The following is a 55849-nucleotide window of genomic DNA, read 5'->3' as shown; positions in this document are numbered from 1 at the left end:
CCGCCGCGCCGTCGGACACCCCGAGCAGTGCCGTGGTGTACGAGCCGCGCGCGACGCCCTTGCGGGCGATGTCGGCCCGCCAGACGGTGGCGCCGGTGCGCCCGTCGAGGCGCACCGGGAGGGTGCCGTTGCCGGCGCAGTACACGTCCCCGTCGCTGAGCCGGCAGTCCGGGTAGCCGGTGTCGGAGCCCGCGGAACCGCCCAGCGGCCGCTCGGCGCCCCGCCCGGCGGTCTCGAACAGGGTGGTCTGCCAGGGCCGCCAGCCCTCGGGGAGGCTCCGCCAGCGGGACGCCGCCGAGGGGCGCGGGGAGTCCGCCGCCGGCCCGGCGGCGTCGCCGCCGCGCGCCGGGCCCAGGAGGTAGGCGGTGAGCGCCACGGCCAGGACCCCGGCCGCGGCGGCCACGAGGGCCGGCAGCCGGGTGCGCCGCCGGCGCGGTTCCGGCCCGGGGGCGCCCGCGCCGGCGGCGGTGGGGGTGCGCGGCGGCTCCGGGGCCGGGGGCAGCCGCAGCGTCACCGTGGAAGGGTCGCCGGGGTCCGGCTCCGGCAGGACGGCGGCGAACTCCCCGGCGAGCTCGTCCAGCGAGGGCCGGGCGGCGGCCTCCTTGGCCAGGCAGCGGGCCAGCAGCCCGCGCAGCGGCTCCGCCACCGCGTCCAGCGCCGGTTCCTCGGTCATCACCCGGTACGCCGTCAGATAAGGGCTGTCCGCGTCGAAGGGGCCGTGCCCGGTGACGGCGTAGACCAGCAGCGCCCCGAGGGAGAAGACGTCGGAAGCGGGGCCCACCGAGCGGGCGTCGGTGAACTGCTCCGGGGACATGAAGGGTGGGGTGCCGATCATGTGGCCGGTCTCGGTCAGGGTCTGGTTCTCGGCGGCCCGGGAGATCCCGAAGTCGATGACGCGCGGCCCGTCGTCGGCCATCAGGACGTTGGCCGGCTTCAGATCCCGGTGGACGACGCCGGCGCGGTGGATGTCGCGCAGCGCCTCCACCAGCCCGAGCACCAGTCGCCGCAGCTCGGCGCCGCGCAGCGGGCCGGTGGCGCGGATGCGTTCGGCGAGCGAGGGCGCCGGCACGTACTGGGTGGCCATCCAGGGCCGTACGGCCTCCGGGTCGGCGTCCACGACGGGGGCGGTGAAGGCGCCGCTGACCTTGCGGACGGCGGCGATCTCCTGCCGGAAGCGGGCGCGGAAGACCGGGTTCTCCGCGTACTGGGCGTGGACCAGCTTCACGGCGACCTCGCGCCCGGATCTGGCTCTCGCCCGGTAGACGACCCCCATGCCGCCGGCGCCGAGCCGGTCGACGATCCGGTATCCGCCCAGTGATCTGGGGTCGTCCTTGTGCAGTGGCACCGCCCCGGTCCCCTTCCCCCGAAGAGCAGTCGCGAGCCCCAAGGATATGGGGGCGCGGGAGGGGGGAGGGGACGGGGCGGTCGGCCGGGTCAGACCCCGGCCGGTTCCGGCTCTCCGGAGGTCTCGTCCGCGTCGGCCGTGCCGTCGGCCGGCCGGTCGCCGCCGCCCTTCTTCGCGGCCCGCTTCCTGGCGCGGCGCTCCTTGCGCAGTTCCAGCACGGCGTAGAGGGTCGGGACCAGCAGGAGGGTCAGCAGGGTCGAGGTGATCAGGCCGCCGATCACCACCACGGCCAGCGGCTGGGCGATGAAGCCGCCCTCACCGGTGACGCCGAGGGCCATCGGGAGCAGGGCGAAGATCGTCGCCAGTGCCGTCATCAGGATCGGGCGCAGCCGGTGCCGGCCTCCCTCGACGACGGCCTCCACGACGCCGTACCCCTGCCGCCGGTACTGGTTGATCAGGTCGATCAGCACGATCGCGTTGGTGACCACGATGCCGATCAGCATCAGCATGCCGATCATCGCGGGAACGCCCATCGGGGTGCCGGTGGCGACCAGCAGGCCGATCGCGCCGGTCGCCGCGAACGGGATCGACACCAGCAGGATCAGCGGCTGGGCCAGCGACCGGAAGGTCGCCACCAGCAGCATGAAGACGATCGCGATCGCGGCGAGCATCGCCAGGCCGAGGTTCTTGAACGCGTCGTCCTGGTCGGAGGTGACCCCGCCGATCTCCGCCCGCGCGCCGGCCGGCAGCTTCAGGGCCTTGATCTTCGCCTGCAGCTTGGTGCTCACCGCGCCGGTGTTGTCGCCGGTCGGCTTGGCGGTGACGGTCGCCGCGCGCTGCCCGTCGATCCGGGTCATGGAGACCGGGCCGTCGACCAGCTCTACGGTGGCGATGTCGCCGAGCCGCACCGGGCCGAGCGGCAGGTTCCGCAGTTCCTGGAGGGTCGTCGCGGGCGTGGCCGACTTGATGACGATGTCGCGCTCGGTGTCGTCCAGTGTCGCCTTGGCGACCGGAGTGCCGCGCACGGCCCGGGCGACCGCCATGCCGAGGCTCTGGTCGTCGAACCCGGCCGCGGCGGCCTTGCCGTTGGCCCGGACCGACACCCGCGGCACGCTCTGCGAGAGGTCGCTGGTGACGTCGGTGACGTGGTCGAGGCCCGCCACGGCCTCGCGGACCTGCTCGGCCGCCGTGCGCAGCACCTTCTCGTCGGCCGCCTTGACGACCACGCTGAGGTCCTGGTTGCCGAAGCCGTCACCGGCGGCCACCGTGGTGGTGCCGATGCCGTCGAGCTTCTCCAGGCCGGCCTCGATGCGGTCCTGGACGTCCTCGTAGGACGCCGAGTCCTCCAGCATGACCTGGTACGACGCCTGGTTGCTGTCGGTGCCGCCGCCGAAGGCGGCCATGAAGCCGGAGGATCCGACGGTGACCTGGTAGTCCTTCACGCCCTCGGTGCCGGCCAGCAGCCGCTCGACCTTGCGGGCCTGGACGTCGGTCGCGGCCAGGCTGGTGCCCGGCGCCAGCTCCTGCTTGACGGTCAGCACCTGCTGGTCGCCCGGGTCGAAGAAGTTCGTCTTCAGCAGGGGCGCCATGCCGAACGTGCCGACCAGGACGACGACCGCGAGGGCCACGCTGGTCAGGCGGCGCCGGGTGGCGAAGCGCAGGACGGGCACGTAGACGCGCTGCAGGCGGCTGCCGGCCTCCTTCTCCTCGGCCCTGCGGCGTGCCTCGGCCGCGTCGGCCGGGGTGCCCTTCGGGGCGCGCAGGAACCAGTACGACAGCACCGGGACGACGGTCAGCGACACCAGCAGGGACGCCAGCAGCGCCGCGGTGACGGTGAGGCTGAACGCGCCGAACAGGGCGCCCACCATGCCGCCGACCAGGCCGATCGGCAGGAACACGGCGACCGTGGTCAGGGTGGAGGAGGTCACCGCACCGGAGACCTCGCGCACGGCCGTGAGGATCGCGCTGTGGCGCTCCTCGCCGTAGCCGAGGTGGCGCTTGATGTTCTCCAGGACGACGATCGAGTCGTCGACGACCCGGCCGATCGCGATGGTCAGCGCGCCCAGCGTGAGCATGTTCAGGGACAGGTCGCGGGTCCACAGGACGATCAGCGCGAGGACGACCGACAGCGGGATGGACACCGCGGTCACCAGCGTGGAGCGGATCGACGCCAGGAAGACCAGGATGACGAGGACCGCGAAGAGCAGGCCGAGCCCGCCCTCGGTGGTCAGGCCCTCGATGGCCTTGGAGACGGCGGGTCCCTGGTCGCTGACGACGGTCAGCTCGGCGCCCGAGCCGAGGTCGGCGCGCAGGCCGGGCAGCTTGTCCTCGACGGCCTCGGAGATCGCGACCGCGCTGCCGTCGTGGTCCATGGTGACCATCACGGCGAGGCTGGGCTTGCCGTCGGTGCGGGTGAGGGAGTCGGCCGGGGCCTCCTCCTGCTTGACGGCGGCCACGTCGCCGAGGCGGACCGGGCGCTTGCCGTCGGGGCCGCGGACGGCCAGGTTCTGGATCTGGGCCACGGAGGTGAAGCCGCCGCCGACCCGGACGGTGCGGTTGCTGCCGGCCTCGTCGAAGGAGCCGGCCGCGACGGTCGCGCCGCCCGCCTGGAGGGCCTGGGTGAGGCTCTGGCCGCTCAGGCCGGCCTTCGCCAGCTTGCCGTCGTCCGGGGTGACGGAGACCTGGAGGTCGCGGACGCCGGTGACGGTGACCTGGCCGACGCCGTCGATGTCCTTCAGCGCCGGTACGACGGTGGAGTCGAGCTGGTCGGCCAGCGCCTGCTGGTCCTTGTCCGACGTGACGGCGAGGACGACGGTCGGCATGTCGTCGGTGGAACCGGCGATCACCTGCGGGTCGACGCCGTCCGGGAGCCGCACCCGGGCCCGGTTGACGGCCTGTTGGACGTCGGCGACCAGCTGCTGGGTGTCGTTGCCGTAGTCGAAGGACGCGATGATCAGCGCGTTGCCCTCGCTCGCCGTGGAGGTGACGCCGGTGATGCCGTCGACGCCGTCGAGGTTGTCCTCGATCGGCTCGATGATCTGCTTCTCGACGACGTCCGGGGAGGCGCCCTGGTACGGCGCGACCACCGACACCATGGGCAGTTCGATGGTGGGCAGCAACTGCTGTTTGAGCTGGGGTATCGCGATCGCCCCGAACACGATCGCGATGAGGGACATCAGGCCTATGAGGGCCCGTTGCGCGAGGCTGAACCTCGACAGCCAGGACATGGATCAGGTCTCTCTTCTGGGAGCGGCAGAAGCGGGCGGACGTGTGGTCCTCCACCCTGTTCCATCCCACGATCATGATTCGTAGGCCCCAGGTCCATTTCTTTATGCCTCGCATACTCCGCGCGCAGTACGGGCGGCTGGATCCGGATCCCCCCGGGGACGGACGGGTATGCCACGATCGAGGGAACGGCTTCCGATCTCACGGGCAGGTGATCGTCCGATGGTCCACTCTGGCGACCGACCGAAGGAGGGGCGTGACATGACCGCTGTGGCGCACGAGCCCACCACGCCGGCCGAGGGGCTGCTGGACATCTTCCTCTCCCTCGACACCCCGGAGGGGTTCCGGGCCGAGTTGATCGAGGGGGAGATCGTTGTGACGCCGCCGCCGGACGGGGAGCACGAGCACTTCATCACCAGGCTGATGAAGCAGGTGATCCGGCGATCCCGGATCGACATGGACTTCTCCGGCAACAAAGGACTGATGCTGGAAAAGGGAGGCGACTGCCCGAAGGACCGTGTGGTCCCGGACGGGACCTTCGCTCCCGCTCATCTCAACCTCTACCGCGATGCCGACTCATGGATGCCGTACCACGGCGTGACCATGGTCCTGGAAGTCACCTCGACCAAGCCCAGGACGGACCGCGAGGCCAAACGCCGCTGTTACGCCCGGGCGGGCATCCCGCTGTACCTGCTGGTGGACCGCGACGCCTCCTCGGTCACGCTGTTCAGCGATCCCAAGGATGACGCATACCGTCAGCACTGCACCGTGCCCTTCGGCAAGTCACTCACCCTGCCGGAGCCGTTCGTCTTCGAGCTGGAGACGACTGACCTGCTCTGAGAGTCAGTCCGCCCGTGGCCGTACCAGCCCCGACTCGTAGGCGATCACCACGAGCTGGGCCCGGTCGCGGGCGCCCAGCTTGGCCATCGCCCGGTTGACGTGGGTCTTGACCGTCAGCGGGCTGACCTCCAGGCGTTCGGCGATCTCGTCGTTGGAGTGGCCGCCGGCGACCTGGACGAGGACCTCCCGCTCGCGGCCGGTGAGCGCGTCCAGGCGGGCGGAGTGCAGGGAGTCGGTGCCGTCGGCGCCGTCGGACTGGGCGAGGAAGCGGGCGATGAGGCCCTTGGTGGCGGTCGGGGAGAGCAGTGCCTCGCCGCCGGCGGCGACGCGGATGGCGTTGAGGAGTTCCTCCGGCTCGGAGCCCTTGCCGAGGAATCCGGAGGCGCCCGCGCGCAGGGACTGCACCACGTAGTCGTCGACCTCGAAGGTGGTCAGGATGACCACCCTGACCTGGGCGAGGGACGGGTCGGCGCTGATCAGCCGGGTGGCGGCGAGGCCGTCGGTGCCGGGCATCCGGATGTCCATGAGGACGACGTCCGCCGCTTCCTCCTTGGCCAGCCGCACCGCCTCCGCCCCGTCGGAGGCCTCGCCGACGACCTCCATGTCGGGTTCGGAGTCGACCAGTACCCGGAAGGCGCTGCGCAGCAGGGCCTGGTCGTCGGCGAGCAGGACACGGATGGTCATACGGTCTCCCCCGGCTCCCCCGCCCTGGCGGGGCGGGCTCTCAGGGGCAGGATCGCATGGACGCGGAAGCCGCCGCCGTAGCGGGGACCGGTGGTGAGGGTGCCGTTGAGCGCGGTGACGCGTTCCCGCATGCCGAGCAGGCCGTGGCCGCCGCCGGTCGCGTGCGGCCGGTCGTCCGGCGGGGCGCCGTCGTCGAGAACGGTGATCTCCAGGCGGGGGCCGACGCGGACCACGCTGACCTCGGCCCTGGCCTTTGGGCCCGCGTGTTTCTGCACGTTGGTCAGGGCCTCCTGGACGACCCGGTAGGCGGCGAGGTCCACGGCCGCCGAGAGCACCGTGCCGTCGTCGGCGCGGGCAACCTCCACCCGGAGCCCGGCGCTGCGGAACGTTCCCGCGAGGTCGTCGAGGCGGTCCAGGCCCGGAGCGGGCTCGGTGGGGGCCTCGGGGTCGCCGGACTGGCGGAGCAGGCCGACGGTGGCGCGCAGCTCGTTGAGCGCGCTGCGGCTGGCCTCCCGGACGTGGGCGAGGGCCTCCTTGGCCTGGTCGGGGCGCTTGTCCATGACGTGCGCGGCGACGCCGGCCTGCACGTTGACCAGGGCGATGTGGTGGGCGACCACGTCGTGCAGGTCGCGGGCGATACGCAGCCGTTCCTCGGCGACCCGGCGGCGGGCCTCCTCCTCCCGCGTGCGTTCCGCCCGCTCGGCCCGGTCCCGGATCGCCTGGACGACGGCCCGGCGGCTGCGCACCGCGTCCCCGGCCGTGGCGCCGATACCGGTCCAGGCGAAGATCCCGAGGTTCTCCTGGGCGTACCAGGGCAGGGGGCCGGCGAGCATGGCGGTGCCGGTGAGGACGGTGACGGTGAGCAGGCCGACCCGCCAGGTGGTGGGGCGGTCGGTGGTGGAGGCGACGGTGTAGAGGGCGATGACGGCGGACATCGCGACCGGGGCGCGGGGGTCGCCGGTGACGGACTCGACGACGCAGACGGTGCCGGTGAGGGCGAGGACCGTTCTCGGGGCGCGGCGCCGGAAGACCAGGGCGAGCGCCCCGAGGGTCATCAGCAGCAGACCCAGCGGGTCGGGGGTGTGGATGCCCCAGGTGACGCCGTTCTCGCCGTGCGGGTCGACGAAGGAGCCGGCGACCATGCACAGGAGCACGGCGGTGGCGAGCGCCGCGTCCAGGGCGAGGGGGTGGGCCTGCAGCCGGCGCCGGGCTTCGGCAAGGGGGGGCACTGGGGAGTTACCGTCGCTTTCCGTGACCGGCCGCGGTGTGCCCCGCCGGGGGCTCCGGTCCCGGGGCCTCGGTCCGTGCCCGGCGGGCGGGGGTCAGCCCGGGATCAGGCCGTCGTCACTGAGCAACTCCCGGACGTCGTCCAGGGTGGCGTCCGGGGACGGCAGGATGAGCTCGGAGGGTTCCAGACAGTCGTCCGGCAGGGGCGTGCCGAGGCGGCGGACGGCGTCGAGGAGGGCGGTGAAGGTGCGCCGGAAACCGGCCTCGTCACCGCCCTCCATCTCGGCGAGCAGTTCGTCGTCCAGCTTGTTGAGCTCGGCGAAGTGGGAGTCGTCCAGTCGGACCTGGCCCTCGCCCATGATCCGTACGATCACATCGGCCTCCTCGGCTCCGAGCCCCGGCGCCGGGTCACTGCTTGTCGAAGCGCGGGGTGTCCTGCGGCTGCTGCTGGGGCTGCTGCTGTCCGGTGCCGCCCTCGATGGCCTGCCGGTCCGAGGTGCCCCCGGCCAGCTCCGCCTTCATGCGCTGCAGCTCCAGCTCTACATCCGTACCACCGGAGAGCCGGTCCAGCTCGGCCTGGATGTCGTCCTTGTGCATGCCGGACTGGTCGTCGAGGGCACCGGAGGCGAGGAGTTCGTCGATCGCGCCGGCCCGCGCCTGCAGCTGGGCGGTCTTGTCCTCGGCGCGCTGGATGGCCATGCCGACGTCGCCCATCTCCTCGGAGATGCCGGAGAACGCCTCGCCGATGCGGGTCTGGGCCTGGGCCGCGGTGTAGGTGGCCTTGATGGTCTCCTTCTTGGTGCGGAAGGCGTCCACCTTGGCCTGCAGGCGCTGGGCCGCCAGGGTGAGCTTCTCCTCCTCGCCCTGGAGCGTCGCGTGCTGCGTCTCCAGGTCCGTGACCTGCTGCTGGAGGGCGGCCCGGCGCGACAGCGCCTCGCGGGCCAGGTCCTCGCGGCCCAGGGCGAGCGCCTTGCGGCCCTGGTCCTCCAGCTTGGAGGACTGCGACTGGAGCTGGTTCAGCTGGAGTTCCAGGCGCTTGCGGCTGGTCGCCACGTCGGCGACGCCGCGGCGCACCTTCTGCAGCAGCTCCAGTTGCTTCTGGTACGAGTAGTCGAGGGTCTCGCGCGGGTCCTCGGCCCGGTCAAGGGCCTTGTTCGCCTTCGCGCGGAAGATCATCCCCATACGCTTCATGACACCGCTCATGGGCTTCGCGCGCCCCCTTCTGACGGACTCCAGCTCAGCTGCGACAGAACCCACAGTACGGGCCCTGCCTCCATTGACGCACTGTTCGCGGGATGATGCGCTCATCCCCGAGGACGACTGGGGACCGGCCCTCTCCGGCGTAAGGAGTAGGTGGATCCCGCATCGCCCGCTCTGTCCCTTACGACGTCCGGTGTTGCCGGATCGTTCCCCGCCGGGCGACGGTCCATGCCCGGTCAGCGCTTACCCTTGTGTTTTGTGTTCCGTAGCCGTGCCAAGGAAGAGAAGGCCCAAGCCGCCGACAAGGCGCTGGTGACCGACTCCAGTCAGCCCCGTGACCCGCAGGCCCCGAAGGGCCGGCCCACGCCCAAGCGCAGTGAGGCCCAGGCCCAGCGTCGCAGCGTGGCCAATACGCCGACGACGCGCAAGGAGGCCGCCAGGCGTCAGCGCGACGAGCGCCGCGCCCAGATGGAGAAGCAGCGCCGGGCGCTGGCCGGCGGCGACGAGCGGTACCTGCCCGCGCGGGACAAGGGTCCGGTGCGCAAGTTCGCGCGTGAGTTCGTGGACTCACGGTTCAACGTGGCGGAGTTCTTCCTGCCGATGGCCGTGGTCATCCTGGTGCTGACGCTGGTGCGGGTCCAGCGGGTGCAGGCGCTCGCGCTGCTGCTGTGGCTCGTGGTGATCGTGCTGATCGTGCTCGACTCGATCCTCAGCGGGATCCGCCTGCGCAAGCGGCTGCAGGAGCGCTTCCCCGACGAGAACCGGCGCGGCGCGGTGGCGTACGCGCTGATGCGCTCCCTCCAGATGCGCCGGCTCCGGCTGCCCAAGCCTCAGGTCAAGCGCGGAGAGCGGCCCTGAGCACGAGTTCCTTCTCCGGGGGTGCGGCCAAGGCCTGGCTGAGCAGGATCGGCGGGCTGCGCGATGTCGTACGGCAGGAGCTGGTGGCCCGGCAGCTCGACGAGCAGATCACGGCGCGGTTCCCGGTCGGGCAGCGCCTGCGGGTGCTCGACGTGGGGATGGGACAGGGCACGCAGGCGCTGCGGCTGGCGCGCCTCGGTCACTCGGTGACCGGCCTGGAGCAGGACGCGGCGATGGTCGCCGCGGCCCGCGAGGCGCTGGCCCGGGAGCCGGAGGGCATCCGGGAGCGGATGCGGATCATCGAGGGCGACGGCCGGGACACGGGGGTGCACTTCCTGCCCGGCAGCTTCGACGTGGTCCTCTGTCACGGTGTGCTGATGTACATCGAGGAGCCGGACGCCCTGCTGGCGGGGCTGGCCCGGATGCTCGCGCACGGCGGTCTGCTGTCGCTGCTGGTGCGCAACGGCGACGCGCTGGCCATGCGGCCGGGTCTGTCGGGCGACTGGGCGGGCGCCCTGGACGGTTTCGACACCGTCAGCTACCGCAACCGGCTGGGCCTGGACGTGCGCGCGGACCGGCTGGCCACGCTGACCGGCACCCTCGCGGGGATCGGGGCGCCGCTGGCCACCTGGTACGGGGTGCGGGTCTTCACCGACACGGCGGCCGACGGGGCGGACCTCCCGGCCGATGTGGAGACGCTGCTGGCCGTCGAGGAGCGGGCGGGCCGGACGGACCCGTACCGCGCGGTGGCGGCGCTGCTGCACCTGTGCGGTGTGCGGGGCTGACCCCGTCGGGTCACCGGCCGGCGACCCCCTGTCGGGGGAACAGCGGGGGCGGGATCACCGCTCCGACACGAGACTCGGGGCATGGACGCCTCCCCTGCCCGCGTCGCCCGGACGGCCGCGGCCGTCGCCGCGCTCCTGTGCTGCCTGGCCCCGCTGTCGGGCTGTTCCGGCGGCGGCTCCGGTGACCGGGACGGCGATGCCGCGGCGACCACCGCGCCGGCCGCCGCGCCCGTCGCCAGGGCGGACGGCGATCTGGAGGACGCGTACCAGAAGGTGATCGAGGACGTCCTGCCGTCGGTGGTGCAGATCCGGGCCGGCCGGGCCGTGGGCTCGGGGGTCGTGTACGACGACGAGGGGCACATCGTCACCAACGCGCACGTGGTCGGCGAGGAGAAGACCTTCCGGGTGACGACGGCGGGCAGCGAGGATCCGCTGCCCGCGACGCTCGTCTACTCGTACCCCCAGCAGGACCTGGCCGTCATCGAGCTGGACGAGGTGCCGGACCGGCTGCGGGCGGCCTCCTTCGGGGACTCCTCGAAGGTGGAGGTCGGGCAGATCGTGCTCGCCATGGGGTCGCCGCTCGGGCTGTCGTCGAGCGTGACGCAGGGCATCGTCTCGGCGACCGGGCGGACCGTCAGCGAGAGCGGCGGGGACGGTGGCACCGGCGCGACCATCGCGAACATGGTGCAGACGTCCGCCGCGATCAACCCCGGCAACAGCGGGGGTGCGCTGGTCGACCTGGCCGGGAAGGTCATCGGCATCCCGACGCTGGCCGCCGTCGACCCGGGGTTCGGCGGCAGTGCGGCGCCGGGCATCGGGTTCGCGATCCCGTCTTCGATGGTGCGGACGGTCGCCGACCAGATCATCGAGGACGGCAGGGTCACCGACTCGGGCCGGGCTGCGCTCGGCATCACGGCGCGCACGGTCGTCGACGACGAGTACCGGGCGGCCGGGGCCGCGGTGGTGGACGTGGTGGAGGGGGGCGCTGCCAACAAGGCGGGACTGAGGCCCGGGGACATCATCGTCGGGCTGGGCGACACCCGCGTCACCACGGTCACCTCCCTGGCGGAGGCGCTGGCCGCGGACCGGCCCGGACAGCGCACCACGGTGACCTTCACGCGCAACGGGGAGCGGCGCACGGTCGAGGTGACGCTGGGCGCCCAGTGACGCCCGCGCTCGACGACGTCCTGGGGGGCGACGACATCCTGGGGGCGAAGGCGCCCCGTACGCCGGACGCGGCGAGGGCCGGTGTGCGGCCCCCGCCCGCCTGACGTCAGGTCAGGAGTCCTCGGGGTGGAGGCTCATCGGGCCGTAGATCTCGGTGCCGTCCTCGAAGAGCCTCACCTGGTCCGCGCCGCCGGCCGCCAGTTCCTTCCAGTGCTCGCCGATCCATGACTCGGCGTCACCCTGGGTGGTGAACTCCTCCGGCTCCACCGCGGGCGCGACCTCCGCCCCGTCGGCCTTCTCGAACCGCCACGTCCATGCCGCCATGTACGCCTCCCTGGTGTGAACCCGTGCGGAGCAGGGGCCGGATCTTGGTCCGGCTCCTGCTGGCAGCCTAGCCGGATGCGCAAGACCTGCGGGGACACGCGAAAATCGGTGTGTGGACGTGACTCTGCTCGGTACCGGTGCTCCCGCGGGCCTGCCCCGCCCCGACTGCCCCTGCGCGGCGTGCGCCGGCTCGCTGGGCGAGGACGCCCGGGCCGCCACCGCGCTGCTCGTCGACGGCTCCCTCCTGCTGGACCTCACGCCGGGGGCGGCGTTCGCGGCCGCCCGGGCCGGGCATTCGCTGAGCGGGGTGCGGCAGGTGCTGCTGTCGCACCCGCACGACGGTCCGGCGGTGGAGGTGCCGGCCGGGCTGCCGCAGCCGGTCCGGGTGCCCGACGGGCGGGAGTTGACGCTGCTGACGGGGCACCGGGTGCGGGCCGTGGCGATGGACGCGGGCGGCACCGGGTACGCGGTGAGCGGGCCGGACGGGCAGCAGCTGCTCTATCTGCCGCCGGGGAGCGCGCCGGCCGGGCTGGAGCGGGGGCCGGGGGCCTCCGAGGGGTACGACCTGGTGCTCGTGGACGTGGTGGGGCGGCCGGACGCGCTGGCGAAGCTTCGGGCGGTGGGCGCGGTGGGCCCCACGACGGACGTGGTCGCCGTCCACCTGGACCATGACGTGCCGCCGGGGCCGGAGTTGCGGCGGCGGCTGGCCGCGGCCGGGGCGCGGGCCGTCCCGGACGGCGAGACGCTCGCCGTGGGCGGTTACGACGAGGTGCCCGACGTGCCGCGCCGGACGCTGGTGCTGGGCGGGGCGCGCTCGGGCAAGTCGGTGGAGGCCGAGCGGCGGCTGGAGTCCTTCCCCGACGTGCTCTACGTGGCGACCGGGGGCGCGCGCGGCGGGGACGCCGAGTGGGCGGACCGGGTGGCCGCGCACCGGGAGCGGCGGCCGGGGTCGTGGCGGACGGCGGAGACCTGCGATCTGGTGCCGGTGCTCGGGGGGAGCGGGGCGCCGGTGCTGATCGACTGTCTGTCGCTGTGGCTGACGGACGCGATGGACGCCGTCGGGGCGTGGGACGACGCGCTGTGGGCGGACGGGGGTGAGCGGGAGCTGCGCAAGCGGGTGGCGGAGCTCGCGGCGGCGGTGCGCGGGACCCGGCGGACGGTGGTGCTGGTCTCCAACGAGGTGGGCTCGGGCATCGTGCCGGCCACCGCGTCCGGGCGGCGGTACCGGGACGAGCTGGGGCGGCTGAACGCGGCGGTGGCGGCCGAGTGCGAGGAGGTTCTGCTGGTCGTGGCGGGGCAGGCGGTGGTGTTGCGGGGGTAGGGGCCAGGGGCGGTCGGCACCGGGGCCGGGCCTGTGGCCGGCCGGCGGGGGCACGACCGCACCGGGCCTGTGGCCGGCGGAGACACGCCCACGTCGGCCCTGTGGCCCGCGGGGGACACCACCGCGGCCGGGCCGCCGTGCACGCCGTATGCCGCCGCTGCCGCTGGCGCTGGCGCTGGCGCTGGCGCTGGACCGTCTCAGCCGCCGCCCGTCTTCCGGGCGATCAGGCGGTACGTGTTGGAGAAGGGCGTGTGCCGCAGGACCGGGGACAGGGCCAGGTCCAGGAACAGGGTCAGGGCGGATGCCGGCCGGGCGACGGCCCGCATCCGGGTGCGGGACAGGCGCACGCGTACGGCTGCCGCGAGGTCGCGCGGCAGGTGCGGGGCGCTGCTGTCCGTCGAGACGACGGCGCAGCCCTGCGCCTCCAGTTCGGCGCGGAGGTTGGCGGGCGGGATCAGGTGCAGGTGGCGCGGCTGGTCGTAGGCGGGCCACCACTTGCCCAGCAGCGACGCGGAGGCGCTGGACGGGTCCGGGAGCTCCACCAGCAGGTGGCCGCCCGGGCGCAGGGCCGTGACGGCGGCCCGGAGTTCGGCGCGGGGATCGCTGGTGTGCTGCAGGTGGTGCAGCATGCTGACGACGTCGTAGCGGGCGCGCAGCCGGGACGTCAGCTCGGGCGCCGCGAGACTGCCCACGTGGGCCTCCTCCACCCGGCCGGCCGCGCGGGCCCGCCGCACCCGCGCCGTGGGGTCGAGGCCGTCGAACGCCGTGTAGGTGAACAGCTCCCGCGCCGTCTCCGGGAAGCGCGCGTCGCCCGTCCCCACGTCCAGCCAGCTCTCCGGCTCGGGGAACGCCAGCATCGTCCGGGCGGTGGCGCGCAGCCGTCTGCGGTCGGCGGCGGTGACCGGGTCGGCCGGGTAGAGGGCCAGGCCCTCCGGGGTCAGGCGCGGGTTCTGGAAGGCGTGTGCGCAGTCCCGGCACTCGTCCAGGGTGAAGGTGCCCGGGCGGTGCCGGTGGCGCAGGTCGGGGGTGCGCAGCCGGGTGCGCAGCCGGGTGGAGCCGCACCAGGGGCAGTCGTCGCGGCGGGGTTCGTGGATGGGCCGAGGGGGGCGTGGGGTGCGGGGCGGGCGTGGGGGCATGGACGGTGGCTCCCGGTGCGATACCTGACGGGTCATGTCGTACGACATTCCATGGCAAAACGGAACGTATGGGATCGCGATCCCGGGTGCAAAGACGCGGCGGGAGTGTGGTGGCGATCGCGGCGCGGATCCGTTCGATCGGTGCCGGTACTGTTCGGCGAATGAGCTCGCTTAATCTCGACGACTTCACCGATCTCATCGAGCGCCCCGACGGCGGGGTGCGCCGCGACGCGGAGGCACGCCGGGAACGTCAGATCGTGCCGCCCGGGTCGCTGGGGCGTCTGGACGACCTGGGTGAGTGGCTGGCGGCAGCGCAGGGCCGGGTGCCGGTACGGCCCATCGAGCGCCCGCGTCTCGTCCTGTTCGCCGGCGACCACGGCGTCGCCGAGCTCGACGTCTCGGCGCGGCCCGCGGGCAGCGCCGCGGACCTGGTGCGGGAGGTCCTGGAGGGGGCTCGTCCGGCCGCGGTGCTGGCGCGCCGGCTCGGGGTGCCCGTGCGGGTGGTGGACATGGCGCTGGACTGCGAGCCGGACGCGTTCCCGCAGGACGTGGTGCGCCACCGGGTACGGCGGGGCAGCGGGCGGATCGACGTCGAGGACGCGCTGACCCCCGAGGAGGCCGAGGCGGCCTTCCGGGCGGGCATGGCGGTGGCCGACGAGGAGGCCGACTCCGGTACGGATCTGGTGGTCCTCGGCGACGTGAGCGTCGGCGGCACCACGGCGGCCGGGGTCCTGGTGGCGGCGCTGTGCGGGACCGACGCGTCCGTGGTGACCGGGCGGGGCGGGCTGGCGATCGACGACCTGGCGTGGATGCGCAAGTGTGCCGCGATCCGGGACGCGTTGCGGCGGGCCCGGCCGGTGCTCGGGGACCAGTTGCAGCTGCTGGCGACCGTGGGCGGCGCGGACCTCACCGCGATGACCGGGTTCCTGCTGCAGTGCGCGGTGCGCAAGGTGCCGGTCGTGCTGGACGGTGTGGTGGCGGCGGCCTGTGCGCTGGTCGGGCAGCGGATCGCCTTCCGGGCGCCCGACTGGTGGCTGGCCGGGCACGCCTCCGGGGAGCCGGGGCAGGCCAAGGCGCTGGACCGGATGGCGCTGGAGCCGCTGCTCGACCAGGGGGTGCGGGTCGGCGAGGGCGCGGGCGCCCTGTCGGCGCTGCCGCTGGTGCAGGCGGCCGCCGCGCTGGCCGCCGAACTCCCTGAGCGGGACGGGACACCTTCCGGCGGTCCGGCCGATGCGGAGAAGGACGGGCAGGGCGAGCGGGGCGAGCGGGACGGACAGGCCGAGCAGGGCGCGGAGACCGAAGCGACCGAACAGGCCGAGCAGCGCGAGCGGACCGCATGAGCCGAGTCGGCTGAAGCAGCCGAACAGGCCGAGACAGCCCGGCTGAGCAAGCAGACCGAAGCGGCCGAAGCGGCCGACGGAACCGAGTTCCTGGCGGGGCAGGACCCGGCGTGAGCGGCCCGGCCGCGGGCGCCGGAACGCCGGCACCGCCGCACCCGGACTCCGGCGGCCGGCTCACCGCCCCTCGCCGCCACCCCCGGGCGGCACGGGCTCCGTGCCGTGTTCGGTCTGTTCGGTCGCCTCCGGCAGGGCCGGTGGTGGGGCGTCGGGGGCACCGCCGAGCCAGTTCTCCACGGCGCGGCGAGGGCGGGACCAGCGGCGGTCGTGGCGGTAGGCGCGCAGGGTCGCCCGGGCGCGGGCGCGGGGGCGGTGGGGATAGAAGCGGCGGGCCCAGAGCGAGTTGGGGCGGGCCAGACGGACCGCGCCGACCAGCGCGACGAGCGGGACGATCACCCCGAAGACCGCGACCCGGGTCTTGCCCTTGCCGAGGGCGACGAGCGCGAAGAGGAAGTTGGTGATCACGGTGACGATGGCCGCGCCCCGGTTCTGCAGCTCGTCCTCGGAGAGTCCGTTCACGCCGAACGGGGAGAACCCCGCGAGTACCAGGCCGACCAGGGCGGCCGTCATCACGACGGCCTCGACGCTCTTGCGGCCCTCCTCGCTCCAGTAGACGTCGTCGAGGTGCAGGATCAGCGCGAACTCGTCGAGGACGAGTCCGGCGCCGATGCCGAAGACGACGGCGCTGAGCGCCGGCCCGACGCCGTCGCGGCCGCCGGTCACCGCGCCGAAGCCGCCCACGAGGGTGAGGACGACGCCGGGCACGACGTGGTGGATGTGCACACCGCCGGCCTTCACGTTGCCGAACGGGCCCTTGCCCGCGCGGATGAGCCGGGTGATGACGCGGGTGACGAGGAAGGTCAGGACGAAGGCCGTGAGGGCGAGGAGCAGCGGCAGCTTGCCCGGCTCGACGATGTTCCGGTAGAGCCAATGTCCCATATAGGCACTCTAATCTCTTTTGTCGCTGTCTCACTTCCTCCCCGCCTTCCCTGTCACCCGCCTCCCCTGTCACCCCCTCCCCTGGCCCCGCCCTCCCCTGGCCCCGCCCTCGCCTGTCGTCCCTCCCCAGCCACCGCCCCCTCAGGTGCGGCCCATGGCGGCCGGTAGCCTGCGCGGGTGACCGACACCCCGACGACCCCCTCCCCCTTGGACGGCCTGCGCTTCGCCTTCGGCACACTCACCGTGCTGCCCGTCCACGTCCACCGCTGGGACCGCCCGGCCGCGCGCGGTGGCATGCTCAGCGCCCCACTGGCCGGACTGGTCGTCGGCGGTGCCGCGGCGGGCCTCGGCCTGCTGCTGCTCGCGTCGGGCGCGGGTCCTCTCCTCGCCGCCGTGGGGTCCGTCGCCGTGCCCGCCGCGCTGACCCGCGGGCTGCACCTGGACGGCCTCGCCGACACCGCGGACGGGCTGGGCAGCGGCAAGCCCGCCGAGGACGCGCTGCGGATCATGAAGCAGTCGGACATCGGGCCGTTCGGGGTGGTCACCCTGGTGCTGGTACTGCTCGCCCAGGTGGCCGCGCTGGCCGGGCTCTACGCCGACTCCTGGGCGCAGGGCGCGCTGGGGGCCGTGGTCTCCGCGGTCGCGGCCCGGCTGGCGCTCACCCTGGCCGCGCGGGCGGGGGTGCCCGCCGCCCGGCCGGAGGGGCTGGGGGCGGCGGTCGCGGGTGTGGTGCCGACGGCGGGCGCCGCGGGGGTCGCGGCCGGCTGTGTCGCGCTGGCGGCCGCGGCGGGCGCGCCCGGTGGACCGTACGACGCGATCCGCGCGGCGCTGGCGGTCGTCACCGCGCTGGCCGCCTCCGAACTGCTGCTGCGCCGCTGCACGCGCCGCTTCGGCGGGGTCACCGGGGACGTCTTCGGCGGCCTGGCGGAGACGGCGGCGACGACCGCGCTGGTGGTCCTGTCGCTGGGCTCCTAGCCAGGGGCCCGGCGCGGCCCTAACAGGCCTCGCGCCAGGCGCCCAGCTCGTACTTCTTCAGCAGGGAGCTGAGGCGCAGCCGGCGCGACTCGGCGCAGAAGCGGCTGGTGGGCAGCTCGTACTCGACGTGGAAGACGGCCTTGCCGGCCTCGATGAACGGGGTCAGGGACGCGCACTCGCCGTACTGGGCGCACTGCTCGTTGACCGCGAAGTCGAAGTCGCCGACCAGTTCGGGGATCTGGTCCAGGTCGTTCTTCAGGCCGACGGACATGCCCCGGTCGTGGGCGAGGCGGGCGATCAGCCGGTTGTAGCGGAGCTGGTCGTCGGCGGTCAGGGGGAACCCGGTGTCGTTGAGGTGGCCGTCCATGTTGTCCGGTTCCACCGCGTCGAACCCCTTGTCGCGGCACATGTCGAGCCGCTCGGCCATCAGCGGTTCCAGGACGTCGGTGCGGCGGATGTCGAACCAGCGCTCGCCGGGCCAGCCGTTGCTGCGGCCCACGACGGCCTCGGGGAACGCGTCGGCGTCCGGCCGCCAGTCCTCCCAGGCACCGGTGGACAGGTAGCAGATGACCTTGCGGCCGTCGGCGTGCAGGGCGTCGACGGTCGCCTTCGGGTTGTCGAAGCCGTCGATGTCGTAGACCGGGACGTCGACGGAGGTGTCCAGACGGTCCCTGAGCTGCCACTGCCAGCCGATGCCGGGGTGCGGCACCCAGCGCCCGGCCGTGGGCCGCGGGTCCGCTTCGTCGTCCCGCGGGGTCGTGGTGCAGCCCGCCAGCAGCAGCGCGAGCAGAGTGGTGAGCAGTATCGGGTGTCTCAACGGACCGGCTCCAGGGTGTGCGGCAACGTACCCCAAGGATGATCTCCCGTCCCCGGCACCGCACAGTGCAGTCCGGCCCCGAGGGAACGCGCGAGGCCCGCGCAGTCGGCGCCGGCCGGGACGCCGTGGACGAGGTGGCACTGCACGGCGGCCACCGCGGGGGCCGGGGGCCGCCGTGTGCGGTACGCCGCCCAGGGGTCCTCGAAGGTGACCAGGACGTCGGCGACGCGGGCGTAGCCGGGGTGGGGCGGGGTGCCGGGGTTGAGGGTGAGGGAGCGGCAGCCGGCCGCCCGGACGGCGTGCGCGAGACCGCGGTAGTACGGCAGGTCGCCGGGCCCCGAGGCGACCTGGTCGAGGAACACCCCGTCGGTGGCGTACCAGGCCCGGTGGCGGGCGAGGTCGTCCGCGACCTCGGCGGGCGGGCGCCGCCCGTAGGCGGTGTCGGTGTAGCCCAGCACCCGGACGTCCGCCGCCCGCAGCCGGGCCGCGACCTCGGCGAACGCCGGGTCGGGGACCGTGCCGGGGCCGCTCGCCGGGTTGAGGACGACGCCGTACAACCGGGGGGCGGCGGCGAGGACCGCCGCCCACTCGGCGGGCCGGACGGCCGGGTGCTCGTAGTACGGGACCAGCAGGGTGCTCATCGGTGGGCGGTCGCCCTTCCGAGCAGGGCACCGGCCAGGACGGCCTGGGCGGTGGCCGCCGCCGCGTACACGGCCACGGCGACCGGGTGTGCGGGCAGGTGGTGCAGCAGGGCTCCCGTCTGGGCGAGGGCGGCCAGCGAGCAGACCACGGCGGCACCGAGCACCGCGCCGAAGGACTGCAGCAGCAGGCCCGTCCACAGCACCACGCCGAGCAGCAGCAGTCCGGCCAGCCGCATGCCGGTCGGCTCGGGCGCGTGCGGCCACAGCAGCGCGGCGAGCACCCCCAGGGCGAGCAGGACCAGCAGGTACCCGGCCAGGCACAGCGTCACCGTACGGGCCGTCGCACGCCGGAAGGCGCGCGCGGTGCCGGCCGCGCGCAGCCCGGCCAGGCTGCCGCTGCGGAAGCGGTGCAGCAGCCACTCGGCGGGGCCCATGCTGAGGGTGAGCGCCACGGCGGCGGGCGCGGCCGGCGCGCTGTGCGCCTGTCCCGCGAGCACGTCGCCGAGCGCCGCGTACAGCACCAGGGCCCCGCTGGCCAGCCCGAACAACGCGTAGGGCAGGGAGCCGACCGGCAGCCGGGACACGCCGCCGGCGCGGCCCGGTGCGAACAGCTCGCCCATTTCCCGCAGCGTCGGCCGGACCTCGCGCAGCGCGAGGACCGTCACGGCGCCCGGTGAGACCACCAGGAGCAGGAGCCGCAGCGACGACGGAACGGGTTCGACGAGGGACAGCAGCGCGCCGCCCGTCATCGGGGCCAGGGCGGCCAGCAGGATCCGTTCGCGGCCCAGCACCAGCAGGACGGTCGAGGCCCCGAGATAGCAGGACTGGCCGGCGGCGAAGGCCAGTGCGGCCGGGTGGGCCGGTCCGGTCACCGCGAGCGCGGCCAGCGAGCCGAGCAGGGCGCCCACCGGGGCGCCGACCAGGAGGCAGCGGCGGGCGGCGGCCCGGTCGCCGAGGCCGAGCCAGGTGTAGGCCCGGTGGGACAGTCCCTGGTTCCAGCTCCAGCCGCACAGCGCGCCCGCGAGGAGCGGGACCGTGCCGGCCGGCAGGCCGAGGTCGTCGCGGGGCCCGGCCAGCAGGGGGGCGCCGAGCACGTGGGCGAAGCCGGGGAGGGCGAAGACCAGGCCGCGCAGCAGACAGCCGAGCAGGCTCACCCGCCAGGGGTCGGCCGGCGGGCCGTCGGGGCCGGGGTGGCGGCGCGGGACGCGTGCGTAGAGCTCCTCGGCGAGCGCGAAGGAGTTCCGCACGCCGTACCGCTCGCGTATCTGGTCGTCGGACAGGCCGTCGGACTCCAGCAGGGCGGCTATCTCGTCGGGGTGGACGGCGGCGGCGACGAAGTCGTCGAGTTGCGCGGCCAGTTCGTCGATCGGGTCGGGGGCGGCCCGGCGGGGCGTGGCCCGCTGGTGCGGGATCGTGGGCAGGGCGACGGGGCGGGCGCCCCGAAGCAGCCCCGGGGAGCGGCTCACCAGTCGGTTCCGTCCGTCGCGACGGCCGCGTACCAGGGGTCGCGCAGTTCGGCGGTCCAGTCGGCGACCGTCTCGACGGCCGGCCGGTAGATCTCGGGCAGCCCGGCGAGTTCCTGGTAGACCGTGCGGAAGTTCTCCACGCAGCGGCGCAGGGTGAACCGGTCGATGACCCGCTGCCGGGACAGCTCGGCCAGGCGCAGCCGCCGTTCGTCGTCCTTGAGGAGGGCCAGCGCCGCCGCGGCCATCTTCTCCGGCTCGCGCGGCGGCACCACCAGGCCGGTGTCACCGACGGCCTCGCGTACGCCGCCGACGTCGGTGGAGACGGTCGTACGGCCGCAGGACATGGCCTCGATCAGGGAGAACGGGAAGCCCTCGGAGATCGAGGACAGCATGACGACGTGGCCGGCCGCGTAGGCACGCCACACCTCGGTGACGCGGCCCTCGAAGCTGAGGCCGTCGGTGACGCCGAGTTCGGCGGCGAGCTTCTCCAGTCTCGTCCGGTACGCCTGCCCGCCGGGCGGGACCGGCCCGAACAGGCGCAGCCGGGTCTCGGGCAGCTCGGCGCGGACCGTGGCGTAGGCGTGGATCAGCGTCTCCAGGTCCTTGATGGGGTCGACGCGCCCGCACCAGGTGAGGGTGGGCACGTCGGGTTCCGGTCCGGCGTGCGGGAAGGCGGCGGGGTCGACGCCGTTGTAGACCGTGCGGATACGGTCCGGGGCGGCGCCGCCGCGCTCCTCCCAGCGGCGGTTGTACCGGTTGCACGGGGTGATCAGGTCGGCGGTGCGGTAGCCGTGGGAGTTCAGCGCGCGGTAGAAGGCGAGCATGAACGCCTTGACCGGCCAGCGCTGGGCGTCGCGCCGGTAGCCGAGATAGCGCTCGCGCAGGTAGATGCCGTGCTCGGTGAGGAGGAAGGGCACGCCCTCGAAGTGGCGGGCGGCGAGCGCCGGGAGGGTGGCCAGGCCGCTGCTGACGGCGTGCGCGACGCAGTCCTCGGGCATCCGTGCGGCCAGCGGGCGCAGGGCGTGTTCCAGCAGGTCGGTGGCGGTGAGCGCGTCGTGCACGGTGGGCCGGGCGGCGGCGGTCGGCAGATGCGGCATCGTCCATATCCACATCAGGGAGCGCAGCGCGGTCTCGGTGCGCAGCGCCGCCGGCAGCCGGCCGTCCCGGGCGAGTTCGGCCAGCTCGTACAGGGCGGAGCCGAAGTCGCAACGGGCCTCGGGGTCGAGGAAGGAGAGCAGGAGGCGCTCGTAGGAGTCGGCGAAGCGGCGGCGGGCCCGGCCGACGGGTGCTCGCGCGCGGCCGGGGCGCGGGCCCCAGGTCGGCAGGGTGGTGTGACGGTAGACGTTGGGCGGCAGCTCCCAGGTCACGGGTTCGCGGCCGGTGCCGGTGAGCGAGAGGATGTGGAAGTCCACCTCCGGCATGCCCTTGACGAGTTGGTCGCACCAGGTGCTGACCCCGCCGTGGACGTGCGGATAGGTGCCTTCGGTGAGCATGGTGACGTGACGGCCGGTTCGCGGCATCGCTGCGCTGGCTTCCCCCCTGTATGCGGATGTTGTCCTGGGGGAACTGCGCGCCGGAGGCCGGGTGCGGTCTCGATTCGGCCGGTCGCGCAGTTCCCCGCGCCCCTGAGGGCGTCGGTGTCTACGGCAGCTTCAGGACGACGGCCGTCTGGAGCGCCGCCGGCTGGGTCCAGTCGGAGCGGGCTCCCGCGTACGGGGTGCCGAAGACGGTGGTGCCGAGCAGGAGTTGCCGGCGAGTGCCCTCCGGGGCGGTGAGCGGGATCTCGGTGCCGGACGGGGCCGTCACCGTGACGGTGTCGCCGACCCGGTACGCGGTGACCTCGCCCGCGGCGACGGCGGCCTGCCAGTCGGCGCGGTTCTTCAGCTCGGTGCCGATGGCGGACTGCCGGGCGTTCTGCAGCGGGGTGTTGTCCGCGAACAACGCCCGGTAGCCGGCGAGCACCCGTTCCAGCACCGGGTACAGGATCCGCTCCTCGGCCAGGTTCGACTGGTGGACGTAGTGCGGGCGCGGGTCACCCGACAGGGCGTGGCCGAGGGCGGTGCGGGCCTCCATGGGGACGATGTAGTCGTCGTAGCCGGTGGCGGTGTCCAGCGGGGTGATGCAGGTGGACAGGGGGCTGTCCTCGCAGATGCCGCTGCCGCCGTCGGCCCGGGTGGTGTACACCCAGTTGTACTCGTCGGCCATCTCGGCCTTGGTGCCGACGTTGTAGTAGACGTTCATGGGATGGCGCGGCACGGTCGACGCGAGGCCCACGGCGCGCTGTTCGGGCTCGCGCGAGTTGTCCGAGCCGGTCCAGCGGATGCCGTTGTCGGCGAGCGCGCCGGCCAGGTTCGGGTTGTCGACGGGCTGCTGGGGCAGGGTGCGCAGGCCGGAGTGCTCTCCGGTGACCAGTTCGGTGCGGTCGAGCGGGAGCCCCTTGTTCACGGCCCAGTAGTAGTTGTCGCGGATCTCGGCGGAGATCTCGGAGCGGCTCACCCACCGGATGCTGCCGTCGGCGTTCTTCGCGCAGGTCCACGGGACGGTGGAGGTGTCCTGGACGCAGCCGAGGAAAGGGTGGGTGTAGGTGTGGTTGATCCACCGGTAGCGGGCCCGGTCGGCGAGCAGCCGGTCGGTCAGGGCGTCGGTGCCGCCGCCGTTCTCGGTCTTCCACTCCTCGCCGGCGCCGGCGTTGTAGACCATGTCCAGGGTGAACCCGTGCTGGGTCTGCCACTGGGCGGCGTACGCCGCGTCGGCCGCGGTCATCCGGATCGGCACGGTGCCCGGGCCGTCGCCGCCGACGCAGTCGAGGTCACCCGGGGTGCAGTTGCGTTCGGTGTCCCAGCGGGCGTCGGGCGCGAAGACGTCGTCGACGTGGACGGCGAAGTAGTTGCGGAGCTGGCCGAGGTGGACGCCCTCGGTGAGCCACTCGACGATGCCGCGGGCCAGCAGCCGGAACTGCTGCTGGTACTGGTTGTAGGCGAAGGTGACCACCAGCTCGCGGCGCCCGTCATGGGCGTACTCGCCGACCAGGCTGCCGGTCGTGTCGCCGACGGACACGTCGACGTAGCTGGTGAAGCCCTCCCGGGGCGCGCCCAGGTAGCCGTAGCTCTCCGACACGTCCGGGGCGTTGTCCTCCAGGGTGAACGCTCCGTCGAGGTAGCCGAACCAGCCGCCGCGCCCGGCCGCGGTGACGGCCGCCGGGCGGCCGTCCAGCGGGCCGGTGTAGGAGGCGTAGTCCAGGCCGACCTCCGGGTGGGCCCAGGTGTAGGCGTCCACCTGCGGGATGCCGTAGGTCCGCTCGTAGTCCTCCAGCGCGGTCTGCTCGGCCGAACCGGCGCCGAACGGGGCCTCGTTCGGCAGCACCACGCCCTGGAACCTGGCCCGCGGGGTGCCGCCCGCCGTGTCGCTGAGGAAGCCTGCGTCGACGGTCGGCCGGTCCGGGTCGTTCAGGTCCACGGTGGTGTACGGAACGCCCGTGTTCCTCAGCTGTGCGGTGATCGCCTCGACGGGGCTGTCGCCGTTGTCGACGACCAGCACCTTCAGGTCGACGCGCGGGGTGGTCGCCGCGGCCGCCGTCGGCGCCCCCGCCCCCACCGCGGTCAGCATCCCGGTCGCCGCCGCCAGTGCGGCGGCACTTCGCCATCTGTTCCGGCCGAGCGTGCGCTGCGTCATGGTTCGTCCTCCCCCAGCAAGTGGATCCGCGCGGGTCCGTTTGTGCGCCTCTCGCGGCAGATCCGTGGAATTCACGCGAAACGGTGGGCGGATCGCCGCACCGGACGCGACGAGTGTGACCCAGGTCATGGATTGGAAGGGTCGAGAAATGGCCACGACACCACCCACAGGTGAACGCTCGCAGGAATGAGCGAACGCGCGCGCACGCGTAGGCTCATCCCCGGGTCCGCCCGGCCGGTTCGCCGCGCCGCCGGGACGGCCCCCGTGCGATCGCGCCCGCGACCCCGCTCTAAGGTCGGCTGTCGGGCCGGTCGACCCACTCCGCTCGACCACAGAAACTCCACATCGGAAGCGAGATTTCACCACCGTGACTGCTCTCACTCTCAGCACCGCCGCGGCGCCCGGCCTGCGGGCCGACGCGATCGTGATCGGTGTCGCCAAGGGCTCCGCGTCCGGGTCCGGCGACCTGGTCGTCGCCCCGGGCGCCGAGGCCCTGGACCAGGCCTACGACGGGCGGCTCGCCGGCCTTCTGGACACCCTCGGCGCGTCCGGCGCCGAGGGCGAGGTGACGAAGCTGCCCGCGCCCGCGGGCTTCAAGGCGCCCCTCGTGGTGGCGGTGGGGCTGGGCGGTGAGCCCGAGAAGGACGCGGGTTACGACGCCGAGGCCCTGCGCCGGGCCGCCGGTGCGGCCGCCCGCGCGCTCGCCGGGACCAAGAAGGCCGCCTTCGCCCTGCCGCTGGCCGACGCCGGCGATCTCGGGGCCGTCGCCGAGGGCATCCTGCTCGGCGCGTACTCCTTCGACACCTACAAGGAGTCGAACCGCAAGGGCGCCGGCGCCGCCAAGGCCAAGAACGGCAAGGCGCCGCTCGCCGAGGCCGCCCTGCTCGGCGGCAAGCCGCGCGACGCCGCCCACAAGGCCGCGCTCGCCCGCGCCACGGCCGTCGTCGAGGAGCTGAACCGGGCCCGCGACCTGGTCAACACCCCGCCGAACGACCTCGACCCGGCCGCGTTCGCCGCGCTGGCGCAGACGGCCGCCAAGGACCACGGCATCAAGGTGCAGGTGCTCGACGAGAAGGCGCTGACCAAGGGCGGCTACGGCGGCATCCTGGGCGTCGGCGGGGGCTCCGCCGCAGCACCGCGCCTGGTGAAGCTGTCCTACAGCCACCCGAAGGCGGACAAGCACCTCGCGTTCGTCGGCAAGGGCATCACCTACGACTCGGGCGGCATCTCGCTGAAGCCGGCCGGCCACAACGAGACGATGAAGTGCGACATGAGCGGCGCGGCCGCCGTGTTCGCCGCGGTCGTCGCCGCCGCGCGGCTCGGCCTCCAGGTCAACGTGACCGGCTGGCTGGCGCTGGCGGAGAACATGCCGTCCGGCTCCGCCGTCCGCCCGGGCGACGTGCTGCGCATGTACAGCGGCAAGACCGTGGAGGTGCTGAACACGGACGCGGAGGGCCGGCTGGTGCTGGCCGACGCGCTGTGGGCGGCGTCGCAGGAGAACCCGGACGCGATCGTGGACGTGGCCACCCTGACCGGCGCGATGATGCTGGCGCTGGGCTCGCGCACGTTCGGCGTCATGGCGAACGACGAGGCGTTCCGCTCCACCGTGGTCGAGGCCGCCGAGGAGGTCGGCGAGCCGGCGTGGCCGATGCCGCTGCCGGAGCACCTGCGCAAGGGCATGGACTCGCAGGTCGCCGACATCGCGAACATGGGTGAGCGGATGGGCGGCGGCCTGGTCGCCGGCCTCTTCCTGAAGGAGTTCGTGGGCGAGGGCATCACCTGGGCGCACCTGGACATCGCGGGGCCGGCCTTCAACGAGGGCGGTCCCTTCGGGTACACGCCGAAGGGCGGGACCGGGTCGGCGGTGCGCACGCTGGTGCGGCTGGCCGAGCTGACCGCCGCGGGCGAGCTCGGCTGACGGCCGCCCGCCGCGGCGGGCTCGTCCGCCGCACGGCGGATTCGGGGCGCGGGGGCTTGTCGCACGGCTCCCGCGCCCCCTTGCGTGGGCGGGCGTGGGGTGTCTCACACCCCGGCCCGGCGTCTCGTACCGCGGCGACTAGTGCGAAGATGGGGCTCGGCAGGACAGGGCCCCACCTAAGGGCCGAAGAACGAGCGGCCGGACACCAGCCGCCTGCCGGTCACTGCAGACCGGTGGCGCACATGCATGGAGGACGTGACGTGGCGAACGACGCCAGCACCGTTTTCGACCTAGTGATCCTCGGCGGTGGTAGCGGTGGTTACGCCGCGGCCCTGCGCGGGGCGCAGCTGGGCCTGGACGTCGCCCTGATCGAGAAGGACAAGGTCGGCGGTACCTGCCTGCACCGGGGTTGCATCCCCACCAAGGCCCTGCTGCACGCGGGCGAGATCGCCGACCAGGCCCGCGAGAGCGAGCAGTTCGGCGTCAAGGCCACCTTCGAGGGCATCGACGTCGCGGGTGTGCACAAGTACAAGGACGAGGTCGTCTCGGGCCTGTACAAGGGTCTGCAGGGTCTCGTCGCCTCCCGCAAGGTGACCTACATCGAGGGTGAGGGCCGGCTGTCCTCCCCGACCTCCGTCGATGTGAACGGGCAGCGGATCCAGGGTCGCCACATCCTCCTGGCCACCGGTTCCGTGCCGAAGTCGCTGCCGGGTCTGGAGATCGACGGCGACCGGATCATCTCCTCCGACCACGCGCTGGTCCTGGACCGGGTGCCGAAGTCGGCGATCATCCTCGGCGGCGGTGTCATCGGCGTCGAGTTCGCCTCGGCGTGGAAGTCCTTCGGCGCCGACGTCACGGTCATCGAGGGCCTGAAGCACCTCGTCCCGGTCGAGGACGAGAACTCCTCCAAGCTTCTTGAGCGCGCGTTCCGCAAGCGCGGCATCAAGTTCAACCTGGGCACCTTCTTCCAGAAGGCCGAGTACACCGCCGACGGCGTCAAGGTCACCCTCGCCGACGGCAAGGAGTTCGAGGCCGAGGTGCTGCTGGTGGCCGTCGGCCGCGGCCCGGTCTCGCAGGGCCTGGGCTACGAGGAGGCCGGGGTCGCCATGGACCGCGGCTACGTCCTGGTCGACGAGTACATGCGGACGAACGTCCCGACGATCTCCGCCGTCGGTGACCTGGTGCCCACGCTCCAGCTCGCGCACGTCGGCTTCGCCGAGGGCATCCTGGTGGCGGAGCGGCTGGCCGGTCTGAAGGTCGTCCCGATCGACTACGACGGTGTCCCGCGGGTGACGTACTGCCACCCGGAGGTCGCCTCCGTCGGCATCACCGAGGCCAAGGCCAAGGAGATCTACGGCGCGGACAAGGTCGTCGCCCTGAAGTACAACCTGGCGGGCAACGGAAAGAGCAAGATCCTCAAGACCGCGGGCGAGATCAAGCTCGTCCAGGTCAAGGACGGTGCCGTCGTCGGCGTCCACATGGTCGGCGACCGCATGGGCGAGCAGGTCGGCGAGGCCCAGCTGATCTACAACTGGGAGGCGCTGCCGGCCGAGGTCGCCCAGCTCGTCCACGCCCACCCGACGCAGAACGAGGCGCTCGGCGAGGCCCACCTGGCCCTGGCGGGCAAGCCGCTGCACTCGCACGACTGACCGACCCTCGGTCGACATCCGTCGAACGCGACGACCCAGACTTCCGTAATTCGTTAGGAGCAACCGAAACCATGGCGGTTTCCGTAACCCTTCCGGCGCTCGGTGAGAGCGTCACCGAGGGCACTGTCACCCGCTGGCTGAAGGCCGAGGGCGAGCGCGTCGAGGCCGACGAGCCGCTGCTGGAGGTGTCGACCGACAAGGTCGACACCGAGATCCCCTCCCCCGCCGCCGGCGTTCTGGCCTCCATCAAGGTCGCCGAGGACGAGACCGTCGAGGTCGGCGCCGAGCTGGCCGTGATCGACGACGGCACCGGCGCCCCGGCGGCGGCCCCGGCCCCGGCCGCCGAGGAGGTCGCCCCGCCGGCCCCCGAGCCGGCCCAGGCCGCCCAGCCGTCCGCCGAGCAGGCCGCCCCCGCCCCGGCGCCCACCGCCGAGGCCGCCGCCGGCGGCGGCTCCGCCGAGGGCACGGACGTGGTCCTGCCCGCGCTCGGCGAGTCCGTCACCGAGGGCACCGTCACCCGCTGGCTGAAGTCGGTCGGCGACAGCGTCGAGGCCGACGAGCCGCTGCTGGAGGTGTCGACCGACAAGGTCGACACCGAGATCCCCGCGCCCACCGCCGGTGTGCTGCTGGAGATCGTGGTCGGTGAGGACGAGACCGCCGAGGTCGGCGCCAAGCTCGCCGTCATCGGCGCCCCGGGTGCCGCCCCGGCCGCCGCCGCCCCCGCGGCCCCGGCCGCCGCCGCCCCCGCGGCCCCGGCCGCCCCGGCCCCGGCTCCGGCCGCGCCCGCCGCTCCGGCCCCGGCTCCGGCCGCCCCCGCCGCCCCGGCTCCCGCCGCCGCTCCGGCCCCGGCCGCCCCCGCGGCTCCGGCGCCCGCTCCGGCTCCGGTCACCCCGGCTCCGGCCGCGCCCGCCGCGCAGCCGAGCGACGAGGGCGCCTACGTCACCCCGCTGGTGCGCAAGCTCGCCTCCGAGCACGGCGTCGACCTGGGCTCCGTCAAGGGCACCGGCGTCGGCGGCCGTATCCGCAAGCAGGACGTGATGGCCGCCGCCGAGGCCGCCAAGGCGCCCGCTCCGGCTCCGGCCGCCGCGGCGGCGCCCGCCGCCAAGAAGGCCGCCCCGGCCCTGGAGGTCTCCCCGCTGCGCGGCCAGACCGTCAAGATGCCCCGCATCCGCAAGGTCATCGGCGACAACATGGTCAAGGCGCTGCAGGAGATGGCCCAGCTGTCGTCGGTCGTCGAGGTCGACGTCACCCGGCTGATGCGTCTGCGCGCCCAGGCGAAGGACTCCTTCGCCGCCCGCGAGGGCGTCAAGCTCTCCCCGATGCCGTTCTTCGTGAAGGCGGCGGCCCAGGCGCTGAAGGCCCACCCGGTCATCAACGCCCGGATCAACGAGGCCGAGGGGACCATCACCTACTTCGACACCGAGAACGTCGGTATCGCGGTGGACTCCGAGAAGGGCCTGATGACCCCGGTCATCAAGAACGCCGGTGACCTCAACATCGCCGGTATCGCCAAGGCCACGGCGGAGCTGGCGGGCAAGGTCCGCGCCAACAAGATCACTCCGGACGAGCTGTCCGGCGCGACCTTCACCATCTCCAACACCGGTTCGCGCGGCGCGCTGTTCGACACGATCATCGTGCCGCCCGGCCAGGTCGCGATTCTCGGCATCGGTGCCACGGTCAAGCGTCCGGCCGTCATCGAGACCGAGGAGGGCACGGTCATCGGCGTCCGCGACATGACGTACCTGACCCTGTCCTACGACCACCGTCTGGTGGACGGCGCCGACGCCGCGCGGTACCTGAGCGCGGTCAAGGCGATCCTGGAGGCGGGCGAGTTCGAGGTCGAGCTCGGGCTGTAACCCTCAGGCGTCCGTGCGGTGCCCCGGCCGGTTCCTCCGGCCGGGGCACCGTCGTTTGCCGTGTAAGCCTCGTCTCACCTGCGCCAAAGCGCCCCCGTGCGCCTCTCCACGGCGGCCTCGCGGCCTTATTGTCTTTACGTCGAACGCCCTAGGGGCCGCTGGGCCCTTCCCTGAGGAGCCCTCATGACCGCGCCCGTCATCCACTCGCTGCGCGAGCAGATCCGCGAGCACATCGTGGAGGGGATCGTGAGCGGGCGCTGGAAGCCGGGCGAGCGGATCGTGGAGCGCCGGATCGCCTCCGAGCTGGAGGTCAGCCAGACACCGGTCCGGGAGGCGCTGCGCGAGCTGGAGTCGCTGCGCCTGATCGAGTCGGCGCCGAACAAGGGCGTGCGGGTGCGGAACCTGACCGCGGCGGACCTGGAGGAGAGCTACCCGGTCCGGGCCGGCCTGGAGGCCATCGCGGCCGAGCTGGCGGCGGAGCGGCTGGCGGCGGACTGCTCGGCGCTGGAGTCCCATGTCGCGGCGCTGTACGAGGCGGACCGCAGGTCGGACGGTACGGCGCAGGTGCGGCACACGGTGGCCTTCCACCGCGAGATGGTCCGGGCGGCCGCGAACTCGGTGCTGCTGCACACCTGGGAGGGGCTGGGCATCGAGGTGTTCACCGCGCTGTCGATCCGCTGGCTGGGCACGGTGCAGCAGTCGTACGCCGAGGAGCACGAGGAGCTGGTCCAGGCGTTCCGCCGACGCGACCCGAGGATCGCCGACCTGGTCAAGTCCCACGTCCTGGGCTGCGCCCCGCGCCACGGGAGCGAGTGAGACCGTCCCCGCGAGGCCCCCGCGAAACCGTCCCGGCAGCATCCGAACACCAGAGCAGCCGCCCGCTCAAACGCCGCCCCACCTGCGAAAACAAGGCGGAATGACGTCACCCGGTGCCACTCCCGGAGGCACCGCGTGCCTACTTTCTCGAGATCGAGAGGTTTTCTTCGTCAACCCTTTGATCGATCATCGATCAGGGAGTTACAGTCGCCGACGGGCTTGCCACCCAAGCCCCAGCCCTGTCCTGCCAAAGACCAAGGGCACCCCGAACCCTTACCGATGAGGGAACCCCCTTCGACTGAGGAAGGCGGCGACATGACCGACCCCAACGCCATCCAGCCGAGCGAGCTCGACCAGCTCCCCGACCGGGACCCGGAGGAGACCGCCGAATGGCAGGCCTCGCTGGACGCGGTCGCCAAGGCGGCCGGCCCGCACCGTGCCGCGTACCTGATGCGCCGCACGCTGGAGCGCGCGGAGGGCACCGGCATCGCGCTGCCCAAGCTCCTGGAGACGGACTACGTCAACACCATCCCCACCGCCGCGGAACCCGCCGTTCCCGGTGACGAGGAGATGGAACGCCGGATCACCGCCTGGAACCGCTGGAACGCGGCGGCCATGGTGACCCGCGGCTCCAAGCACGGTGTCGGCGGCCACATCGCCACCTTCGCCTCGGCGGCCTGGCTGTACGAGACCGGCTTCAACCACTTCTTCCGCGGCAAGGAGTCCGGCGACGCCGCCGGCTCCGGCGACCAGCTGTACATCCAGGGCCACGCCTCCCCCGGCATCTACGCCCGCGCCTTCCTGGACGGCCGGCTCACCGAGCGGCACCTGGACAACTTCCGCCAGGAGGCCGGCGGCGAGGGCCTGCCGTCGTACCCGCACCCGCGCCGCCTGCCCTGGCTGTGGGAGTTCCCGACGGTGTCGATGGGCCTCGGCCCGCTCTCCGCCATCTACCAGGCGCGCTTCAACCGGTACCTCACCAACCGCGGCATCAAGGACGTCTCCGCCTCGCACGTGTGGGCGTTCCTCGGTGACGGCGAGATGGACGAGCCCGAGTCGACGGCGGCGCTCGCGCTCGCCGCCCGCGAGGGTCTGGACAACCTGACCTTCGTCATCAACTGCAACCTGCAGCGCCTCGACGGCCCGGTCCGCGCCAACTTCAAGATCGTGCAGGAGCTGGAGGCCCAGTTCCGCGGCGCCGGCTGGAACGTCGTCAAGACCCTGTGGGGCACGGCCTGGGACGAGCTGTTCCAGCTCGACACCACGGGCGCTCTGGTACGCCGACTGCGCGAGGTACCCGACGCGCAGGTGCAGACGTACCAGACCCGGGACGCCGCCTACATCCGCCAGGACTTCTTCGGCAAGGACCCGCAGCTCGCCGAGATGGCCAAGCTGCTGAGCGACGACAAGATCCTGGAGTGCTTCCACCTCTCCCGCGGCGGCCACGAGGCCCGCAAGGTCTACGCCGCCTACCGGGCCGCGCTGGAGTGCAAGGGCGCGCCGACCGTGATCCTCGCCCAGACCGTCAAGGGCCACACCCTCGGCGAGGGCTTCGCGTCGAAGAACGCCAACCACCAGATGAAGAAGCTGACGGTGGACGAGTTCAAGGCGATGCGCGACCTGCTGGAGCTGCCCATCGCGGACAGCGCCTTCGCCGACGGCCAGGTCCCCTACGGCCACCCGGGCGCCGACGCTCCCGAGGTCCGCTACCTCCAGGAGCGCCGCGCCGCCCTCGGCGGTCCGGCCCCGGCGCGCCGCGTCCACCCGGTCGCGCCGCTGCCGGCTCCGGCCGAGAAGGCGTTCGCCTCCTTCGACAAGGGCTCCGGCTCGCAGAACGTCGCCACCACCATGGCCTTCGTCCGCCTGGTCAAGGACCTGGTCCGCGACAAGGAGACCGGCAGGCGCTGGGTGCCGATCGTCCCCGACGAGGCGCGCACCTTCGGCATGGAGTCGCTGTTCCCCTCCCTCGGGATCTACTCGCCCAAGGGCCAGACGTACGAGCCGGTCGACCGCGACCAGCTGATGTACTACAAGGAGGCCCAGAACGGCCAGATCCTCAACGAGGGGATCACCGAGGCCGGTTCGATGGCCGACTTCATCGCCGCCGCGACGTCGTACGCGACACACGGCGAGGCGATGATCCCGTTCTACATCTTCTACTCGATGTTCGGCTGGCAGCGCACGGCCGACCAGATGTGGCAGCTCGGCGACCAGCTCGGCCGCGGCTTCCTCATCGGCGCGACGGCCGGCCGCACCACGCTGACCGGCGAGGGCCTCCAGCACGCCGACGGCCACTCCCCCGTCATCGCCGCGACCAACCCGGCGGCGCTGACGTACGACCCGGCGTTCGCGTACGAGATCGCCGTGATCGTCCGAGAGGGTCTGCGCCGGATGTACGGCGAGGCCCGGCCGGGTGAGGACCAGGACGTCTTCTACTACCTCACCGTCTACAACGAGCCGCTGCCGCAGCCCGCGAAGCCGCAGGCGGCCGGCGTCGACGAGGGCATCGTCAAGGGCCTGTACCGCTTCAACACGGCGGAGTCGGCGGGCCTGTCCCCGGCGGCCAACGCGCCGCGCATCCAGCTGCTGGGCTCGGGCACGGCGATCCACTGGGCGCTGAAGGCGCAGCGGCTGCTCGCCGAGGAGTGGGGCGTGGCCGCCGACGTGTGGTCCGCGACCTCCTGGACCGAGCTGCGGCGCGACGCGCTGGAGTCGGACGCGGCGCTGCTGCGCGGCGAGGAGCGGGTGCCGTACGTCCGGCAGGCGCTGCAGGGCGCCGAGGGCCCGGTCCTCGCGGTCTCCGACTACATGCGCCAGGTGCCGGACCAGATCGCGCAGTGGGTGGAGCAGGACTGGTCCTCGCTGGGCGCCGACGGCTTCGGCCTGTCGGACACCCGGGACGCCGCCCGCCGCCACTTCGGTGTCGACGCCGAGTCGATCGTCGTCGGGGCCCTCGCCCAGCTCGCGAGGCGCGGCGAGGTCCAGGCCGCGGCGGTGAAGGAAGCCCGCGAGAAGTACGGCCTGTAGGACGTCTCCGCACGACGGCCGGACCGGCACCGCCGGTCCGGCCGTCGTGTCGTCGGTGGCCGGTGCCGCTCAGCCCTCCGCGCGCGGGATCCCCGTCTCGTCCGGCTCGGGGCCGGGGTCCGGATGGCGGCGGAGCTGGACGATGGCCGCCAGCAGGCCGCCCCAGACGATGAGCATGGCGATGATCATCATCGCGATGGCGCCGCCGGTCATCAGCGGTCCTCCTTTCCACCCGGGTCGTCCTTGTGGTGGTGGGACTCGTACTCCTCGGCGGTCTCCATGTCGAGGTCGATCAGCCCGCCGCCGGCCGCCTTCCACGGGATCAGGGAGAGCACCACGCCGACCAGCAGCGCGCCGATCGCCACGCTCCACCCCACCGCCAGCAGGAAGTCGGTGGAGTAGCCGGCGTAGTTCTCGTCGAACTCCTTGCGCAGGCTGTCGATCATCATCCAGCCGAGGACCAGGGGGGTGATCAGCCCCAGGCAGATCCGCCACCAGTGGCCGAGCCGCACGGCGGAGGTGGCGTCGGCGTCCCGCTGCAGCTCGGGCAGCTTGCGCAGCACCCAGGCGACCACGACGACGCCGACGAGCGCGGCCAGGGCGATGCCGTACTGGTTGATGAAGTGGTCGGAGGCGTCGAGGAAGTAGACGCCCTCGTCGGTCGGGAACAGCAGGATCGACACGATCGCCACCGCGCCGCCGACGCCGAACACGGCGGGGATGCGGTGCATCCCGGTGCGGTCCTGCACGGCGGAGACGACCACCTGCACGATGGAGATCAGCGAGGACAGTCCCGCGATCACCAGCGACACGAAGAAGACGACGCCGAACAGCCCGCCCGCCCACATCTCGGAGATGATCGTCGGGAAGGCGACGAAGGCCAGTCCCAGGCCCGCGGTGGCCACCTCGTCGACCGGCACGCCCGCGCTTTGCGCCGTGAAGCCCAGCGCGGCGAACACCCCGATGCCGGCGAGGATCTCGAAGGAGCTGTTGGCGAACCCGGCGACCAGGGCGGAGCCGGTGAGGTCCGCGCGCCGGCGCAGGTAGGAGGCGTAGGTGACCATGATGCCGAAGCCGATCGACAGCGAGAAGAAGATCTGGCCGTAGGCGGCCACCCACACGCTGCCGTTGCTCAGTTCGGACCAGTCGGGGCTGAACAGGGCGTTCAGCCCCTGGGCCGCCCCGTCCAGGGTGACGGCCCGGATCACCAGGGCGCCGAAGAAGACGACCAGCAGGGGGATGAAGAGCTTGTTGGCCTTCTCGATGCCGCGCCGGATGCCGAACGCCAGGATGACCAGCACCACGATCCAGACGGCGATGAGCGGCCACATCACGCCGGAGACGTACCCGGAGACGAACCCGGGCTCGTCGGCCGCCTCCAGGAAGGTGCCGAAGAGGAAGCCCTCCGGGTCGTCGCCCCAGGCCTGGTCGGCGGCGAAACCGACGTAGCGGACCGCCCAGGCGATGATCACTGCGTAGTAGGTGGCGATGACGAAGCAGATGGCCACCTGCCACCAGCCGAGCACCTCCGCCGGGCGGGCCATCTGCCGGAGCGCGGCCGGGGGCGAGGTCCGGTATCTGCGCCCGATCGTGTACTCCATGATCAGCAGGGGGATGCCGGCCGTGAGCAGGGCGATCAGATAGGGCACCAGGAAGGCCCCGCCGCCGTTCTCGTAGGCGACGGCCGGAAAGCGCCAGATGTTGCCGAGGCCGACGGCGGAACCGATGGCCGCCAGCAGGAAGCCGGTGCGGGTGGACCACTGTTCGCGGGGTTGACCGGCCGGGTGGTCCGCCGGTTGTTGCGCCATATTCGCCATGTGCGTGTCCTCGTTCAGGGACGTCCCGATGGAACCGCTGAACCGTGAAACCTCGAATGCCGTTCGACGTTAACAGCGGTGCGCGGTGCGCCACAGGGTGCGTACCGCCAGTCGGGTGACCCACGCGGCACAATGACGGACATGCGTGCGGCCCGGCTCATCAGGATGGTGCTTCTGCTGCAGTCCCGGCCCGTCATGACGGCGGCCGAACTGGCCCGGGAGCTGGAGGTGTCCGAGCGGACCGTGACCCGGGACGCGCAGGCGCTGTCGGAGGCGGGCGTGCCGGTCTACGCCGACCGGGGGCGGGCCGGGGGCTACCGGCTGGTCGGTGGATACCGGACCCGGCTGACGGGTCTGGCGCGCGGTGAGGCGGAGGCGCTGTTCCTGTCCGGGGTGCCGGGGGCGCTGCGGGAGATGGGGCTGGCGGACACGGCCTCGGCGGCCCGGCTGAAGGTGTCGGCGGCGCTGCTGCCGTCGCTGCGGGACGCGCCGGACAGCGCCGCCCGGCGGTTCCACCTGGACGCGCCGGCCTGGTTCCGGGAGCCGGAGCCGCCGGAGCTGCTGCCGGCGGTCGCCGAGGCGGTCTGGGCGGACCGGCGGGTCGGCGCGCGCTACCGGCGCGGGGACGAGACCGTCGAGCGGGAGCTGGAGCCGTACGGGCTCGTGCTGAAGGCGGGGGTCTGGTACCTGTGCGCGCGGGTGCCCGGCGGCGACGGGGTGCCCTGGCGGACGTACCGGATCGAGCGGTTCACCGACGTGGAGCCGCGCGAGGAGCGGTTCACGCGGGACCCGGACTTCGACCTGGCCGGCTTCTGGGCGGCGCAGGCGGAACGGTTCGCGCGGTCGCTGCTGCGTACCGAGGTAGTGGTGCGGCTCTCCCCGGAGGGGGCGCGCAGGCTGCCGCACGTCGTCGATCCGCTCGCCGCCCGCGAGGCGCTGGCCGGCGCCTCGGACCCGGACGGCGAGGGGCGGCTGACGGTGACCCTGCCGGTGGAGTCGGAGGAGGTCGCCCATACACAGCTGACCGCCCTCGGCCCGGAGGCGGAGGTGCTCTCCCCCGCGTCGCTGCGCCGCCGGCTGCGCGACGACGCGGCCCGGCTGGCGCGGCTGTACGGCCTCGGGTGAGCGGCGCGGCCGTGGCGGCCGCCTTTCTCGGTCGCGGAGATCCGCGGAGTCCCGGTCGGGGTAATCCGCCGAGTCCCGGTCGGGGAAATCCGCGGAGTCCCGGTCGGGGAAATCCGCGAACTCCGGGTGCGTGGCACCGCCCGAGGCACGATGCTGGAACCCGTGATGGACGAGACCGAGTTCTGGGAGCTGGTGGACTCCTCCCGCGAGGCCGCCGAGGGCGACCCGGAGGAACAGGCCGACGTACTGGTGTCCCGGCTGCTGGAACTGGACCCGGACGCCGTGCTGGACTTCGCCCGTCACTTCGAGGCCCGCTACAACCGCGCCTACCACTGGGATGTGTGGGGTGCCGCCTGGGTGCTGCTGGACGGCGCGAGCGACGACGCCTTCGACTTCTTCCGGTGCTGGCTGATCGGGCAGGGCCGGGACGTCTTCGAGGGGGCCCTGCACGACCCGGACTCGCTCGCCGACCTGCTGGACGACTTCGACGAGGAGATCGACGGCGACGGCGAGGAACTGGGGTACGCGGCCGACGAGGCCTACGAGCAGCTCACCGGCACCGTCGCCCCCGACCTCGGGATCTCCCCGGCGGCCGCCGAACCGGAGGGTACCCCCCTCGACTTCGAGAACGAGCGGGCGCTCGCCGAGCGGTACCCGAAGCTGTGGGACCGCTTCCGCGCGTAGGACCGGTCCGGTCACCCGGCCGGGGTGCGGCGGCGGCCCGTGTCCGACGGAAGGTAAGCCGGCGGCTGCTCGGCCCGTACGAGGTGGCGCGGCGGCGCCCCGTCGGGGTGCTCCAGCGCGGACGCGGTGGCGGCGGCCGGTCCGAGGACCACGGCGGTGACCGCGGCGGCCGCGGCCAGTACCGCCCAGGGCCGCCGGGGGCTCCTGACGTGCCGGCGTCCGCGGCCCGCACGGCCCCCGGGACCGCTCCGGGCGCGTTCGGCACACCCGATGCGGCCGATGCGGCCGATGTGGCCGATGCGGCCGATGCGGCCGATGTGGTCTGTGTGCTGGGTGCGCCCGGTCTCGGTGCGCCGGGTGTCACGCGTGTCCGCCATCTCCCCGCCCTTCGTCGGCTCCTGTCGGCACGACGGTAGGGCGGGGGGCTGGGCGGGCCCTGGGCGGCGGCTGGGGCGTCACTGTGAGGGGACGGCCCTGTAGGCGGGCGGCCTCCCCGCGGATGCCGGGCAGGTGCGCGGACAGGGCGGCGCCGGGGCAGCTCGTCATGTATCCGTCGTCGTGGCCGGCCACGGCGGGCAGCCGGACGGTCGTGCCGGCGGCGTAGCGGCTGCGGCTGTTGCTGGAGGTGAGGGGAACGGTGACGCGGGGGTCGATGTCGGACAGGCCGAGCTTCCAGGCGACGACGGCGGCTATGGCGTCGGTCATCGCCCGGGGGACGGGGACGCCCGCGGTGAAGGTGCCCAGGGCCGCGATGCCCGTGGTGCGGTGGTTGAAGCCCTGGGTGTGGGCGCCGGTGACGGGTCGGTCGACGCCGCCGGCGCGGCCCTCGTAGACGGTGCCGCAGCGGTCCACGACGAAGTTGTAGCCGATGTCGTCCCAGTCGCGGGCGCCGGTCTGCCCGGCGTAGAGGGAACGGATGATGCGGGGCGCGTCGGCGCAGTCGTAGCCGTTGGGCGAGTCGGTGTGGTGGATGAAGACGGCGACCACCTCGTCGTCGTAGCGCGGGGGTGGCTGGGCGCGCCGGGTGAGGGGGTCGAGCCAGGCGGAGCGGGGCACGATGGGCGGCCGGGGCGCGGTGTGGGCGGGGCGGGAGCGGTCGGTGGGCGGCCGGGTGCCGTCGGTGGACCGGGCCGTCGGGGCGTCGCCCTGGGCGCACATCGCGAGGACGGCGACGGCGGCGAGCGCGGGCAGGCCGCCGAGCACCACCAGGGCCGGCCTTCGGGTCGGTCCGCCCGCCCGTGACCGCATCGCCCCCAGCCGTCCGCGCAGCCCTGTCCGCATGGTCCCACTCTCGGGGCGTTCCGGTCCGTCCGCGATGTGTGCTGTGCCACCCGGTGGAACCATCGTCCCGTTCCACGACGTTTTCCGGGTTGCACGCGCGCGTGCACGGCGCGCGGGCCCACGCTCGTGTGGCTGGCTGATCACAGGGCCCTCCCCCCACGTACTCAGGGGTCCGAGAGAAAGGCGGCTCCGTGAACCTCCTGGACATCCTGCTGGTGCTCGTCGTGTCGGCCTACGCCGGCTCCGGCTACCGCCGCGGGCTGACGGCCGGCTGTGTCTCGCTGGCCGGCTTCGTCGGCGGCGCGGCCTTCGGCGTGTGGGTGCTCCCCTGGGTGATGGGCCTGGTGACGCCGGGGACCACGGCGGCGACGGTGACCGCGGTGTGTACGGTGCTGCTGCCGGCGGCCGTGGGGCACGAGCTGGCGGGCCGGCTGGCGGCGCGGCTGCGGCGCGAACTGGACGCGGGTCCGCTGCGGGTGGCCGACGGGATCGGCGGGGCGGTGGCCCACGGGGCGGCGGTGCTGATCGTGGCGTGGGTGGCGGCGAGCGTGCTGGGCGCGTCGTCGTCGCCCTCGGTGACCTCGGCGATCCGGGACTCCCGGCTGCTGGGAGCCGTGCAGGAGACGATGCCGGACACCACCCCGGCCTGGTTCGCGCGGGCCACCACCGCGCTCACCGAGGCGGGGTTCCCGCAGGTCTTCAACCCGTTCGAGCACGAGTCGACGGCCGAGGTGGCCCGTCCGTCCGGGGACAGCGTCACGGCGGCCGCGACGGACGCGGCCCGGCTGAGCACGGTGAAGATCGAGGGGGTGGCGGGCGACCAGGGCCGGGAGGGCAGCGGGTTCGTGTACGCGCCCGAGCACGTGATGACGAACGCGCACGTGGTGGCTGGCATCGACGAGCCGTCGGTGCGGGTGGGGGGCGTCGGCCGGTCGTACCCGGCGCGTGTGGTGCTGTTCGACCCCGCCAAGGACGTCGCCGTGCTGTACGTGCCGCGGCTGCGCGCCCCCGTGCTCTCCTTCGAGCCGTCGGCCGCGCGCGGGGACCGGGCGGTGGTGGCCGGCTACCCGCAGGACGGCGGTCTCGATCTGCAGGCGGCGACGGTGGCGGGCCGGGTGAAGGCGACCGGGCGCAACATCTACAACGACGAGGCCGTGGCCCGGGAGATCTACTCGGTCCGTTCCACGGTCCGCCCCGGCAACTCCGGCGGCCCGCTGCTGACCACCGAGGGCCGGGTGTACGGGGTGGTGTTCGCCCGCTCCACCTCGGACGCGGAGACGGGCTACGTCCTGACGGCCGCCGAGGTCGCCGAGGACGCGCGGCGCGCGGCGGACTCGACGGCCCCGGTGGACACGGGCGAGCTGATCAGCTCCTGACGGGCCGGGCTCACAGCCGCTGCCCCATGAACACGTCGTCGACGTACTCGCCCGCCAGCAGGAACTCCTCCGGCAGGACGCCCTCCACCGCGAACCCCTCGGACTCGTAGAGCCTGCGCGCGGGGGTGTTGTGGCCGAGGACGCGCAGGGTGAGACGGCGGGCGCCGCGCCGGCGGGCCTCGGCCAGGGCCGCGCGGATCAGCGCGCGTCCCACGCCCCGGCCGCGCGCGTCGTCGTCGACGACGAGTCCCTGGATCTGCAGGACGTGGGCGTTGGCGGCGAGCGGGGTGGGGGCGCCGAGCCGGAGGTAGCCGACGGGGCGGCCGGCCACCTCGGCGACCAGGCAGTCCTCCACGGCGTGCCGTTCGCCGAAGAAGGGCGGGAGGGGCGGCTCCGGCTCGGGCATCACCGCGTGCAGGGTGGACCAGGTGCGGTGGTCGAGGGCGGCCAGCTCCGCGTCGTCCTCGGCACGGGCGGTCCGTATGCGAAGTTCCTGGGACATGTGGGTCACCCTACGGCGGCGCTCACGCGATCAGACACGTGTTTCCCGGGTGCGCACAGCAGGATGGACGCATGCGACGTATTGCGGTGGCCGGTGCCTCCGGCCTGATCGGCAGCGCCCTGGTGCGGTCCCTGACCGCCGACGGGCACGAGGTGGTGCGCCTGGTGCGCCGGGCGCCCCGGGACGCGGACGAGGTGCGGTGGGACCCGGAGCGGGAGTACGTGGACACGGCCGGGCTCGCCGGGTGCGACGCGGTGGTCAACCTCGCCGGCGCGGGTGTGGGCGACCGGCGCTGGACGGACGACCGCAAGCGGCTGATCCGCGACAGCCGGGTGCTGGGCACCCGGACCCTGGCGCGGGCCCTGGCCGGGCTGGACGACGGTCCGCGGGTGTGGGTGAACGGCAGCGCGATCGGCTTCTACGGCGAGACCGGCGACCGGGTGACCGACGAGAGCGCGCCGGCCGGGTCGGGGTTCCTGCCCGAGCTGTGCGTGGAGTGGGAGGGCGAGGCGGCGCCGGCCGAGGCGGCGGGGGTGCGGACGGTGTTCACCCGCACCGGGCTGGTCGTGTCCCGGGACGGCGGGGCCTGGGGCAGGCTGTTCCCGCTGTTCCGGGCCGGTCTGGGCGGGCGGTTGGGCGACGGGCGGCAGTACTGGTCGTACATCGCGCTGCACGACGAGGTGGCGGCTGTCCGGCACCTGCTGGACCGTGACGACCTGTCGGGGCCGTTCAACCTGACCGCGCCCGAGCCCCTGACGAACCGTGAGATCACCGAGGCGATGGGGCGCGTGCTGCGGCGGCCGACGGTGTTCGCGGTGCCCGCGCCGGTGCTGCGGACGGCGCTGGGCGAGATGGCGGGGGACGTGCTGGGCAGTGCGCGGGTGGTACCGCGGCGGCTGCTGGAGTCGGGTTTCACGTTCGCGTTCCCGGGGATCGAGGACGCGCTGCGGGCCGCGTGAGAGCGCCCCGTGCGGTCACGTGACGCCCCCTCGGTCCATATGCGACCGTCGTGCGACCGTGCTCTGCTCATGCGCGACTGTTCCTGACCGTTCGCAGCCCTACCCTCGACCCGAACTCGGGTATCCGGGAAGCCAGTTGGGGGCATGACGTCTCCACCGGCCGCGCAACCGCGAGGAGGGGCACGTGCTAGAGCCCGCGTACCAGGCAGACGTCGTCGTGGTGGGAGCCGGGGTCGCCGGACTCTCGGCCGCCCACCGGCTGACCAGCGCAGGTGTGAGGACCGTGGTCCTGGAGGCCGCCCCCTGGGTGGGCGGCCGCATGTCGACCGAGAAGATCGACGGCTTCCGGCTCGACCGGATCGGACAGCTGCTGTCCACCGCGTACCCCGAACTGGGCCGGATGCCGGGCCTCGACGCCCTGGTCCTGCGCCCGTTCGCCCCCGGCGTCCTGCTGCACAGCGGCGGCCGGCACCACCGCGCGGGCGCGCGGACCGGAGTGGGGGGCGCACGGGGCGCACTGCACGTGGTGCGTGCCCTGGCGAGTTCGCCCCGGGTGCCGGGGCGCGCCTGGGGCTCGGGGGCGGCCCGGACGGCCGGGGCGCCGGGAGCGGTGCGGGCGGTCGCGCCCGCCTGGTCTGCCGGGGCGGGCCGGCCGTCGGGACTGCCGCTGCCCTCCGCACCGGCCAGGTCCCGCCCGGCCGGTGCGAGGGTGGGACCGCCCGCCCTCCGGGGGACCGGCGCCGGGCCGGTGCCGCCGCCGCGGGTCCGGCCGGGCGCCCCGCTGGGCACGGCCGTGGACCAGGCCCGGCTGGGCGCCGCGCTGGCGCGGCTCGGCGCCATGCCCGTGGAACGGCTGCTGGCCCGTCCGGAGTCCCCGGCCGGACAGGCCCTCGCCGGCCGGGGACTGCCCGCGCGGACCGTCGACGGGTTCCTGCGCCCGCTGCTCGCCGCCCTGCTGTGCGACCCGGACCTGACCACGTCCAGCCGGTGCGCGGACCTGGCGCTGCGGGCGTTCGCCACCGGCCGGCTGTGTCTGCCGGAGGGCGGTGCCGAGGCGCTGCCGGAGCTGCTCGCGCGGGCCCTGCCGCCGGGCACCGTGCACACCGGGGTGCGGGTCACGTCGGTCGCCACCGACCGGGTCACCACCGCCGAGCACGGGCAGTTCCGCTGCGGTGCGGTGCTGGTCGCCACGGACGCGCGTACGGCGGCCGACCTGCTGCCGGGCCTGCGGGTGCCGGAGTTCCACCCGGTGACGGTCGTCCACCACACCACGGACGAGCCGCCCGCCACCGGGGCGGCGCTGCTGCTGGACGCCGACCGGGGCGGCCCGGTCGCGCACACGGCGGTGGTCAGCGGTGTCGACCCGAGCCGCGCCCCCGCGGGCCGCACGCTGGTGTCGTCCACGGTGCTCGGCACACCGCCGCCGGGCATCGACACGGCGGTCCGCCGCCACCTGGCCCGGCTGTACGGCGTGCCGACGGACCGGTGGGAGACGCTGGCCGTCCACCACACCGCCGAGGCGGTCCCCGCGATGCGCGCCCCGCACGACCTGCGGCGCCCGGTACGGCTGCTGGCGGGGCTGTACGTGTGCGGTGACCACCGGGACACCAGCACGGTCCAGGGCGCCCTGCACTCCGCGCACCGGGCGGCCCGGGCGATCCTCGCGGACCTGGGCACGGCCGGCTCGCTGCACCTCGCCGACCCGGTCCGGACGACCCCGGAAGCCGCGTGACGCTGCCGCGGGGCAGCACACGGGGGAAGGACGCCCCGGGGCACGGACGAGCCGGCCCCACCGTCCGCCCCCGCCCACGGCACGACAGGCGCCGCCGGTCTACCCGGGAGCCCCGGGCTCTCGCATGGTCCCCGGGCCCTCGCGTGGGCCCCGGGGCAGGCGGGGACGGAGGACCCGGGGTGCCCCGGACGGCCGAGGTGACCGGGGCAGCCGAGGTGACCCGGGCGCCCGAGGTGACCGGGGGCGCCCCGGTCGGCCGGCGTTCCGGTCGGCCGGCGCCCCGGACAGCCGGCGCCCCGGACAGCCGGCGCCCCGGACAGCCGGCGTTCCGATGAACCGGACGACCCCGTCAGCCGGCGTTCCGGTCAGCCGACGGGCAGGGCTCCGCAGCCGGTCCGCGGGTCGCCCGGGCGCCCGCCACGGGCGCGGGTGGGCACGGTCAGCCCAGGGCGGCCGCCACCTTGTCGCGGTAGGTGCGCACCGCCGCCGCGTCCTTGTAGGGCTCCAGCCGCCGTTCGAACTCCCTGACGTACTCCACCGCCCGGACCGAGCGCATCTCAGCCGCCTGTCCGGCCGCCTCGGCGGCGAGCTGGCAGGCCTGGTCGAGCTCGCCGAGGCCGAGGCGCGCGGAGGCGAGGACGACCCGGCAGAACAGCCGGCTGCGGGCGTGGGCCGGGGGACGCAGCTGGAGGGCGCGCTCGGCGTGCTGGGCGGCGGCGCGGAACTGCTGGAGGTCCCGGTGGCAGTGGCCGAACTCGTCGGCCAGCTGCGCCTCGTCGAAGAACCGCGCCCAGAACGGCACCTCGTCGCCGGGCTTGGCCGCTTCCAGGGCGCGCTCGGCACGCACCAGCGAGGCGGTGCAGGCCCGGACCTCGCCCAGCACCCCGTGGCCGCGCGCCTCGACGGCGTGCAGCAGCGCCTGCACGGTCGGCGAGGCACCGGCACCGATGCCCTGCTGGGCCACCCGGGCCAGCTGCACCGCCTCCCGCCCGTGGCTCAGATAGACGGCCTGACGGCTCATGGTGATCAGCACGTAGGCGCCGTACGCCCGGTCCGCGGCGGCCTGCGACAGCCGCAGCGCCTGCACGAAGTAGCGCTGGGCGAGGCCGTGCGCGGCGATGTCGTACGAGGTCCAGCCCGCGAGGCGGGTGAGGTCCGCGGCGGCGGCGAACAGCCTGCGGCCGGTCTGCTCGCCGTAGACGCCCCGCAGCATCGGCTCGCACTCGTGCTCCAGGTAGCGCACCAGTGCCTGGCGCGCGTGGCCGCCGCCGTAGCGGTCGTCGAGGGCGCGGAACAGCTCGCCGACCGAGCGCAGGGCGTTGATGTCGCCGCCGGTGACCCGCTGGCCGGGGCCGCGCTCGCCCTGGCCGCGCGGCCGGGCCGGCGCCGCCCCGGGTCCGCCCGGTTCGGCCGCCGTCGGCACCTTGGCCGGGCGGCCCTGGACCGGTACCCGGACGGCGGTCGGCTCGCCGCGGGCCACCTTGTCGTCGGAGCGCCCGATCAGCCAGTCGCGGCTGGGCACGACCAGCCCGGCCGGGGTGAAGGCGATCTTGCGGAGCTCGGCGTGGCTGCCGGAGTCCTTGCGCCACAGCCCGCTGACGATGTCGATGGCCTCCTCGGGGGTGCCGGCGAACTCCAGACCGGCGTACACCGGCGCGCAGGCGTCCAGGCCGAGGTCCTGGGCGGTGAGCCGGCGGCCGAGGCGCCGGGTGAAGACCTCGGCGATCAGCGCGGGGGTGGTGCCGCGCGGCTGCTGCCCGCGCAGCCAGCGGGTGACGGACGTCTTGTCGTATCTGAGGTCCAGCCCGTGTTCGAGGCCGAGCTGGTCCACGCGCCGGGCGAGACCCGCGTTGGAGAACCCCGCTTCTGCGATGAGCGCGGCGAGTTGTCGGTTGGGGGTGCGCTGCGCGGGTCGTTCCGTCATGGTGCGGTGCGGTCTCCTGCCTTCCGGGCCTCTGAAGTGCCCGGATTGCCTGTGAGCAGCCCTTATGGCCTCGTGGACGGCGCGAATGTAGCTGAGCGTAAGCAGGCGGTCGCAACCTTCGGCGTTCGTTCATCCGATCGTGTGAGAATTGCCCGCCGGGCTGACGCGTGGCGGACAGTCGTACAGTGGCGTGGGCGTGTTTCACGCCTGACGACTTCGAGGAGGCGCTTGCCGTGAGTGAGCTGCGGTTCGTCCGGATGGGGTTCGGCGCGGACATGGTCGACTACCAGGTGGCGTGGGACGAGCAGCGCCGGGTGCACGCCGCCCGCTTCGCGGACGAGGCACCCGACACCTGCCTGCTCCTGGAGCACCCGCCGGTCTACACCGCGGGCCGCCGCACCGCCCCGGAGGAGCGCCCGCTCGACGGCACCCCCGTGATCGACGTGGACCGCGGCGGCAAGATCACCTGGCACGGCCCGGGCCAGCTCGTCGGCTACCCGATCCAGAAGCTGCCCCGCCCGGTGGACGTGGTCGCGCACCTGCGCCGCCTGGAGGAGGCGATGATCCGGGTCTGCGCCGACTTCGGCATCACCACCTCGCGCGTCGAGGGCCGGGCCGGCGTCTGGGTGCTGGGCGACCCGGTCGAGGCACGCCCCAGGCTCGGCGGGCTCACCCTCGACTTCGACCCCCGCGCCGCCGACCCGGAGTTCGACCCCCGCCTGAACGGTCCCGAGTACGCCCCGTCCAACGCCGGCCAGCGCCGCGAGGACCGCAAGATCTGCGCCATGGGCATCCGGGTCGCCAAGGGCGTCACCATGCACGGCTTCGCCCTCAACGTGAACCCGGACACCTCGAACTTCGACAAGATCATCCCGTGCGGCATCCGCGACGCGGGCGTGACCTCGCTCTCCTACGAGCTCGGCCGCGAGGTCACCATCGAGGAGGTGCTGCCGGTCGCCGAGCGGCACCTGCGCGACGTACTGGAGAACGCGGACCCGAAGCCGCGCGAGATCGAGAAGACGTCGGCGGCCTGACGTCGGACCGGGCCTTCGGGCATTCGAATCCACGGGCGTACCCTTGGGGGCGCCGAAGAATCAATCGCTAGGGAGCCGGTCGTGTCCGCAGTCGCACCCGACGGGAAGCAAGTGCCAAGCCCTGACGGGCGGCGAATGCTGCGCCTGGAGGTCCGCAACAGCCAGACCCCCATCGAGCGCAAGCCCGAGTGGATCAAGACCCGGGCGAAGATGGGCCCCGAGTACACCAAGATGCAGAACCTCGTGAAGGGCGAGGGCCTGCACACGGTGTGCCAGGAAGCCGGCTGCCCCAACATCTACGAGTGCTGGGAGGACCGGGAGGCGACCTTCCTCATCGGCGGCGACCAGTGCACCCGGCGCTGCGACTTCTGCCAGATCGACACCGGCAAGCCCGAGGCGCTCGACCGCGACGAGCCGCGCCGCGTCGGCGAGTCCGTGGTCACCATGGACCTGAACTACGCGACCATCACCGGCGTCGCGCGCGACGACCTGGAGGACGGCGGCGCCTGGCTGTACGCGGAGACGGTCCGCCAGATCCACCAGCAGACCGCCGCCCGTGAGGCCGGCCGCACCAAGGTCGAGCTGCTGGCCCCCGACTTCAACGCCGTGCCGGAGCTGCTGCGGGAGGTGTTCGAGTCCCGCCCCGAGGTGTTCGCGCACAACGTCGAGACGGTCCCCCGGATCTTCAAGCGCATCCGCCCCGGCTTCCGCTACGAGCGCTCCCTGAAGGTCCTCACCGACGCCCGCGACTTCGGCCTGGTCACCAAGTCGAACCTGATCCTCGGCATGGGCGAGACCCGCGAGGAGGTCAGTGAGGCGCTGAAGCAGCTCCACGAGGCGGGCTGCGAGCTGATCACCATCACGCAGTACCTGCGCCCGTCCGTGCGCCACCACCCGGTGGAGCGGTGGGTGAAGCCGCAGGAGTTCGTGGAGCTGAAGGAGGAGGCCGAGCAGATCGGCTTCTCCGGAGTGATGTCCGGGCCGCTGGTGCGGTCGTCGTACCGGGCCGGGCGGCTGTACCGGATGGCCGTCGAGAAGCGCGGCGGCTTCGTGGCGGGCCAGGCCGTGTGAGGGCTGCCCCCATGGCCGGGCGGCCGACTGTGTGAATTCACGCACAAGCGGCTACCGGCCGGTTCTGACCGGTTCGACGCGGTCCCGCCCGTCCTCCCAGCTGGGGGCACGGGTCGGGGCCGCGTTCGTGTTGCCGGGGCCCGGGATCGGCCGTATCAAGGCTTCATCGGTGTTTGACCGGTCGGTCACGCCCTGGTAACACCAATGAGTGACTCTGCTATCACACCCTGTAGGGCCTTACCCACCGCCACCGAGGGGGGACCTCATCATGCAGGCCGCGCCCGTACGCGCCACCGCCATCCCGTCCTTCACCGACGCGCTGCGCGCCGTCGAGTCGCTGCTCATGAGCGGCGGCCAGCGCACCGCCCGGCGCAACGCCTGGACGTCCGTCCTGGAGGACCGCCGCCGCGCCAAGGACCGCGTCGAGACGCAGCGCGTCCTCGAAGCGGCCGTCTCCGCCCGCTCCTGACCGGCCGCGGCCCCGCCCCAGGGGGCCGTCGCACCGCCGCCCCCGCCCCACGGGGGGCACCCCAGTCCCACCGCTCCCGGCCCGCCCCGGGACACCGCCGTCGTCGGCGCTCCCGCGGCCACGTAGACTTCGTGGCATGGCGAGGAAGGACAACGCGGCCGAGGCCGCGAACCCCGGGCGACTGAAGCAGATCGCCCTGACCTACAAGATGACCCGCAAGGCCGACAAGAAGATCGGTCTTGTACTCGCGGCTGTCGGAATCGTCACCTTCGGTGTCTTCCTCGCGATCGGTTTCTTGATCGGTCACCCCATCTATCTCGGCATCCTGGGCCTTCTGCTCGCCTTCCTCGCGTCGGCGATCGTGTTCGGACGCCGGGCCGAGCGGGCCGCCTTCGGCCAGATGGAGGGCCAGCCGGGCGCCGCCGCGGCCGTACTGGACAACATCGGCCGGGGCTGGACGACCACCCCCGCGGTGGCGATGAACCGCAGCCAGGACGTGGTGCACCGGGCCGTCGGCAAGGCCGGCATCGTCCTGGTCGCCGAGGGCAACCCCAACCGGGTGAAGAGCCTGCTGGCCGCCGAGAAGAAGAAGATGAACCGCATCGTCGCGGACGTGCCCGTGCACGACCTCACCGTCGGCACCGGTGAGGGGCAGGTCGAGCTGAAGAAGCTGCGGACCACGATGATGAAGCTCCCCCGGGTGCTCACCGGACCGCAGGTGACGGCGACGAACGACCGGCTGCGCGCCCTGGGCGACCTGATGAGCAACATGCCGCTGCCGAAGGGGCCGATGCCGAAGGGCATGAAGCTCCCGAAGGGCGGGCCGAAGGGCCGCTAGCCCCCAACCCACGATGCTGTCGGCCTCACGACCAGGCCCCGGGAACCTCCTACGGGTTCAGCCGGGGCCTTCGTCGTATCCCGTCCGCCGCATCCCGTCCGTCGTGTCCCGTCCGTCGTGTCCCGTCCGTCGTGTCCCGTCCGTCGCCGGGCGACGGAATGGCGCTGCCCGGTCGCGCGGTCCTCGCGCTCCCGGACGGCCGGACAGCCGGACTCGGACCGGACAGCCGGGCTCAGATCCGTACCTCCACCGTCCGGGCCAGCCGGTCGTGAAGACCCCGGCCGTCGCGGTCCCAGATCAGGGCCGGGACGGCGAGGCAGAGCAGGAAGGTGCGCAGCAGGGCGCGCAGCGGGCTGACCGTGCCGGTCTCCAGGCTCACGACCCGGATGCCGAAGAGACGCTTGCCCGGGGTGAAACCGATCGTGCCGACGGTGAGGGCACCCAGCGCGAAGAAGACGAGCAGCGCCCAGTTGCTGGTGGCGGGGCTGTAGCCGTCCGTGATGAGGCCGTATGCGATCAAGACGCACAGCGCCCAGTCGACGCCGATGGCACCGAGACGCCGGCCGGGGCGGGCCAGGGAGTTCGGCCCCTCCTCCGGCAGACCCAGCTGCTCACCCCGGTAGCCGAACTCCGCACCGGCGTCCTCCATGGCCGCGCGGGGCCCGGAGAGCCACGATCCGATTGCTTGCCTGTTGTCCACCCGTCCACGGTACTGCGCCCGTATATGCCCCCTGCGCCGAGGGTGGACCGGAGCTAGGCTCGGACCGGGGCCGGTTAACTTCAGCGAAACAAATGGGTCACGCCCGAGAAATCACCCGTCCCTAGGGTCGAGGACAGCGTGTGCCACCGCACTGGCCGCACGAACGAACTACCACCCCGGCATGGCGGTCGGGAGTAGGAGGAGCTGGATGTTCCAGAACGCCGACGAGGCCAAGAAGTTCATCGCGGACGAGGACGTCAAGTTCATCGACGTCCGCTTCTGCGACCTGCCGGGCGTCATGCAGCACTTCTCGCTGCCCGTCGAGGCGTTCGACCCGGACGAGGAGCTCGCCTTCGACGGTTCGTCGATCCGCGGTTTCCAGGCGATCCACGAGTCCGACATGGCGCTGCGTGCCGACCTGTCGACGGCCCGGGTCGACCCGTTCCGCCGCGACAAGACGCTCAACATCAACTTCTTCATCCACGACCCGATCACGGGCGAGCAGTACTCCCGTGACCCGCGCAACGTGGCGAAGAAGGCCGAGGCCTACCTGGCGTCGACCGGTATCGCGGACACCGCGTTCTTCGGTCCCGAGGCCGAGTTCTACGTCTTCGACAGCGTCCGCTTCCGGACCTCGGAGAACGAGTCCTTCTACCACATCGACTCCGAGGCCGGCGCCTGGAACACGGGTGCACTGGAGGACAACCGCGGTTACAAGGTCCGCTACAAGGGCGGCTACTTCCCGGTCCCGCCCGTCGACCACTTCGCCGACCTGCGCGCCGAGATCTCCCTGGAGCTGGCCAAGTCGGGCCTGCAGGTCGAGCGCCAGCACCACGAGGTGGGCACCGCCGGCCAGGCCGAGATCAACTACAAGTTCAACACGCTGCTCGCCGCCGCGGACGACCTGCAGCTCTTCAAGTACATCGTGAAGAACGTGGCCTGGCGCAACGGCAAGACCGCGACCTTCATGCCGAAGCCGATCTTCGGCGACAACGGCTCGGGCATGCACGTGCACCAGTCGCTGTGGGCCGGCGGCCAGCCCCTCTTCTACGACGAGGCCGGTTACGCGGGCCTGTCGGACATGGCCCGCTACTACATCGGCGGCATCCTCAAGCACGCCCCGTCGCTGCTGGCCTTCACCAACCCGACGGTGAACTCGTACCACCGTCTGGTGCCGGGCTTCGAGGCCCCGATCAACCTCGTCTACTCGCAGCGCAACCGCTCCGCGGCCATGCGTATCCCGATCACGGGGTCGAACCCGAAGGCCAAGCGCGTCGAGTTCCGGGCGCCCGACTCCTCCGGCAACCCGTACCTCGCCTTCTCGGCCCTGCTCCTCGCGGGCCTGGACGGCATCAAGAACAAGATCGAGCCGGCCGAGCCGATCGACAAGGACCTGTACGAGCTGGCTCCGGAGGAGCACGCGAACGTCGCCCAGGTCCCGACCTCCCTCCCGGCCGTCCTCGACTCGCTCGAGTCCGACCACGAGTTCCTCCTCCAGGGCGACGTCTTCACGTCCGACCTGATCGAGACGTGGATCGACTTCAAGCGCACCAACGAGATCGCCCCGCTGCAGCTGCGCCCGCACCCGCACGAGTTCGAGCTGTACTTCGACGTGTGATATCGCCCCAGGTCGAAGCGGGTTTCCGCTCGCCTGGACCGTCCTGGGCCGTCGGCCGGCCCTCCCCGCACGGGAGGGCCGGCCGACGGCTTTCGCGGCTCCGGGTGGGCGTGTGCCGCCACCCTCGCGGACCGGGCGACGCGGGAGCGGGACACGGACGGGGGGCGAGATGTTGCTGCCCGGCGCACGCGCGGTGAGGCTGACCCTGACATCAACGGACCCCAGCGGGCGATCGGGACCGAGCCGATCGCGGCGGGCGGAAGGAGCGCAGGCAATGAGGGTCATGCTGAGAGCACGTCTGGACACCCAGGTGTCCAACGAGGCGATCAAGAACGGCACGCTGCCGAAGATCATGCAGTCGATGGCGGAACGGCTCCACGCCGAGGCGGCCTACTTCGGGCCCAGCGAGGGCGGGCGCTCCTGCACCTTCGTCTTCGACATGCAGGACAGCTCCCTGCTCCCCACGATCGCGGAGCCGCTCTTCCAGGAACTCGGCGCGCGGATCGAGATCCAGCCGGTGATGAACACCGAGGACATGCAGAAGGGCCTCGCCGCCCTGCAGCAGGGCTGAGCCCCGGCCGGCGCCCACACCTGATCCGCCGGTCCGCCGGTCCCGCCGCGCCACGGCCCCTGACCTGGAAGTCCGGTCGGGGGCCGCTCGCATGACCGGCCTCCGCGGCCACCGCCGTTTCCCGGGGGCGGGGGTACGGGCGTATGTTCTATCGCATCGTTGCAGTCGTCGACTTCGACAAGGCGGTACGGGGGCGTACGGGATGGCGGGACAGACGCACGGGCGTGGACAGGGGCCCGACGAGCACGGTGACGAGCGCGAGTTCGACCTGCGCTGGGCGGATGCGGCCGAGCACAAGGAGCCGTCCGCGCGGGCGCGGATGCTGGCGGCCCGGTGGCAGGACAGCCCACCGGAGGCGGTGCCGTTCCGGGGGGATCCGGACGGGGTGGGGCGGCAGCGGTCGGGCTGGGGGGCCGTGGCACTCGTGCTGGGGTGTGTGGTCGCGGTGATCCTGGTGCTGGGTTACCTGGGCTTCCAGCCGCCGTACTGGTAGCGGCTGACCCCGTACCAGGAGCTGTCGGCCACCGCCGCCCCGCGCCTTCACGCGGGTCCCCTGGTCAGGGGACATGGGGACATGCGAACATGACCGGGCGCCGAGGCCGACCCCCGCGGTCAGGGACCTTTGCCGGGGCCGGGGCCGTTCGGGACCGTGCCTTCGGCGGGGGGCGGTGCACACTGGGCAGTGGGGCGAGTGTCTGACTGCGGGTGTGACTGCGGGGTGGTACAGATGCGGAGCCGGTTCCAGAGCGATCGGCGGCTGACCGTGCGGATGACGGTCACCATGTTTCTGCTCGGGCTTCTCTACGTGGCGTTCGTGGCGGCGCTGGTGCTGCTGCTGAGGTCGTGGGTGATGGTCGCGGTCGTGGCCGCGGCGCTGCTCGGCGCCCAGTACTGGTTCTCGGACCAGATCGCGCTGTTCGCGATGCGCGGGCGGGTGGTGGAGCGGGAGGAGTATCCCGAGCTGCACGCCGTGGTGGACCGGCTGTGTGCCATCGCGGACATGCCGAAGCCGGTCGTCGCCGTCTCCAGCATGGACATGCCGAACGCGTTCGCGACGGGGCGCAATCCCGACAAGGCCGTGGTCTGCGTGACGACCGGGCTGCTGCGGCGGCTGGAACCCGCCGAACTGGAGGGCGTCCTCGCGCACGAGCTGTCGCACGTGGCCCACAAGGACGTCGCCGTGATCACCATCGCCTCGTTCCTCGGTGTGATCGCGGGTCTGATCGTGCGGTTCGCGTTCTACTCGCAGCTGTTCGGCGGGCGCCGGGACCAGAACACCGCGGCCGTGTTCGCCGCCGTGATGGGCGTCTCGGCTGCCGTGTACGCGGTGAGCTTCCTGCTGATCAGGGCCCTGTCCCGGTACCGGGAGCTGGCCGCGGACCGTGCGGCCGCGCTGCTGACCGGCCGGCCCTCGGTGCTCGCGTCGGCACTGACCAAGGTGACCGGTGACATCGCGCGGATCCCGACGAAGGACCTGCGGACGGCGCAGGCGTTCAACGCGTTCTACTTCACCCCCGCCGCCGGCAAGGAGCCCGGCATCGAGCGCGTGTTCTCCACCCACCCGACCCTGCAGCAGCGGCTGGAGCAGCTGGAGCGGATCTCCGCCGAGCTGGGCGAGGCCGCGGCGCCCGGCGAGAGGTGAGCATGGGACTCCTGGACATCCTGCTCGGCCGGACGAAACCGGTCGCACCCGATCTCGGTCAGCTGTTCGCGCTGCCGTCCGCGGCGATCACTCTGGAGGCGGCGGCCGGCTTCACGCCGACCGGGCAGGGCGCGGTGTGCTTCGCCACGGTGGAGGGCGGGGCCTTCGAGCAGACGCACCGGGAGGTGCGGGCACTGCTGGACGCGGACACCGGCCGCACAGGCCCACCGGTGGAGCTGACCCGGGACGACTACGGCTACTCGTGGCTGGTCTCCCACCGCTCCCCCGACCAGCTCGTGGAGCTGGTCAACGACCTGCACGCGGTGAACAGCGCCCTGGAGGCCGACGGCTTCGGCCCCCAGCTGCTGTGCTCGCTGGCGGGCTTCCGCAGCGCCGACGACGGCCGGCGGCTGGCCCTGGTGTACCTGTACAAGCGGGGTTCCTTCTACCCGTTCGCGCCGCTGCCCGGCGGCGGACAGCGGCGCGACAACGCACTGGAGCTGCAGGTGAAGGCGGCCCTCGCGAACGACCTGCGGATCGAGGGGGACCTCGGCCGGTGGTTCCCGGTCTGGGGCGCGCCCGGCCTGTGACACCCCGCGCGGCTCGGGGGCGGGGTGGCTCGGGGGCCGGGGTCCTGCCCCCGGCCCGCCGGTCGGCCCCTGAGCCCGCGCTCGCGCCGGTGGCGACGCTCCCGCCCGGCCTGCCGGTAGCGGTGGTCGGGAAGGTCGCGGCGGCCGGGGCGGGGCGGTCGGGGCACGCCTCCCGCCAGGTGCGCGCGATCCGCGGCTGCCGCGCGCCGCACACGCTCACACCCCCGGCGCCGCCGCGACGACCCCCGCCGCGATGGCCGCGCCGAGCGCCGCGTGGTCGGCGTCCGTCTGGTCGGCGTACGCGAGGGCGAACTCGGTGACGGCCCGTTCGAAGGTGTCGGCGGAGCCGAGGTAGCCGCCGATGGCGATGCGGTCGCCGGAGCGGGCATGGGCCCGGGCCAGGGCGGTGCCGCACAGGCGGGCGTAGCCGAGCAGGTCGGCCGGCCCCATGCCGGCGACGTCGGCCGAGCCCTTCATGTCGCGCAGCTGACGCCAGTAGAAGGCGCGGCCCTGCGGCCCGGTCATCCAGCCCAGGAAGATGTCCCCGGCGGCCTGCAGCAGCCGCTGCCCGGCGACGACACGGTGGCCGGGATGGACGTACGGCCCGCTCGGCAGGTACTCCTCCAGGACGGCCGGCCGGGCCTCCTTGATCTGCAGGAACAGCGGGTCGTCCGCGTCGCGGCCGGTGAGCAGGACGACGAAACAGCGAGTGCCGACGCTGCCGACACCGACCACCTTGCGGGCGGCGTCGACGAAGCGGTAGCGGTCGAGGAGGAGGCGGCGCTCCTCGGCGAGGGTGGAGCGGTAGTCGCTGAAGATCTTGCGCAGCGCGGCGGTGTCGGAGGCGCCCGCGGGCTCCAGCAGCGGTGGGTCGTGGATGATGCGGCGCTGTCCGTCGACGACCTCGGTGAGCTTGCCGAGGGCCTGCAGGTGGGTGCGGCGGCGGGCGCGGGTGAGGCTGGCTTCGACGCGGCGTCGGGGGCCGGCGGAACGGGCGAGGGCGAGGAGCTGGTCGGCGTCCATCCGGGCGTACCAGACGTCGAGTTCTCCCTGCCGGGCCAGCCGCCGCATGGTGGTGCGGTACGCGGACGCGGCCTCGCGCGCGGCGAGGCGGACCTTGGGCTCCTTGTGGCCGTTCTCGCGTCCGGCGACGGCCACGGAGGCGGCGAGCCGTTTGACGTCCCACTCGAAGGGGCCGGTGTAGGTCTCGTCGAAGTTGTTGAGGTCGAAGAGGAGGGTCCGCTCGGGGGACGCGAACAGGCCGAAGTTGAGGAGGTGGGCGTCGCCGCACAGCTGGACGGTGAGTCCGGTGTGGGGCTGCGCGGCGAGGTCGGCGGCCATGACGGCGGCGGCACCGCGCAGGAAGGACAGCGGTGAGGCGCTCATCCTGCCGTACCGGATCGGCAGCAGCTCCGGCAGCCGGTCCTGGCCCTGCCGCTCCAGCAGGGCGACCGGGTCGTGGCGGTCGACGGGCGGCAGCCATGCGGCGTGTCCGGACCGGGGGACCCGTTTGCGGGCGCGTCTGCCGAGGTCGGCCCGGTCGGTCGGGGTCGTCATGTGCCGCGCCCCGGCTCGGGGCGCACCGGTGTGCGCTGCCGTGGCTTCATCCGGCCTCCCGTCCGCGCGTGCTCACCACTCACGATTCCCCGATGCCAGCAGTGAAAGCCGGACGCGGGCGGGGCGCACGCGGAGTACGGCGGACGGGTGACGGGGCGTTGTCAGTGGCGGCGGGCAGGATGGTGGGAGCGGCGGCGCGCCGCTCGGCACGGCTCGGGCAGGGCTCGGCACGGTTCGGCGGTCGGCGGTCGGCGGTCGGCGGTCGGCGCCTCGGTGCAACGGGTCCGGGACGGTACGGAGGACGGACGGGATGAGTCAGGCACGGCGGCACATCGGGGTGGCGGAGCGACGTGCCCGGCTGGTGGCCCGGCACCGGTTGGCGGCGGAGGCGCGGGCCGGGAGCCCGGAGGAGGTCGCCGACGCGCTGGTGGCGCTGCACGGCTCGGATCCGGCAACGGTGTACCTGGCCATAGGGGCGCGGCTGGCGGAGCCGGCGGCGACGGTGGCGCAGACGGAGCGGGCGCTGTACGCGGACCGGTCCCTGGTGCGGATGCACGCCATGCGGCACACGGTGTTCGTCTTCCCGACCGCGCTGACCGCGGTGGCGCACGCCTCGACGAGCCTGACGGTGGCGGCGCGGGAGCGGGCGTCGCTGCTGAAGAACATGGCGAAGGTGGGTGCGCCGGACGCGGTGTGGCTCAAAGAGGTCGAGGAGTCGACGCTGGCGGTGCTGGCCCGGCTGGGCGAGGCCACGGCAGCGGAGCTGGCGCGGGAGGAGCCGCGGCTGCGGGAGCGGTTCGCACACTCGGTCGGGAAGCCCTACGAGGCCATGCATTCGGTGTCGTCGAGGCTGCTTCGGGTGCTCGGCACGGAGGGGAAGGTGGTGCGGGGCCGTCCGCTGGGCTCGTGGACGTCCAGCCAGTTCCGGTGGGCCCTGGCACCGGAGCACCCGGAGCTGGACGGCGGCGAGGCGCGGGCCGAGTTGCTGCGGCGCTGGCTGGCGGCGTGCGGTCCGGCGACCGAGGAGGACCTGAAGTGGTGGACGGGGTGGCGGGTGTCGGACGTGCGGCACGC

At 73.4% G+C, this 55849-nt stretch carries 49 protein-coding genes (2 of these 49 only partly in view); 27 read left to right on the top strand and 22 right to left on the bottom strand.

Going from position 1 to position 55849, the window contains the following annotated elements; translation table 11 throughout:
• Positions 1-1345: the 5' portion of a serine/threonine-protein kinase gene (locus AC3ET3_RS05430; RefSeq protein ID WP_435611711.1), read on the bottom strand. It extends 890 nt beyond the left edge of the window; the window shows 1345 of its 2235 coding nt (coding positions 1-1345); the start codon lies at positions 1343-1345; its stop codon lies off the left edge, out of view.
• Positions 1346-1434: 89 nt separating this feature from the next.
• Positions 1435-4572 carry an efflux RND transporter permease subunit gene (locus AC3ET3_RS05425; RefSeq protein ID WP_432135617.1) on the bottom strand — a complete coding sequence of 1046 codons (3138 nt, stop codon included), beginning with the start codon at positions 4570-4572 and terminating at the stop codon, positions 1435-1437.
• Between the two features lie 259 nt (positions 4573-4831).
• On the opposite strand from AC3ET3_RS05425, the gene AC3ET3_RS05420 reads away from it, so the two are divergent.
• The gene (locus AC3ET3_RS05420; protein WP_432135618.1) at positions 4832-5410 is read left to right on the top strand and encodes a Uma2 family endonuclease; all 579 of its coding nucleotides are present in this window, start codon (positions 4832-4834) and stop codon (positions 5408-5410) included.
• A gap of 3 nt (positions 5411-5413) precedes the next feature.
• On the opposite strand, the gene AC3ET3_RS05415 is transcribed toward AC3ET3_RS05420, so the two are convergent.
• From AC3ET3_RS05415 to AC3ET3_RS05400, 4 genes are all read right to left on the bottom strand, one after another.
• Positions 5414-6094, bottom strand: coding sequence for a response regulator (locus AC3ET3_RS05415; protein WP_432135619.1), 681 nt, complete (start codon positions 6092-6094; stop codon positions 5414-5416).
• A complete protein-coding gene (locus AC3ET3_RS05410; protein ID WP_432135620.1) occupies positions 6091-7323 on the bottom strand; it encodes a sensor histidine kinase in 1233 nt (410 codons plus the stop codon). The genes AC3ET3_RS05415 and AC3ET3_RS05410 overlap by 4 nt, the downstream gene beginning before the upstream one ends.
• A 93-nt stretch (positions 7324-7416) precedes the next feature.
• Positions 7417-7695, bottom strand: coding sequence for a PspA-associated protein PspAA (gene pspAA / locus AC3ET3_RS05405; protein ID WP_432135621.1), 279 nt, complete (start codon positions 7693-7695; stop codon positions 7417-7419).
• 34 nt (positions 7696-7729) lie between these two features.
• Positions 7730-8512 (bottom strand): PspA/IM30 family protein, encoded by a 783-nt coding sequence (locus tag AC3ET3_RS05400; RefSeq protein ID WP_432155748.1) that lies wholly within the window; start codon positions 8510-8512, stop codon positions 7730-7732.
• Positions 8513-8749: 237 nt separating this feature from the next.
• Here AC3ET3_RS05400 and AC3ET3_RS05395 point away from each other — a divergent pair, with 237 nt between their 5' ends.
• The 3 genes from AC3ET3_RS05395 (at position 8750) to AC3ET3_RS05385 (ending at position 11331) form a co-directional block, all read left to right on the top strand.
• On the top strand, positions 8750-9379 hold the full coding sequence (locus AC3ET3_RS05395; protein WP_432135622.1) for a DUF3043 domain-containing protein: 630 nt from the start codon (positions 8750-8752) through the stop codon (positions 9377-9379).
• A gap of 83 nt (positions 9380-9462) precedes the next feature.
• Positions 9463-10164, top strand: coding sequence for a methyltransferase domain-containing protein (locus tag AC3ET3_RS05390; protein WP_432135623.1), 702 nt, complete (start codon positions 9463-9465; stop codon positions 10162-10164).
• Positions 10165-10245: 81 nt separating this feature from the next.
• Complete coding sequence (locus tag AC3ET3_RS05385; RefSeq protein ID WP_435611710.1) at positions 10246-11331, top strand: S1C family serine protease; 1086 nt, start codon at positions 10246-10248, stop codon at positions 11329-11331.
• A gap of 111 nt (positions 11332-11442) precedes the next feature.
• Here AC3ET3_RS05385 and AC3ET3_RS05380 read toward each other — a convergent pair whose 3' ends face one another.
• The gene (locus AC3ET3_RS05380; protein ID WP_432135625.1) at positions 11443-11655 is read right to left on the bottom strand and encodes a hypothetical protein; all 213 of its coding nucleotides are present in this window, start codon (positions 11653-11655) and stop codon (positions 11443-11445) included.
• Between the two features lie 112 nt (positions 11656-11767).
• Between AC3ET3_RS05380 and AC3ET3_RS05375 the strand changes: the two genes are divergently transcribed.
• Complete coding sequence (locus AC3ET3_RS05375; protein ID WP_435611709.1) at positions 11768-12976, top strand: bifunctional adenosylcobinamide kinase/adenosylcobinamide-phosphate guanylyltransferase; 1209 nt, start codon at positions 11768-11770, stop codon at positions 12974-12976.
• A 197-nt stretch (positions 12977-13173) separates the two neighbouring features.
• Here AC3ET3_RS05375 and AC3ET3_RS05370 read toward each other — a convergent pair whose 3' ends face one another.
• Positions 13174-14112: a class I SAM-dependent methyltransferase gene (locus tag AC3ET3_RS05370; RefSeq protein ID WP_432135627.1), complete on the bottom strand. Its 939-nt coding sequence runs from the start codon at positions 14110-14112 to the stop codon at positions 13174-13176.
• Between the two features lie 161 nt (positions 14113-14273).
• Here AC3ET3_RS05370 and cobT point away from each other — a divergent pair, with 161 nt between their 5' ends.
• Positions 14274-15452 carry a nicotinate-nucleotide--dimethylbenzimidazole phosphoribosyltransferase gene (gene cobT, locus AC3ET3_RS05365; protein ID WP_432155751.1) on the top strand — a complete coding sequence of 393 codons (1179 nt, stop codon included), beginning with the start codon at positions 14274-14276 and terminating at the stop codon, positions 15450-15452.
• 174 nt (positions 15453-15626) lie between these two features.
• Here the strand turns inward: cobT and AC3ET3_RS05360 are convergent, their stop codons facing one another.
• Positions 15627-16448, bottom strand: a complete 822-nt coding sequence (locus AC3ET3_RS05360; protein ID WP_432135629.1) for a hypothetical protein — start codon at positions 16446-16448, stop codon at positions 15627-15629.
• A gap of 177 nt (positions 16449-16625) precedes the next feature.
• Between AC3ET3_RS05360 and AC3ET3_RS05355 the strand changes: the two genes are divergently transcribed.
• Positions 16626-17423 (top strand): adenosylcobinamide-GDP ribazoletransferase, encoded by a 798-nt coding sequence (locus AC3ET3_RS05355; protein WP_432155752.1) that lies wholly within the window; start codon positions 16626-16628, stop codon positions 17421-17423.
• A 19-nt stretch (positions 17424-17442) separates the two neighbouring features.
• Here AC3ET3_RS05355 and AC3ET3_RS05350 read toward each other — a convergent pair whose 3' ends face one another.
• From AC3ET3_RS05350 to AC3ET3_RS05330, 5 genes are all read right to left on the bottom strand, one after another.
• Positions 17443-18240 carry an endo alpha-1,4 polygalactosaminidase gene (locus AC3ET3_RS05350; RefSeq protein ID WP_432135631.1) on the bottom strand — a complete coding sequence of 266 codons (798 nt, stop codon included), beginning with the start codon at positions 18238-18240 and terminating at the stop codon, positions 17443-17445.
• Complete coding sequence (locus tag AC3ET3_RS05345) at positions 18237-18881, bottom strand: spherulation-specific family 4 protein (protein WP_435611708.1); 645 nt, start codon at positions 18879-18881, stop codon at positions 18237-18239. The genes AC3ET3_RS05350 and AC3ET3_RS05345 overlap by 4 nt, the downstream gene beginning before the upstream one ends.
• A complete protein-coding gene (locus tag AC3ET3_RS05340) occupies positions 18878-20347 on the bottom strand; it encodes a hypothetical protein (RefSeq protein ID WP_432135633.1) in 1470 nt (489 codons plus the stop codon). Before AC3ET3_RS05340 ends, AC3ET3_RS05345 begins: the two co-directional genes overlap by 4 nt.
• Positions 20344-21867, bottom strand: coding sequence for a GT4 family glycosyltransferase PelF (gene pelF / locus AC3ET3_RS05335; protein ID WP_432135634.1), 1524 nt, complete (start codon positions 21865-21867; stop codon positions 20344-20346). Before pelF ends, AC3ET3_RS05340 begins: the two co-directional genes overlap by 4 nt.
• 121 nt (positions 21868-21988) lie before the next feature.
• Complete coding sequence (locus AC3ET3_RS05330) at positions 21989-24019, bottom strand: hypothetical protein (RefSeq protein ID WP_435611707.1); 2031 nt, start codon at positions 24017-24019, stop codon at positions 21989-21991.
• Positions 24020-24386: 367 nt separating this feature from the next.
• Here AC3ET3_RS05330 and AC3ET3_RS05325 point away from each other — a divergent pair, with 367 nt between their 5' ends.
• From AC3ET3_RS05325 to aceE, 5 genes are all read left to right on the top strand, one after another.
• Positions 24387-25937, top strand: a complete 1551-nt coding sequence (locus AC3ET3_RS05325) for a leucyl aminopeptidase (RefSeq protein ID WP_432135636.1) — start codon at positions 24387-24389, stop codon at positions 25935-25937.
• 260 nt (positions 25938-26197) lie between these two features.
• The gene (gene lpdA / locus AC3ET3_RS05320; RefSeq protein ID WP_435611706.1) at positions 26198-27586 is read left to right on the top strand and encodes a dihydrolipoyl dehydrogenase; all 1389 of its coding nucleotides are present in this window, start codon (positions 26198-26200) and stop codon (positions 27584-27586) included.
• A 71-nt stretch (positions 27587-27657) separates the two neighbouring features.
• Positions 27658-29442, top strand: a complete 1785-nt coding sequence (gene sucB / locus AC3ET3_RS05315; RefSeq protein ID WP_435611705.1) for a 2-oxoglutarate dehydrogenase, E2 component, dihydrolipoamide succinyltransferase — start codon at positions 27658-27660, stop codon at positions 29440-29442.
• A 183-nt stretch (positions 29443-29625) separates the two neighbouring features.
• Positions 29626-30258, top strand: a complete 633-nt coding sequence (locus AC3ET3_RS05310) for a GntR family transcriptional regulator (RefSeq protein ID WP_432135639.1) — start codon at positions 29626-29628, stop codon at positions 30256-30258.
• Positions 30259-30573: 315 nt separating this feature from the next.
• A complete protein-coding gene (gene aceE / locus AC3ET3_RS05305) occupies positions 30574-33285 on the top strand; it encodes a pyruvate dehydrogenase (acetyl-transferring), homodimeric type (protein WP_435611704.1) in 2712 nt (903 codons plus the stop codon).
• Between the two features lie 69 nt (positions 33286-33354).
• Here the strand turns inward: aceE and AC3ET3_RS05300 are convergent, their stop codons facing one another.
• Together AC3ET3_RS05300 and AC3ET3_RS05295 are read right to left on the bottom strand one after the other, a co-directional pair.
• Positions 33355-33498 (bottom strand): methionine/alanine import family NSS transporter small subunit, encoded by a 144-nt coding sequence (locus AC3ET3_RS05300; RefSeq protein WP_432135641.1) that lies wholly within the window; start codon positions 33496-33498, stop codon positions 33355-33357.
• On the bottom strand, positions 33498-35102 hold the full coding sequence (locus tag AC3ET3_RS05295; RefSeq protein ID WP_432135642.1) for a sodium-dependent transporter: 1605 nt from the start codon (positions 35100-35102) through the stop codon (positions 33498-33500). Before AC3ET3_RS05295 ends, AC3ET3_RS05300 begins: the two co-directional genes overlap by 1 nt.
• A gap of 141 nt (positions 35103-35243) precedes the next feature.
• On the opposite strand from AC3ET3_RS05295, the gene AC3ET3_RS05290 reads away from it, so the two are divergent.
• Together AC3ET3_RS05290 and AC3ET3_RS05285 are read left to right on the top strand one after the other, a co-directional pair.
• On the top strand, positions 35244-36227 hold the full coding sequence (locus AC3ET3_RS05290; RefSeq protein WP_435611703.1) for a helix-turn-helix transcriptional regulator: 984 nt from the start codon (positions 35244-35246) through the stop codon (positions 36225-36227).
• 165 nt (positions 36228-36392) lie between these two features.
• Positions 36393-36911 carry a DUF4240 domain-containing protein gene (locus AC3ET3_RS05285; RefSeq protein WP_432135735.1) on the top strand — a complete coding sequence of 173 codons (519 nt, stop codon included), beginning with the start codon at positions 36393-36395 and terminating at the stop codon, positions 36909-36911.
• 11 nt (positions 36912-36922) lie between these two features.
• On the opposite strand, the gene AC3ET3_RS05280 is transcribed toward AC3ET3_RS05285, so the two are convergent.
• Positions 36923-37288, bottom strand: coding sequence for a hypothetical protein (locus tag AC3ET3_RS05280; protein ID WP_435611702.1), 366 nt, complete (start codon positions 37286-37288; stop codon positions 36923-36925).
• Positions 37272-38192, bottom strand: a complete 921-nt coding sequence (locus tag AC3ET3_RS05275) for a peptidoglycan recognition protein family protein (protein WP_435611701.1) — start codon at positions 38190-38192, stop codon at positions 37272-37274. The genes AC3ET3_RS05280 and AC3ET3_RS05275 overlap by 17 nt, the downstream gene beginning before the upstream one ends.
• A 191-nt stretch (positions 38193-38383) precedes the next feature.
• Here AC3ET3_RS05275 and AC3ET3_RS05270 point away from each other — a divergent pair, with 191 nt between their 5' ends.
• Complete coding sequence (locus tag AC3ET3_RS05270) at positions 38384-39568, top strand: MarP family serine protease (RefSeq protein WP_432135646.1); 1185 nt, start codon at positions 38384-38386, stop codon at positions 39566-39568.
• 10 nt (positions 39569-39578) lie between these two features.
• Here the strand turns inward: AC3ET3_RS05270 and AC3ET3_RS05265 are convergent, their stop codons facing one another.
• Complete coding sequence (locus AC3ET3_RS05265) at positions 39579-40070, bottom strand: GNAT family N-acetyltransferase (protein WP_432135647.1); 492 nt, start codon at positions 40068-40070, stop codon at positions 39579-39581.
• 71 nt (positions 40071-40141) lie between these two features.
• Between AC3ET3_RS05265 and AC3ET3_RS05260 the strand changes: the two genes are divergently transcribed.
• A complete protein-coding gene (locus AC3ET3_RS05260; RefSeq protein ID WP_432135648.1) occupies positions 40142-41029 on the top strand; it encodes a TIGR01777 family oxidoreductase in 888 nt (295 codons plus the stop codon).
• A 184-nt stretch (positions 41030-41213) separates the two neighbouring features.
• Complete coding sequence (locus AC3ET3_RS05255) at positions 41214-42761, top strand: NAD(P)/FAD-dependent oxidoreductase (protein WP_435611700.1); 1548 nt, start codon at positions 41214-41216, stop codon at positions 42759-42761.
• Between the two features lie 439 nt (positions 42762-43200).
• Here the strand turns inward: AC3ET3_RS05255 and AC3ET3_RS05250 are convergent, their stop codons facing one another.
• On the bottom strand, positions 43201-44685 hold the full coding sequence (locus tag AC3ET3_RS05250) for an NsdA family TPR-like regulatory protein (protein WP_432135650.1): 1485 nt from the start codon (positions 44683-44685) through the stop codon (positions 43201-43203).
• Positions 44686-44918: 233 nt separating this feature from the next.
• Between AC3ET3_RS05250 and lipB the strand changes: the two genes are divergently transcribed.
• The 4 genes from lipB (at position 44919) to AC3ET3_RS05230 (ending at position 48097) form a co-directional block, all read left to right on the top strand.
• Positions 44919-45719, top strand: a complete 801-nt coding sequence (gene lipB, locus AC3ET3_RS05245; protein ID WP_432135651.1) for a lipoyl(octanoyl) transferase LipB — start codon at positions 44919-44921, stop codon at positions 45717-45719.
• A gap of 135 nt (positions 45720-45854) precedes the next feature.
• Complete coding sequence (gene lipA / locus AC3ET3_RS05240; RefSeq protein ID WP_432135736.1) at positions 45855-46790, top strand: lipoyl synthase; 936 nt, start codon at positions 45855-45857, stop codon at positions 46788-46790.
• 268 nt (positions 46791-47058) lie between these two features.
• Complete coding sequence (locus AC3ET3_RS05235; protein WP_432135652.1) at positions 47059-47259, top strand: SCO2195 family GlnR-regulated protein; 201 nt, start codon at positions 47059-47061, stop codon at positions 47257-47259.
• Between the two features lie 136 nt (positions 47260-47395).
• Entirely contained in the window at positions 47396-48097 is a 702-nt protein-coding gene (locus AC3ET3_RS05230) for a DUF4191 domain-containing protein (RefSeq protein ID WP_432135653.1), read from the top strand.
• Positions 48098-48329: 232 nt separating this feature from the next.
• On the opposite strand, the gene AC3ET3_RS05225 is transcribed toward AC3ET3_RS05230, so the two are convergent.
• Entirely contained in the window at positions 48330-48797 is a 468-nt protein-coding gene (locus AC3ET3_RS05225; RefSeq protein WP_432135654.1) for an RDD family protein, read from the bottom strand.
• Positions 48798-49005: 208 nt separating this feature from the next.
• Here AC3ET3_RS05225 and glnA point away from each other — a divergent pair, with 208 nt between their 5' ends.
• The 5 genes from glnA (at position 49006) to pspAB (ending at position 53218) form a co-directional block, all read left to right on the top strand.
• Positions 49006-50415 (top strand): type I glutamate--ammonia ligase, encoded by a 1410-nt coding sequence (gene glnA / locus AC3ET3_RS05220; RefSeq protein ID WP_432135655.1) that lies wholly within the window; start codon positions 49006-49008, stop codon positions 50413-50415.
• Between the two features lie 274 nt (positions 50416-50689).
• The gene (locus AC3ET3_RS05215; protein WP_432135656.1) at positions 50690-50986 is read left to right on the top strand and encodes a DUF3303 family protein; all 297 of its coding nucleotides are present in this window, start codon (positions 50690-50692) and stop codon (positions 50984-50986) included.
• A gap of 202 nt (positions 50987-51188) precedes the next feature.
• Positions 51189-51479 (top strand): SCO2583/SCO2584 N-terminal domain-containing protein, encoded by a 291-nt coding sequence (locus AC3ET3_RS05210; protein ID WP_432155767.1) that lies wholly within the window; start codon positions 51189-51191, stop codon positions 51477-51479.
• Positions 51480-51713: 234 nt separating this feature from the next.
• Positions 51714-52628, top strand: a complete 915-nt coding sequence (gene htpX, locus AC3ET3_RS05205) for a zinc metalloprotease HtpX (RefSeq protein ID WP_432135658.1) — start codon at positions 51714-51716, stop codon at positions 52626-52628.
• Positions 52629-52630: 2 nt separating this feature from the next.
• Entirely contained in the window at positions 52631-53218 is a 588-nt protein-coding gene (gene pspAB, locus AC3ET3_RS05200) for a PspA-associated protein PspAB (RefSeq protein ID WP_432135659.1), read from the top strand.
• Between the two features lie 216 nt (positions 53219-53434).
• Here the strand turns inward: pspAB and AC3ET3_RS05195 are convergent, their stop codons facing one another.
• Positions 53435-54775 carry a DUF2252 domain-containing protein gene (locus tag AC3ET3_RS05195; RefSeq protein ID WP_435611699.1) on the bottom strand — a complete coding sequence of 447 codons (1341 nt, stop codon included), beginning with the start codon at positions 54773-54775 and terminating at the stop codon, positions 53435-53437.
• Positions 54776-55085: 310 nt separating this feature from the next.
• On the opposite strand from AC3ET3_RS05195, the gene AC3ET3_RS05190 reads away from it, so the two are divergent.
• Positions 55086-55849 carry the 5' portion of a winged helix DNA-binding domain-containing protein gene (locus tag AC3ET3_RS05190; protein ID WP_435611698.1) on the top strand. The gene runs 430 nt beyond the window's last position, so only the first 764 of its 1194 coding nucleotides appear in the window; the start codon lies at positions 55086-55088; its stop codon lies beyond the right edge, outside the window.

The organism is Streptomyces sp. bgisy159 (genome assembly GCF_057707805.1).
This window is presented reverse-complemented; position numbering and strand designations above follow the sequence as displayed.

Excerpts from the sequence above, each read along its gene's own strand:
- AC3ET3_RS05425 (WP_432135617.1), bottom strand. The coding sequence starts at position 4,572 with ATGTCCTGGCTGTCGAGGTTCAGCCTCGCGCAACGGGCCCTCATAGGC.
- AC3ET3_RS05420 (WP_432135618.1), top strand. The coding sequence starts at position 4,832 with ATGACCGCTGTGGCGCACGAGCCCACCACGCCGGCCGAGGGGCTGCTG.
- AC3ET3_RS05415 (WP_432135619.1), bottom strand. The coding sequence starts at position 6,094 with ATGACCATCCGTGTCCTGCTCGCCGACGACCAGGCCCTGCTGCGCAGC.
- AC3ET3_RS05400 (WP_432155748.1), bottom strand. The coding sequence starts at position 8,512 with ATGAAGCGTATGGGGATGATCTTCCGCGCGAAGGCGAACAAGGCCCTT.
- AC3ET3_RS05395 (WP_432135622.1), top strand. The coding sequence starts at position 8,750 with ATGCCCGGTCAGCGCTTACCCTTGTGTTTTGTGTTCCGTAGCCGTGCC.
- AC3ET3_RS05385 (WP_435611710.1), top strand. The coding sequence starts at position 10,246 with ATGGACGCCTCCCCTGCCCGCGTCGCCCGGACGGCCGCGGCCGTCGCC.
- AC3ET3_RS05380 (WP_432135625.1), bottom strand. The coding sequence starts at position 11,655 with ATGGCGGCATGGACGTGGCGGTTCGAGAAGGCCGACGGGGCGGAGGTC.
- AC3ET3_RS05370 (WP_432135627.1), bottom strand. The coding sequence starts at position 14,112 with ATGCCCCCACGCCCGCCCCGCACCCCACGCCCCCCTCGGCCCATCCAC.
- cobT (WP_432155751.1), top strand. The coding sequence starts at position 14,274 with ATGAGCTCGCTTAATCTCGACGACTTCACCGATCTCATCGAGCGCCCC.
- AC3ET3_RS05360 (WP_432135629.1), bottom strand. The coding sequence starts at position 16,448 with ATGGGACATTGGCTCTACCGGAACATCGTCGAGCCGGGCAAGCTGCCG.
- AC3ET3_RS05345 (WP_435611708.1), bottom strand. The coding sequence starts at position 18,881 with ATGAGCACCCTGCTGGTCCCGTACTACGAGCACCCGGCCGTCCGGCCC.
- pelF (WP_432135634.1), bottom strand. The coding sequence starts at position 21,867 with ATGCCGCGAACCGGCCGTCACGTCACCATGCTCACCGAAGGCACCTAT.
- AC3ET3_RS05330 (WP_435611707.1), bottom strand. The coding sequence starts at position 24,019 with ATGACGCAGCGCACGCTCGGCCGGAACAGATGGCGAAGTGCCGCCGCA.
- sucB (WP_435611705.1), top strand. The coding sequence starts at position 27,658 with ATGGCGGTTTCCGTAACCCTTCCGGCGCTCGGTGAGAGCGTCACCGAG.
- AC3ET3_RS05310 (WP_432135639.1), top strand. The coding sequence starts at position 29,626 with ATGACCGCGCCCGTCATCCACTCGCTGCGCGAGCAGATCCGCGAGCAC.
- aceE (WP_435611704.1), top strand. The coding sequence starts at position 30,574 with ATGACCGACCCCAACGCCATCCAGCCGAGCGAGCTCGACCAGCTCCCC.
- AC3ET3_RS05300 (WP_432135641.1), bottom strand. The coding sequence starts at position 33,498 with ATGACCGGCGGCGCCATCGCGATGATGATCATCGCCATGCTCATCGTC.
- AC3ET3_RS05295 (WP_432135642.1), bottom strand. The coding sequence starts at position 35,102 with ATGGCGAATATGGCGCAACAACCGGCGGACCACCCGGCCGGTCAACCC.
- AC3ET3_RS05290 (WP_435611703.1), top strand. The coding sequence starts at position 35,244 with ATGCGTGCGGCCCGGCTCATCAGGATGGTGCTTCTGCTGCAGTCCCGG.
- AC3ET3_RS05285 (WP_432135735.1), top strand. The coding sequence starts at position 36,393 with ATGGACGAGACCGAGTTCTGGGAGCTGGTGGACTCCTCCCGCGAGGCC.
- AC3ET3_RS05280 (WP_435611702.1), bottom strand. The coding sequence starts at position 37,288 with ATGGCGGACACGCGTGACACCCGGCGCACCGAGACCGGGCGCACCCAG.
- AC3ET3_RS05275 (WP_435611701.1), bottom strand. The coding sequence starts at position 38,192 with ATGCGGACAGGGCTGCGCGGACGGCTGGGGGCGATGCGGTCACGGGCG.
- AC3ET3_RS05265 (WP_432135647.1), bottom strand. The coding sequence starts at position 40,070 with ATGTCCCAGGAACTTCGCATACGGACCGCCCGTGCCGAGGACGACGCG.
- AC3ET3_RS05260 (WP_432135648.1), top strand. The coding sequence starts at position 40,142 with ATGCGACGTATTGCGGTGGCCGGTGCCTCCGGCCTGATCGGCAGCGCC.
- AC3ET3_RS05250 (WP_432135650.1), bottom strand. The coding sequence starts at position 44,685 with ATGACGGAACGACCCGCGCAGCGCACCCCCAACCGACAACTCGCCGCG.
- lipA (WP_432135736.1), top strand. The coding sequence starts at position 45,855 with ATGCTGCGCCTGGAGGTCCGCAACAGCCAGACCCCCATCGAGCGCAAG.
- AC3ET3_RS05235 (WP_432135652.1), top strand. The coding sequence starts at position 47,059 with ATGCAGGCCGCGCCCGTACGCGCCACCGCCATCCCGTCCTTCACCGAC.
- AC3ET3_RS05230 (WP_432135653.1), top strand. The coding sequence starts at position 47,396 with ATGGCGAGGAAGGACAACGCGGCCGAGGCCGCGAACCCCGGGCGACTG.
- glnA (WP_432135655.1), top strand. The coding sequence starts at position 49,006 with ATGTTCCAGAACGCCGACGAGGCCAAGAAGTTCATCGCGGACGAGGAC.
- AC3ET3_RS05215 (WP_432135656.1), top strand. The coding sequence starts at position 50,690 with ATGAGGGTCATGCTGAGAGCACGTCTGGACACCCAGGTGTCCAACGAG.
- AC3ET3_RS05210 (WP_432155767.1), top strand. The coding sequence starts at position 51,189 with ATGGCGGGACAGACGCACGGGCGTGGACAGGGGCCCGACGAGCACGGT.
- htpX (WP_432135658.1), top strand. The coding sequence starts at position 51,714 with ATGCGGAGCCGGTTCCAGAGCGATCGGCGGCTGACCGTGCGGATGACG.
- pspAB (WP_432135659.1), top strand. The coding sequence starts at position 52,631 with ATGGGACTCCTGGACATCCTGCTCGGCCGGACGAAACCGGTCGCACCC.
- AC3ET3_RS05195 (WP_435611699.1), bottom strand. The coding sequence starts at position 54,775 with ATGACGACCCCGACCGACCGGGCCGACCTCGGCAGACGCGCCCGCAAA.